Raw genomic sequence first — 55,687 nt, forward strand, 5'->3', positions numbered from 1 at the left:
GGTCATCTAACCGCTCAAGAAGACATTGATTACTTAAAGCAAGTGAACGAGGGTAAAGCCTCATACGCAGGTAGCGCCACTTACATTGAGAACATACACTTAGGTGATACAGGCTCGTTTGCACCTGTTGATGGTACTTCAAACTTCGATGTCGACTTTGTGAACAACTCAGTGAAGGGCGAGCTTGCCTTTACTGGTGACTTCAAATACAACCCAACCGGTAAGATCGGCATTGAAGCGACCATCGATGGCAATACCTTTGCTGGTAACGTTAATGGTATCGATACCGCTGGTGGTTTCTACGGTGAAGACGCTCAGTTCTTAGGTGGTATTTACCAAGATGCGTCAGTTGAAGGTGGCAAAGGCGATTTACCAGGAACAGGTACTAAATTCCAAGGTACCTTCGGTGCAGAAAAGCAGTAGTTTTCTAGCTAATCTTGTCAGCTTTATAACTTAAGCTAGAAGGCTTAAACTCTAAGGCTTAACATCAGGTTAGCTAATGATTACAAGCAATTAGTTACAATAAAAAAAAGCGTCCTAGGGCGCTTTTTTTTGATCAAACCACTAAAAATGATAACTATTTAGCTGGCTATATTATAGTATGGTCAGTCATATTAAGCGCTGGATGTTCGTCATCATTTATGTTCTTTTAGTTACAAATATAGTGGTATAACTCTATTAGGATATTTTAGTAAGCCACTCACTCTAGTAGTGATAGTGGTTTGGCCTAGGTTTATTTCAGACCTAACACTATTACTTTTGATATGGGTTATGCTATTTACTCATATTAATTATGGTTAATGTAGAGTAACAAAGGAGTGGTTTGATTTTAACTTGTTACAAAATAAATATTGGACTTGATATCTTTAACATTTTATATCATATTTAGCTATGTTTACATTTATCCGTTATTTAACTTTAGTTTAGTGCGTTAAGTAACTGTAATATATTATCTTTAAATGGATTATCATCAACTCTTCATGGAGGAAGTAGAATGTCGCCTATCGATCATTCAATCTTAGCTAATGCTACAGCGAAAAAAATCAACACTCCCCTAAAAGCCAGCGTCGTACTGATCTCATCCGTCATACTAGCTTCCTGCGGATCAGATAGTGGCTATACCTCATATTATTCAGATCCCATTAGCATCCCTGAAGACAATCAAACCACTGAACAAGAAGCCGATAGTAATGATACTGTAGGTAATGAAAACAGTGATGTTAAATCTGAAAGCAATGACAATACTGCAGAAAGTGACAGCAATGGCAGTGATATTGAATCTGAGAGCAATGACAATACAGATAATGAAAACAATGATATAACAGGCTCTGATATTGAATCGAATGTCGATGAGGATGATACAACAGCTGAAACAACAGACGATGAAATCACAGATGACATCAGTGATGCCTTAGAAAAAGCCAAAGCTGAAGCTGAACAAAGCAAGCAAGAAGCAGAGCGACTTAAGGCTGAATTAGAAAAAGTCAAAGCCGAAGCCGAAGCTGCTTTAGCAGAAGCAGAGAAGGCCAAACAAGATCTTGAAGATGCACTAAGCGCAAGTGGTGGTAATACCGAAGCCTTGCAAGCGGCCGCTGAGGAAAAAGCGGCACAAGCGGAAGAGGCAATAAAAGCACTACAAGCTGCGCAACAGGCTGCACAAGATGCCTTGGCTGCGGCGCAAGCAAAAACTGAAGAAGCGCAAGGTATTATTAATGCCGCTGCAGAGGCTCAAGATGCCGCCAAAATTAAGAATGCGCCTGAGTCAGCGAAGAGCGGTGTACAAACTATCAATGTTGGTACAACAGCCGCTGGGTTGCCAAGCGACTTTACTGTGACCACACGTGATTTTGACATTGGTGAAGACAATGTTATCGCTCGAGCTGACATTGCTTCTAATAACTTATTACCTAAAGTGGATGTCAATATCTCAGGTGCAGGTGATAAAGCGCTTAGCAATGGCTTTATGAGTCATAATGACACCACCAAAATTCCAACTCAATTGGGTGAGCTACCACTTGAATACACCTCAGTCTACAAAGACTATGGTGATGACATGCGCATCGGTCACATCGATGGTGCTGCCAGTCTTAGCGGTACAAACATTCCAGTAGATGGTGTGGCTGCACTTGGTAACGCCACCCAAGCTGCCAACGTACCAACCGAAGGTACCGTCGGCTATACCGGTGATGCGACCCATCGTAAGCTGGGCTTAGGTAATGAGATTGAGTTTGGTTCATCTGTGTTTACTGCTGACTTTGTGGCTAAGAGCCTAGAAGGTAAATTAAGCTTTGCCCAAGCCGGTGACATTGCCCTTAAAGCGGGTATTGATGGTAACCAATACTCAGGCGCCGCAGCAGACAATGCTGGTTATGCAACCGAAGGTGGATTCTACGGTGGTGATGCACAATACCTAGGTGGTGTTTACGAAGGTAACGGCGCTCAAGGTACATATGGTGCCAAGTCGGATGTACAAACAGCAGCCGAACAAGCCGCCCTAGATGCACAAGCTAAAGCAGACGCAGCACAAGCGGCCATTGCAGAGCAGCAAGCAGCAGCAGATGCTGCTAAAGCAGCAGCAGAGAAAGCGCAAGCTGATGCCCAGAAAGCACAAGCAGCATTAGAGCAAGCGAAAGCGAATCTTGAAAATGCTGGTGATGGTGAAAGCGCGTTAGAATCAGCGTTAGAGCGTGCACGCTTAGCAGAAGAGGCGCAACAAGCCGCTGAAGAGGTAGCGATTAAAGCACAAGCTGCTGAGGCCGCAGCCAAGGAAGCACAAGCAGCCGCTGAAAAGGCACAACAAGCTGCTGAACAAGAAGCCCTAGATGCCAAGGCAGCTGCTGATAAAGCCATCGGTGATGCCAAAGCGGAAGCTGAGAAATTAGTTGCTGAAGCCAATACGGCTGCAGATGCAGCCAAAGCGGAAGCAGAAAAAGCCACAGCAGCAGCAGCACAAGCAGCTAAGGATACTGAAGCGGCCAATAAAGAGAAGCAAGAAGCACTAACTGCAAAAGCAGAAGCAGAGGCAGCAGCAGCAGAAGCGCAAGCAAGAGCCGATGCAGCAGAAATCTTGGCCAATCAGTTTGATGAGCCTGACTCAGTCATCTCTGGTTTCCAAGATATAGGTTTAGATGATAAATCAACGGCATTAGCAAATAAATCTGCCAGTTATGACACCTTAGTATTACGTGAAAATGAAGCGGGTAATAGCTACTTTGGTAGTGTCGCTGAGGTTTCAGTCTCTAGAGGTGAAACACTAAGTAATGGCTTTAGCAAAACAGAGGGTAGTGTCGAAATACTCGGTAGAAATGCCTTAGGATCACTGATTGCTAATGACTTAAACTATACGTCTGTTTACAATAACTTTGATAAACAGATGCAGATTGGTCATGTGTACGGTGATATCAGATACCTAAGTCAAAATCGTTCACCAGTTTCAACCACCTTTGTTCAAGGTAATGCAACCAACTTAGGTGATTTGCAAAAACTGGCTGATGGTAAAGAAACTACAGACGGTAAAGCTGAATATGCTGGTGTAGCAACCTATAAAGCAGGTGATACACTTGATGTTGACGGTAAGTCTAAGTTTGATGTTGATTTTGTCAACAAGTCTGTTAGTGGCGAGTTAACATTCACTACTTCTAACAAAGTTACCATTGGCGCTGATATTAAAGGCAATACCTTTACAGGCAATGTTAATGGTATCAATACTTCTGGCGGATTCTTTGGGAAAGGTGCTAACTATTTAGGTGGTGTCTACGCAGGTAATGGCGTTCAAGGTACTTATGGTGCTGAAAGAGTGAAACCAGTGACAGATCCTGTAGAGCCAGTAGATCCTAATGCACCAGTCAACCCAGACGTTGCACCTGACCCTGAAATGACCGGCTTCCAGTCTACAACACTAAGTAGTAAAGAGAAGACATTACCATTTGGTCTAGGTCAACTTGAAAATGCAATTGGTTATGTAGCGATTCGTGATGATGCTTCAGATTTTACAGAAACAACAACCAAGGATGGTGCAGAAGTACCCGTAGATAATGGTCAAGGTAACAATTTCACTAGCTTTGACAAAGGCGTGGTTCGTGGTGACATGGTGCAACCAGCCAGTGTACTTAAGCCTATTGCTGTTGATTTAAAGACAGGCGGTGGAAAAGTAACTGTTGATGCTGGTAAAGGTTCTTTTAATCCAACGCTTAACTATAAGTCTGTATACAAAAGCTTTGATGCCCAAATGCAAGTCGGTCATGTCTATGGCGACCTAGATTCTGCAGTGGGCGCTGTATCGCGTGTGGCTAACGTCTATGTCCAAGGTCATCTAACCGCTCAAGAAGACATTGATTACTTAAAGCAAGTGAACGAGGGTAAAGCCTCATACGCAGGTAGCGCCACTTACATTGAGAACATTCACTTAGGTGATACAGGCTCGTTTGCACCTGTTGATGGTACTTCAAACTTCGATGTCGACTTTGTGAACAACTCAGTGAAAGGTGAGCTTGCCTTTACTGGTGACTTCAAATACAACCCAACCGGTAAGATCGGTATTGAAGCGACCATCGATGGCAATACCTTTGCTGGTAACGTTAATGGTATCGATACTGCGGGTGGCTTCTACGGTGAAGACGCTCAGTTCTTAGGTGGTATTTACCAAGATGCGTCAGTTGAAGGTGGTAAAGGTACGACACCAGGAACAGGTACTAAATTCCAAGGTACCTTCGGTGCTGAGAAAGTTCAGTAAATCTTGACCAATATAGTTGACTGATTTAATAAAAAAAGCGCCTTAATGGCGCTTTTTTTATCGAAAAAAATTATCAATGGTGTCTTATAGTTAAAGATAGAAAATGTTAAGATATCACTTAAATTAAGCTTTACTCAGCCATAGCATAGGCGCAACCCAGCTATAGCTTTTATTTTTATTATTTTGATATATGGATAAACTTACTGAGCTGTTTAAAGTTTAGTAAATTTGTTAGGGATAACTATGACACACTCATTTTTTTTGAAAAAAATCACCGCCTCCGCTTTATTATTGAGCACCGCCTACATACCTTTGGCCTATGCTGTTAATCTTCCCACAACCACTGAGCCTGTATCCCCTGAGTCGACAATCAATGACTTTGCTAATATTAGAGACGGAGCTATTGACCAAGCAACCGAGCTTGAGCGTTTAGAGCGGCAAAATGCCGTACTTGATAAGACGGTGCCAACTGCCAGAGTGACCACAGAAGAGATTAAAGATGCATTAGATGAGCGCAGACCAGAGCAACAGGTGCAAAGCTATGATTTAGAAGCCTTAAAAGCAGATCCAGTTGCTTTTACTCGGTTTTTAAATTTGGCATTGGCAGCACAAGATATGGCCACAGTACAGGCTTTATTACCGCATTATAAGAGCTTACAAGTTAATGATCCGCTGTTAATCAAGTTTGCTGATGCTTTGGTCTATCGTAGTCAGGGTAAGAACAAACAAGCGATCGCTATTTATAAAGATATGTTGGCAGAGAATCCTGATTTTCATCCAGTGCGCTTGAATATGGCACAAGCTTTGTATGCAGATAAGCAATATGCCGCAGCAGAAGATCAGCTGCAAAAGCTGCGAGGGGCAGATATTCCAGAGCCAGTCATGGCTAGTGTTACTCGTTTAATTGATCGTATTGAGCGTCAAGAAAAGTGGCAGTTTAATGCGTCAGTCAGCTATTTATATGACAAAAACTTAAATGATGTACCTGAAAGACCGTTAACAAGTCAGTTGGGTACAACTCCTAGGCCAGAGTCTGGTAAAGGCTTGCTTGTCTCTGCAAGCGCTAATAAGCGCATTAACTTATCAAAAAATTATTATGCGACTGTCGGTGGTAATGCATTGATAAAGGGCTATTGGGACAAAAGTGAATACAATGACTACCTATTTACTGCTTCAACTGGTGTCGGCTATGATGACGCCAAAAATGACTTTTCTGTCACTCCATTTGTCACCAAACGTTATTATAGTGAAGACCCTTACAGTTGGCGTAAAGGGGTGACCTTAAAAGCCTCACGTTGGGTGAAGCCTAAGCTAAAATTGACCGCTACTGGGATTTTTTCGAACGAAACTTTTGATGACAGTGTGAATAAAAACCGTGAAACCGATGGCCGTTTTTATGGTCTAAATGGTTTATATATTCAAGATGCCAATCAGTATTTTTATGGTGGTATTGGTTATTATGAGAATGATGTGCCCAAAGCCAAAATTATTAGTTATGATCGCAACTCGGTCAACGTGGGGTGGGGACGTGAATGGAGCCAAGGTATTTCAACCCTGACAACGTTAGGATACGGGGTAAAGAAATACGAAAACCCTGCTAAAGATTTATCAGGTGGTGCCTTACTGGGTTATTACAACACCTTTGGTGGTAAGCCGGGCAGTAAGCGCAAAGACAAAACGACGTCTATTGGGTTGCAGATTTGGAAGCGTGATTTTTCAGTGTTAGGCTTAACCCCGCGTTTGGTACTCGATTATGATAAGACAAGTAGTAATTTTGCTTATTATGACGACAGAGACGATAAAACGGCAACTATTATGCTGACCAAAACTTTCTAGTTCTATTTTTATACGAAAATGAAGTTTTCTATACGGTTCCTACTATTTAGTACATGTGGCGATAGTGCAACAGACCTTAAAGTCAATCAAAAAACCTCGCTATGTTAAAATAGCGAGGTTTTTGATTGTATGGCAGGTGATGAATAGAGTAGCTATTGATTAATCGAGCATACTTTCCATTTGTTCATATTTTGCTGTGATATGTGGACTAGGCTCAGCCGTTGCCAGACTAGTGATAACGATAGCGATAGAGCTTAGGATAAAGCCAGGAATAATGGCATATAACCAGCTATTGAGCGCAACGCCATCTACTGTTTCAAAGTCACCATAAATCCATACGATAACCGTCAAGGCACCGACAATCATACCAGCCAATGCACCATTACGATTCATACGCTTCCACATCAAGCTGATCAATACTAACGGGCCAAAGGCAGCACCAAAACCAGCCCAAGCATTAGATACTAAGTTTAATACTGAACTGTCTGGATCTCTGGCTAAGAAAATAGCGACTACCGCAACCAATACAACAGAGATGCGACCGACCAATACTTGACGTGATTCTGGTGCTTCTTTGTCAAAAAACAGCTTATATACATCTCGAGTTAGAGAGCTAGAAACCACCAATAATTGTGACGAAATGGTGCTCATAATGGCGGCTAAAATTGCTGCCAATAAAAAGCCAGATACTAAAGGATGAAATAAGAAATCAGTAAACACTAAGAAGATAGTCTCAGGATCATCTAAGGTCATGGCTGTTTTTTGGACATAGGCACGACCTGCAAAGCCAGTCATTAACGCCCCAATTAAACTAACAATCATCCAACTCATACCGATGCGGCGTGCAGTAGGCACGTCTTTGACAGAACGAATGGCCATAAAGCGCACAATAATATGAGGTTGGCCAAAATAACCCAATCCCCATGCCAAAAGTGACAAAATGCCAAAGAAGCTCATGCCATGAAAGATGTTTAGCATTTGTGGATCAATATTACGAATGGCATTGGTGGTTGCACCAACTCCGCCTAAGTCCGTGAATGCCACGACTGGAACAATGATCATTGCAAATAACATAATCATGCCCTGAACAAAGTCGGTAGTTGATACTGCCAAAAAACCACCGAATAAGGTATAAATAACGACCACACCAGCAGTCACCCAAAGGCCAGAGCTATATGACATGCCTAAAGCGCTGTCAAATAGTTTACCACCACCTGCAAGACTTGCAGCCGTATAAACGGTAAAGAATAAAATAATTACTATTGCAGAGATAACTCTTAAAAGATGCGATTTATCCTCAAATCGGTTGGCAAAGTAGTCAGGCAAAGTGATGGCATTATCAGCAATTTCGGTGTAAACACGTAGTCGAGGAGCAACCAATAAGTAATTTGCAAAAGCACCGAGGGTAAGTCCTAGCGCAATCCAAATACTAACTAAACCTGAGCCATACATATAACCTGGCAAACCAAGTAATAGCCAACCTGACATATCTGATGCGCCAGCAGACAGGGCGGCTACACCTGGACTAAGATTGCGACCACCCAGCATATAACCCGCTGAGTCCTTATCTTGTTTAAAATAGGCCCAAATACCAATACCGATCATCAGTATAAAATAAAGACCGAGCGAGACCAGCACGCCAGATTCAATTTCGTTCATAACACTATCCTTTGGTGAACAATTTTAAGAATAAAAAAACCATTATGTGGTATATCATAATGGTTTTTTTATGAATATTAAAAGTGTATTAACAAAAGTTAATGAATTGTTTTACCAAGCTCAGTGGGGCAAAGAGTTTACACCCTCTCGTATTTAAGTGGATGATTATATTCCATTAACTTTTGGCAATATAACAGCATTATAAAGCAAAAAGAAGAGCAATACGAATACAGTCCAGAGCTGTCGCTAAGGTGACTGGTTGCTACTATTCAATCGGGGCTAACATACGCATCAAGGCGTCGACACTGGCAGAGCGAGTGAGACTTGGGTTGATTACCACGCCAAGGTAGCGCTGTAATTCTAAGTCATTTGCCATATCAATATAGGCCAAGTCTTGATTGATTAGGGTTTGTGGCAGTACGGACCAGCCAAGACCGACAGACACCAGCATACGAATAGATTCGAGTGGGTTGGTGGTCATGGTGGCGTAAGGTTTTAAGTTTTGTTTGGCAAATTCTGCCAAGGTAATTTGACTGGTAAAGGTATTGGCTGCTGGCAAGATTGCTGAATAGTGCGCCAATTGTTCAAGCGTCACATTGGTTTTTTGTGCTAACGGCGACAGTGTGCCAGTGACAAAAAACAATGGGTCCGACCATAAAGTGTGATAGGTCAAACGCTTGTCATAAACAGGCGGTAAGGTCAAAAATGCCAGTGACAATTCACCATCTAATACCGCTTTGTGTGCAGCTTCCGAGTCGACAAAGTGCACTTCAAGCTGCACAGAGGGATAGGTTTGGATAAATTGCTTTAACACTGGTGGCAAGTGATGCAGCCCAATATGATGGCTGGTACCTATGACCAATTTACCAGAAATGGTCTGTTGTGAGTTTTGGATATTGATTTTGAAATTATCATAGTCATCAAGCCAGCGCTTAGCGTGCGGTAACAGCTCATTTGCAGCCGCAGTGGGCACGATGCCACGACCTAAAGTGTCAAATAAAGTGACTTTGAACTCGTCTTCAAGATTTTTAATGCGCTTGCTGACAGCTGGCTGGGTGATAAAAAGTTTTTCAGCCGCCCCTGAGATACTGCCTGTTTGCATTACAGTGATAAAGGTTGTTAAATTTGTGGTATTCATGGTTAGCCTAAAACTTGAGTTGAGGTAGTGTTAGCAACATTAATAACAGAGTCTATTAATAACAGAGGTCTATTAATAACAGAGATCTGCAATAACTTAGACTTTATATATCGACTGCTAAAAGTAACGCTTGACTAATTATTAAAATAGTATTATAACATAAAGTTTTCTTTATAATAAAAATCATCAATTATTATTATATAACTAAGCTGTTATAATCTCAATAGTAGCAAGACAGTTTTATTACTTATTGTTTTCCTTATTATAATAAGATAACGTCTATTAATATATAGTCTATTTTATCTAAAATATTTACCAAACCTTTTATGCCAGCAAGGAAGTTTTTCATGTCAGCCATACAAGCAAATGCAAACACAAATACGGCAAGAACACTTTATGACAAACTTTGGGATGCCCACTTGGTCAGTCAGCGTGATGATGGCTCAAGTCTGATATATATCGACCGCCATTTGTTGCATGAAGTGACTAGCCCACAAGCCTTTGAAGGTTTGTCACTGGCCAATCGTCAGCCTTGGCGCCTATCCGCAAATATTGCCACGCCAGATCATAACGTACCGACCGTGCGCAAAGAGCGCCTAGAAGGGGTGGTCGGCATTAAAGACAAGGTGTCACGCTTACAGGTAAAAACCTTAGATGATAACTGTGCCAAATTTAACATTGCTGAGTTTACCATCAATGATGATCGCCAAGGTATTGTGCATGTTGTTGGTCCTGAGCAAGGCTTAGTATTGCCAGGTATGACAGTGGTGTGCGGTGATTCACATACTGCCACGCATGGTGCTTTGGGCTGTTTGGCGCACGGTATTGGCACCTCAGAAGTAGAACATGTGCTTGCAACCCAGTGCTTGGTACAAAAAAAGTCAAAAAACATGCTAATTCGTGTCGATGGTGAGCTGGGTGAGGGCGTTACGGCCAAAGATGTGGTGTTGGCGATTATTGCCAAAATCGGTACCGCAGGGGGTACTGGTTATGCCATCGAATTTGCTGGTGATGTGTTCAAAAACATGAGCATGGAAGGGCGGATGACCGTCTGTAATATGGCGATTGAAGCTGGTGCTCGTGTGGGTATGGTAGGGGTTGATGACACCACCATTGAGTATGTTAAAGGCCGTCCTTATGCGCCAACTGGTGAGCAGTGGCAACAAGCGGTTGCGTATTGGAATACCTTACATTCAGACGAAGGCGCACATTTTGATGCCATCGTTGAGCTGGATGCCAGTGATATTGCGCCACAAGTATCTTGGGGTACCTCGCCTGAAATGGTGGTGGATGTCACCCAAAATGTACCGACACTGGATCAGGCAAAAGATGAGGTGCAGGCAGAGGCTTGGAGCCGTGCTTATGAGTATATGGGTCTAGAGGCAGGCCAACCAATTACGGATATTAAATTAGACCGTATCTTTATTGGTTCTTGTACCAACTCACGTATTGAGGATTTGCGCTCGGCAGCTTCAGTGATTAAAGGTCGCAAAGTCGCTGATAACATTAAAGAGGCCATCGTAGTAGCGGGCTCAGGACAAGTGAAAAAACAAGCCGAAGAAGAGGGCTTAGATAAGCTATTTGTCGAGGCAGGCTTTGAGTGGCGTGAGCCAGGTTGTTCGATGTGCTTGGCGATGAATGCCGATAAATTGCAGCCACAAGAGCACTGTGCGTCCACTTCAAACCGTAACTTTGAGGGTCGTCAAGGTAATGGCGGTCGTACCCATTTGGTCAGTCCTGCAATGGCGGCAGCAGCAGCATTGGCTGGTCATTTTGTCGATGTGCGGACGTTTTAAACTGTTTAAGATATAGGATTTTCAGGTTTACTCTAGGGTGCTTCAAATGCATGTTGAGTTTGAGATAACAAGAGACTCGGTATGTATGGGAGATGATTGTGATGCTCCGCATGATGCTAAAGTTAGTCTAAAACCAAATGCTATTGATTCTCTCATTTTGGATGTATTAGAGGTCTATCCATTAGCAAGTGTCGCAGTTCCTATGGTTCATTGGACATGCCATATAAATGACATCAAAGTCGCTACTATTGAGGTCAATGATAAATCAGAGAAATTCGTCAATTATGAACAAGTAAATAATTTAATACTGGGCTTACATAATAAAATCCACTTTAAATACTTCTCATGAATTCAAGATTTGTTAGTTTTATTGACATTCTTACTGCGAAAGTATTAATAAACGGCTCTTATTTAAGCAATAAAATATTAAGGAACCACCATGCAAGCTTATAACATTCAAACTGGCATTGTTTGCCCATTAGATCGCTCAAACGTCGATACCGACCAGATTATCCCCAAGCAGTTTTTAAAATCAATTAAGCGTACGGGCTTTGGCGTTAATTTATTTGATGATTGGCGTTATTTAGACGAAGGTTTTCCTGGTCAAGATAACTCAAAACGTCCAGTCAATCCTGATTTTGTGCTCAACCAGCCACGTTATCAAGGTGCCACTATTTTGCTGGCACGTGACAACTTTGGCTGTGGCTCTAGTCGTGAGCATGCGCCTTGGGCGTTATCAGAGTACGGTTTTCGTACCGTGATTGCCCCAAGCTTTGCCGATATTTTTTATAACAACTGCTTTAAAAATGGTATGTTGCCGATTGTATTAACCGAAACACAAGTGGATGAGCTATTTGAGCAGTGCTTTGCCAATGAGGGCTATGAGCTGACTGCTGACCTTGAGCGTCAAGTGGTAGTGACCCCAGATGGCACTGAATATCCATTTGAAGTGGATGAGTTCCGTAAGCATTGCCTGTTAAATGGCTTGGATGATATTGGCCTGACCTTACAACAAAGCGATGCCATCAAGGCCTATGAAGCCAAGAAGCAGCAGCAAACACCTTGGATTTTTAATGATGTAAAAGCCTAACACGCGCGGGCTTGTAATGACCAAAACAGCCAAGCTGATTAAAACAAAAAATAATGTAACTTAAATTTAGGAATAACACATATGGCAACCGTACTAACACTAGCAGGTGATGGCATTGGCCCTGAGATTATGACTCAAGCCGTTGACGTTTTAAAAGCAGTGAATGACAAGTTTGAGCTGGGTATCACCCTTGAAGCTGCTGATATCGGTGGCGTCGCTATTGATAATCATGGCGTACCCCTTCCGGATGAGACGTTGGCAAAAGCCCGTCAAGCCGATGCCGTTTTATTAGGTGCGGTTGGTGGTCCAAAATGGGATGGTATTGAGCGTAGCATTCGTCCTGAGCGTGGACTGCTAAAGATTCGCAGTGAGCTGGGCTTATTTGCTAATTTACGTGTGGCTAAGCTGTATCCACAACTGGTCAATGCCTCAAGCTTAAAGCCTGAAATCATCTCAGGCTTGGATTTGCTGATTGTACGTGAGTTGACTGGTGGTATTTACTTTGGTGAGCCACGTGGCATTCGCACCTTAGACAATGGTGAACAGCAAGGCTATAACACCATGGTGTATAAGACGTCAGAGATTGAACGTATTGGTAAAGTCGCCTTTGATTTGGCGCAAGTGCGTGCCAAAGCCAAGGGTACGCCAGCCAAAGTATGCTCGGTGGACAAAGCCAACGTATTAGAAGTCACTGAGCTGTGGAAGCAAACCATGATTAAGCTGCAACAAGCTGATTACCCAGAAGTGGCGCTGAGCCATATGTATGCCGATAATGCGTGTATGCAGTTAGTACGTGATCCTAAGCAGTTTGATGTGATGGTTACTGGTAATATGTTTGGTGATATCTTGTCGGACGAAGCGGCGATGTTGACCGGTTCTATTGGTATGCTGCCATCGGCCAGCTTGGATGAAAATGGCAAAGGTATGTATGAGCCTTGTCATGGCAGTGCGCCGGATATTGCTGGTCAAGACAAAGCGAACCCATTAGCGACTATCTTATCAGTGGCGATGATGCTGCGTTATACCTTTAAGCATGAAGCCTCAGCCGCTGCTATTGAACAAGCAGTCAGTGATGTATTAGATGATGGTCTACGTACGGGTGATATCATGGATACCAGCGAATCGGGTCTGCGCTTAGTGGGCTGTCAAGAGATTGGTCAGGCAGTCTTGGCGAAGTTGGCGTAATTGAATATTATACCAAATCTGAAAATTAAGATATCGAGGAAAAAGAGTGCAAACGCTACAAGTAGTAGGTTTAGCGAGTTTGACAAAGATAGGTTATTTTTCAGAAAAGGTATTAGATATTTAATATCAGATACTTAATATTAGGCACCAAAAAAAGCCGTTCTTATTATTAAAGGAACGGCTTTTTTGATAGGCGGTGCTAATTGACTGGGTATTAGTTACTCACTCACTAACGTATTAGTATTCAGTATTAGCCTGCCTATTAAGGTATAGAGTGTACGCTATTAGTTTTTACCACGATAAGTGATACGACCTTTGGTCAAGTCGTAAGGTGTCATTTCAACCTTAACTTTATCGCCGGTTAGGATGCGAATGTAGTGCTTACGCATTTTACCTGAGATATGGGCGATGATTTCGTGCCCATTTTCTAGGCGTACTTTAAAAAGGGTGTTAGGAAGGGTGTCAATTACTTCACCTTCAAATTCGATAATATCGTCTTTTTTTGCCATAATTATTTGGGTTTGCCCGTTTCAATGAATGTAAGTTAATTCAATGTAAGTTAAATTTCAGATTAATGAACACATGAAATAAAATTGTAGGCACGTATTATACTGAACTAGCATTGTTTTAGCAAACCATGCGGCCAATGTGGTTACAGCTTTTTACATAATAGCTAAACAAAGTAAAAATTAAACTTAAAATAAATGTTAACTAAGATAACCGACGTCTGATGTACCGCTAAAATCAAATGGCTAATCATACTGCTCATCAGATTATGGCTGACAAATGGTGTCTGGTAGATTCAGCCATTGCGGGGTCAGTGGCAACTCTGGTAATAACGACTGATAAGGCTCAGGGTAATAAGCATTAATAAAATATAGCCCATCAGGCGCTGCAGTTGGTGGTGCTAAAGTACGATCTTTGGCTTGTAATAAGCGCAAATAATCTTCTGGTTGCAGCTCGCCACGACCGATGGCAAATAAAGTCCCCATTAGGTTGCGCACCATGTGATGCAAAAAGCCATCGGCTTTGATATCGAATACCAAAAACTGCCCATGCTCAAACAGCTGAGCGTGATGAATATTGCGTACCGGCTGCTTAGACTGGCAAGCCGCTGCTCGAAAGCTACTAAAGTCATGAGTACCTTCAATATAAGCGGCGGCTTGTTGCATCCGTGCCAAATCCAGTGGCTCATGAATGTGGGTTACCAGATGGCTGAGCATGGCAGGACGCTGTGGCTGATTTAAGGTGATATAGCGATAGCGACGTGCAATGGCGCCAAAGCGGGCATGGAAATCGTCTGGCATCGGCTGAATCCAGCGCAGTGCGATATCGTCTGGCAGCAGACTGTTGGCGCCTCGCATCCAGTTGTAGATACCACGCTGAGCACGAGTGGTGAAGTGTGCCAGCATATTGCCGGCATGGACACCCGCATCGGTACGTCCAGCGGCAACGACCTCGATCGGCTCATTGGCAATCTTGCTGAGCGTCTCTTCTAGCACTTGTTGCACACACAATACTTCTTGCTGTCTCTGCCAGCCTCGATAATTAGCACCGTTGAACTCGATACCTATGGCATAAGTTTGAAGATGAGAGTCCGCCTTGGTTGTCGGTGTTGTCTCTGCCGTCGACTCCGTCAAAGGCTTGGAGTTATGGCTTGCGGCTAGGCTTGTGCCTAGATTGTTGGCTGCGTCTGTTGCTAAGTCAGTTGCACAGTTATTGGAAGTTACAGAAGTCATGATAGTGCCAAATATGGGAATAAATATGTCTAAAACGAATGGGGCGTTACGGTGTTACTACGTGTGCTACTTGGGCTACTTGGGCTATGTATACTACTTGAGTTACGTGTGCTGCGTGGATGTGCTTTACACTTTTTGCACACTATGACGCCAGCGCTGACGACGACGAGCAGGGGTGTCGTAAGCCAGATGTAGCCACAGCAGACGTGCATACACTGCTGGTAAAGTCAGGCGTCCAGCAGACAAAACGTGATGCTCATACTGCCAGCTGCCTGCCGCATAAGTGTCACTCACGCCGCCAAATGGGCATTGCGTACCACACACCAGCATGTGTCCCTGCTTATATAGCGTATCCATGGTAGTTGCCAGTGCCTCAGTATAAGGGATATTACCGGCACCAAAACCAATTAAGATGATGCCCATTGCTGGCTGCTGTGTTAGTGCCGCCAGTTGATCTGCCAACCAGCCATCATTATTAGGCATACAGTAAAGGGTAGCAATATTTACCGATTGTGCATTGTGTTTAATATCATTAAGTTTGGCTCGGCTGTCTTCAATCCAGTTTTGGCGTCTTGCTGTAGGCAGTCGTTTGTCATAACTGTTGGCTGGGTAGCCAGCACGATGATGACCAGTAAACGCCATTAGGTCATGGCTGTGGATTTTTTGCACGGTTTGCGCCGGCCAAGATTCTTCTGCGATGGCAATATATACGCCAGGATCACCATGACTGGCTAACCCAACGGCTTGCGTTAGATTGCCCCAAGCATCACTGTTGGCATCGATTTGATAAGAGTGTAGTTGCTCAGCATCGAACAAAGGACGCATACTGGCAGTTAGGACGATGCAGACATCTGAGCCAGCAAAGGCCTCAGCCAAAAACGAGCCTAAATAACTTAAGGTATCTGTACCAGTTATCAGTACAAATTGACGATGTCCTTGAGCGTAGCTGTCTAAAATTATGCTAAAAAAGTGGGTCAAATCGATCGGTGTTAACTGGCTACTGTCTTTAACACAAGTATTGGGCAGGACTTGTACGTGTGGGGTCAGCTGCTGCTGGATATGCTCAAGCAGCACTGGCAAAAACTCATCGGCAGGCAATGCCGCTAACGGCTTACCATAGCTGCCAAAAGTACCGCCAGCATAGATGAGTTGTAGCGGCTGATTGATGGCTGTGTTGGCAGTGGCTGCTGAGTCGATAGGTTGCGCTGAAGTATTCGATGGTAGGTCACTTGCGGTCGATTGTGGTGCAGTCATAGCGGTTTTCTTTTATTTGATTTAACTTGTTTGGTTTGACTTGTTTGATTTTCTTTTCTTTTCTTTTCTTTTCAATTGAAAGGCTGCTTTTCTCAGCTCATTTAATGTTGAAGGCGTTTTTAATACAAACGCTGTAATAAATCATTGGCGGTCGATTTTTGTTCAGCGCTGGCATGAATTCCAGCTATTTTTGGCGACAACACTTCTTGTAATAAGCGTTTGGCACTGTCATATTCACCGACTTCCAGATACTGCTGCGCTAAGTCTAAAGTCAGCTGTGCGCTATCTATGTCTTGAACAAAGGCAAAGGCTTGCTTTGCCATTTCTGCGCCAGATTCTATGGCTGTCTCTGTGTCCGCTACAACAGGCGCTGTGGCAGATGTGACCTCGGGCGTGCTGTCTGCTTTAGTATCAACAGTCTGTGTTTTAGTATCAATGTTTTGAGTATTAACATTAAGTGCTTTGGTTTGTTGCTGTTGTTGCGCTTGCTCTTTTTTCTCTTGTTCTTCTTGAGCATGTGCTTGTTTTTTATCCTGTTTAGCTTGTGCTTTGGCTTTTATTTCGGCTTGATGTTTGTCAGCAGTGACTTGGCGCTCATCATGATTTTGAATTTTAATAGCAGGAGTGTCAGGCTTGGGTTGCCGCTGTTGCTGTACAGCCAGTTGGGTACCAGAGTTAATGGTCACTGCGGCTGCTGGTGGCTGTGATGGTATTGCAGATTGGCGTTCAGTATTGGCTTTAGTTTGGATTTGTTCTTGAGTTTGTTCTGGTATCTGAGTTTGTGTTTGTGCCTGAATTTGTTTTGATATTTGTGTTTTGTTGCTATTAGTAGCAGGCGTATTTGAGACAGTGTCGCCTAGGATGTCTGCAATATCAGCTTCACTGATTAAAGGGGCATCTGTGTGGACTTGATTAATGTCTGCTGTTTTAGCTTCTGTTGGGCGAGCAATGGTATTGGCCTCCACTTCGATATCGGAGTCGATAGTGTCGGTATTTGTATTATTCGAGGTGTCCAGTTCAGCTGTGGTTTCAGATGATGCCAGCGTTGGTTGTACAGGTTCAGTGGGTGTTTTTTGTTTGGCTTTATTTGGCTTGGCTGTTTGGCTTTTAGCAATGTGGCTTTTAGCGCTTTCATTATCCACTTTTTGCGTTTTTGTTTGTTTAGCTGTTTTTGCTTTAATATCTGCTATATTTACTGCATTTGCTATACCAGCTATACTTGGAGTTTCATCATTCTTGTTATTATTCTTATTTTCTGGCTCATCTTCTTGTTGTAAGCTACTTTCATACAGCGTCTGACGTTGTGCTGACGTGTCGTCTGTTGGCAGGTTTGGCTTCTTATCTTTTGTGAGCGCAAGGCGCTTGTTGCTTTGATTGCGAAAGGTAATAAACAGCAATACGACAAGTAAAGCGATAAAAATAAGGGCGATAATAACTTTCAGGCTCATAACAAATTCCCCGTCATTAGTGTCACCAAGTCAGCAGGCTAACAGACGATGTATAAAAATGGTAAGTCGGTGTGGTGATAACAATCATATTCAATCAGGTTCAAGTATAGCTAATAACCGCAGTCAGGCAAAACAAAAAAGCAATCTATTTAATAGGTAGCCAACAAGCACCCCACTTATTGGACAAAATAACACGCAACTTAGCCGCTGAACAGTTGCTAAAAGGCCGCTGAATGGCTGCTAATTGCTGAATGTTTAACAGACCTTGCTTAGCAATGCTATAATTTAGCTTATTTTTGCTGACATTTTGCAATCAAAAAACTTGCAATCAAAAAACCACCTTTAATCTAACCCTTTCCAATACTTTGAGTTAACCCTATGCAATTTACCCTACACAAAACCGCCAGCGGTGAATCACGTGCACGCCGAGGCACTGTCCACTTGGCTCATGGTGAGATTCGCACCCCAGCCTTTATGCCAGTGGGCACTTATGGCACCGTCAAAGGCATGTTACCACGTGATATTGAAGATATTGGTGCTGACATTATCTTGGGTAACACCTTTCATTTATGGCTACGCCCGGGCACTGAGATTATTGATAAATTTGGCGGATTGCACCAGTTTATGAATTGGGACAAGCCGATTTTGACCGACTCAGGCGGCTTCCAAGTGTTTAGCCTTGGCGCCATGCGCAAAATTACCGAAGAGGGTGTGGCGTTCAAATCACCGATTGATGGCGCCAAAGTCTTCTTATCACCTGAAAAATCGATGCAAATCCAATACTCTTTAAACTCAGACATCGTGATGCAGTTCGACGAGTGCACTCCTTATCCAGCCACCTACTCAGAAGCACAAAAGTCGCTTGAGCTCTCATTACGCTGGGGTCAACGCTGTGTCGATGAGCACAACAAGCTGGGCAATCGCAACGCACTTTTTGGCATCGTCCAAGGCAGTATGTACGAAGAATTGCGCCGTCAATCGATGCAAGGTCTACTAGAGATAGGCTTTGACGGCTATGCTATTGGCGGACTGTCCGTCGGCGAGCCCAAAGACGAAATGATCGGCGTCTTAAACTACATGCCAGAGCTGATGCCAGCCGACAAGCCACGCTACCTAATGGGTGTGGGCAAACCAGAAGATATCCTAGAAGCGGTGCGCCGTGGCGTTGATATGTTCGACTGCGTAATGCCAACCCGTAATGCGCGTAACGGTCATTATTTTGTGACTGGTGATGAAGACAACAAAGGCGTGGTGCGCATTCGCAACAGCCAATACCGTGACGACACTGGCCCACTTGACCCAGAATGTGACTGCTACTGCTGCCAAAACTTTAGCCGAGCTTATCTACATCACCTTAACAAATGCAAAGAAATGCTTGGCGCTCAGTTAGCCACCATCCACAACCTACGCTACTACCAACGCTTGATGCAAGGCATCCGAGACGCCATTGACGAAGACAGATTTGATGACTTTGTCGCCGACTTCTATGGCAAGCGTGGTCAAACCGTACCACCACTTGAGCTCAAATAGCAAGACCAAGTCAAAAAAGCTAACCAAAAAAGCTAAGCGGTCAACAAGGTCAAAATTGATATTGAAGCCAATCTCGCCATCCGCTCATATCTTGGCTTGCACAGGGGCAGGCGCTACCAGCTAGCGCCATTCCTGCGCCACGAGACTGCCACTAGCCAAGCGCCTGCAACCCTGTGCTGCGCCAAGGATATCCGCTACTGTCAAGGCTAAACCGCACCCCGCATCCACATTCAAGGCGTGAAAAATCCATTTCCTCCGTCAACATGTTGGGTCTCGTACCTCGACGCCAACCTACCAGTTGCGCAAGCATAAAATACCGCAAGCCTTTATAGAATAAGGCTTGTAGGCTGGTGTGGAGGCAACGACACCCAGCGAATGTGGATTGTGATTTGGCAAGATGGTATATCGGATCGTCAAAAACAGAAAATCATGCAAATAGCAGTAGCATGGGTGCAATGAAGTAAACCCCCAACCCTTGCTAGCACATATAATAATATTGAAAATTATTGACTCCAATATTGATATTAATAATGTTATGTTATAACATACATATTCATAACTTCTCCAAGTCCAATTATTAACTTTCAACTTCCAAAACTTTCAAATTCCGAACAAGGGTAACCAGCATGCAAGTATTAAGCTCATTAAAATCGGCAAAAAACCGTCACCCAGATTGCCAAGTCGTCCGCCGTCGTGGTCGGGTGTTTGTTATTAATAAAACAGATGGTCGTTTCAAAGCCGTTCAGGGTAAGAAGAAAAGAAAGTAGTTTTCTTCACAAAAATCATAGTTTTCTCCAGCAAAAAAGCGAGATAGGTGGTGTCTATCTCGCTTTTTTGTTGTTAACGCAGTTTTTATACCAAATCTAAAAATTAAGCTATCGAGGAAAACGAGTGCAAACGCTACAAGTAGTAGGTTTAGCGAGTTTGACAAAGATAGGTTATTTTTCAGAAAAGGTATTAGTTGTCGCCTATGGTTTGTTGTTTATTGTTGTCTAAATGAACTTAGGAAACACAGCATTAATAATCATTATCCATAACAAGCATTACCCTAACAAGCATTGACCTCAACATAAGAAGCACTACCTTAACAAGTCTTACTTCAACAACTCAACCAATTGCTCTAAATATTTGCCATCGACCTCATCAAACATCGCCAGCTCATCTGAATCAACGTCTAATACGGCGATGATATCACCGGCTTTATTACGCACTGGTACCACAATTTCAGACTGAGATAACGCAGAGCAAGCAATGTGATTGGGATGCGCATTGACATCGGCCACAATCTGAGTCTCGCCAGATTGCCAAACTTCACCACAGACGCCTTTGCCATAATTAATACGAGTACAGGCTAGAGGCCCTTGAAATGGGGCTAGAATCAGTTGATTCGACTCAGTATCAACACGGTAAAAACCAACCCAAAACCAGTTAAAGGTGTCTTTTAATAAGGCTGTTAGGTTTGCCATATTGGCAATCAAATCACTCTCACTGCTAATTAAACCTTCCGCCTGTTTCAGCATCAGCTCGTATTTTTCGGCCTTATTCGTATTTGGATCAATCGGATTAATGTGTTGCATGACAGCTCCTAAAATCTTTGATTAATTTAAATCGCAGTGTATGACTCATTGCGCTCCAGCAGCATGGCATCACCATAGCTAAAGAAGCGGTACTTATTTGCAATGGCATGTTGGTAAGCTTGCTCAATATTAGACTTGCCAGCAAATGCTGATACTAACATTAATAGCGTTGATTTGGGCAAATGAAAGTTGGTTAATAGCATATCGATCACGCCAAACTTAAAGCCTGGGTAGATAAAGATATCAGTATCGCCTGACCAGGCTGACACCTCTCCGCTGTCATTGGCCGTCTTTTGGTACGCAGTTTCTAAGACCCGAGTCACTGTGGTACCAATGGCGATGACTTTGTTGCCATTTTTGTGGGTTTGGTTAATTAAATCGGCAGTGTCTTGTGGCAAATTGGCATATTCGCTGTGCATGGTGTGATTGAGCAAATTGTCAGTCTTCACTGGGGCAAAGGTGCCAGCGCCAACATGCAAGGTGACATAAGCGCTGTTAATGCCTTTATCGGCCAGTTGCTGTAATACTTTATCATCAAAATGCAGACTGGCAGTTGGTGCCGCGACGCTGGCAAGCTTGGCTGGGTCATGGAATACGGTCTGGTAACGCACATTGTCAGTCTCATCGGCATGACGTTCAAAATATGGTGGAATCGGTAATTCACCATAGTGCTCTAAGTCAGGTAGGATTGGATTTTTGAAGCTTAAAATAAATAAATTTTCATAACGGCCTATCATCACGCATTCAATATGACCATCACCGAGTATCAAGCTTTGACCTATCTTAGGCGCTTTGCTGGCACGCACATGGCACAGGGCGACATTATCATAAATATTGCCATCAGCTTCGGTAAAATCGGTGTCATCGGTGAGACGCTCAACCAAAACTTCCACTTTACCGCCAGTGTCCTTTTGACCAAATAAACGAGCTTTCATTACCTTGGTGTCATTAAATACGATTAAATCGCCTGTGTTTAATAAATCTGGTAAATCAGAAAATTGTTTGTCTTGAATGTCAATAGTAGTGCCAGTTTGCGCTGGCGTCGTACCAGTTTGTGCCAGTAAATACATCAAGCGTGAGGCACTGCGCTCAGCCAGTGGATAGCGGGCGATATACTCATCAGGTAGCTGATAATCGTAATCGTTGACGCTTAGGTAGTTGCTCTGTGGGTCAGTTGTAGGGGTTGTTTCAGGATCGCTTGTTTGGATTGGCTGGGTCATAGGTCTGCTTTTAGAGTATCAAATTCAAAGTGTTATTTTAATGCGATAGTCAGTGAACAACTAAAGGGTCACGCGGTTGGCTGATAACCATTTTAGATTTCTTTGACCATATCGATAATGATAATGGCGGTTAGTTTAACAGAAACACGGCTTTTTTGAGTCAGGTTTTAGCGGATTTTGGTGATATGCACCAGTTATAAACCAAATCAGCTATAAACCGAATAAGTCAGGTTGGACGTTGACATCTTCCAAGCTGGTCAGGTTAGAGTAGGTCACCCCCACCAAACGGATGGGCAAATGTCGTGGTGAATCCGCCAGCAGCTTTTGCAGCCAATAATGTGCCGATTCTGCCGTGGGGAAAGGGGTGTGTAAAGTGTGGGAGCGGGTAATCTGAGTAAAGTCAGAATATTTTATTTTTAACGTGATGGTATGGCCGAGGCGGTTTTTTTTGGTGAGTTGTTCAAAGGCATCGGCATTTTGTTCATAGATTTGCACCAATAGAGTATCGGTATCGCTAATATTGTCCTGGAAGGTAGTTTCAGAGCCGACCGATTTGTGTTTACGCTCTGCTTTGACCGGTCTGTCATCATTGCCATGCGCAATCTGTGAGTAAAACAGCCCACGCTTACCGAACTCAAACTCTAGAGTGTCTACCGGTGTTGCTCGTAAATCTGCACCAGTGTAGATGCCCATCTCATGCAGCCGCTTGGCCGTCGCTTTGCCGATACCGTGGAAGCGTTCGATTGGCAAGCTGGCGATAAAGGCGTCCGCTTGCTCTGGAGTAATCACTGCAATGCCATTGGGTTTGTTGATATCAGAGGCGATTTTGGCCAGCATTTTGTTAAAAGAAACGCCAGCCGAAGCGGTCAGCTGGGTGTGTTGCCAAATCTGCTCTCGTAGCCAGTTGGCCATCAAGGTGGCCGAGCCATGATGCTCTTTGATACCAGTTACATCCAGATAGGCCTCATCCAATGACAACGGCTCAACTAACGGGGTTAGGCTGAGCATAATCTGCCGAATCTGCTGGCTAACACTGCGATATACCTCAAAGCGGGGGCGCACAAAGATGGCCTCTGGACAACGGCGCTTCGCCTCATAGCAAGACATGGCGGAGCGTACGCCAAATTTGCGTATCTCATAACTGGCTGCTGCCACCACGCCACGCCCATTGGGATCACCACCGACCACCAAGGGTTTGCCACGCAGTTCAGGATTATCACGCTGCTCAACACTGGCAAAAAATGCGTCCATATCGAGGTGGATAATCTTACGCTGTGGCTGTTCAAGAGTAGGTGTGTTGTCAGTTGCTATTGGCGTTGAAGTGGTCATGTTGTTAACATAAACATAAAGAGACTATTGAATTGTTTGAGTTAAAAAATGAAAATTATTCTGGTTAAGATGGACGTCATCTTCCTGAGACTATCTTTGCATAGTTTAATTTTGCTAAGCTTGACTAGTATAGCATCTACTGTCAGTGATAAAAAACAACCCCTTATAGAAGTCATTTCTATAAGGGGTCATGGTGCAACCAATGGCTGCAATCAGAGGTAGATCAAGTGCTCTATCACACAAATGCTTGGTAAGCTTTAACAAGCTCAGTCAAGTTTTGACTGCAAATTAGTCACGTTTTGACTTCAAAACGGCACCTGTGTTGGCATCAATTTCTAACTTGTATTTTTCACCATTTTGAATCACTTTGACCTCATAAACAGAGCGGCCATTTTCGATATCAAACTCAGCATCCGTCACTTGACCTTGAACATTGCGAGCAGCGATAGCTATGGCCTGAGTTAAATCAAGTTTGGTATTGTTTAATGCTTGGTATTTTGCGACATCTTCAGTTTTAATGCGTTTTTGCTTTGTGCTGTTAATAGCACCAGTTTGCGCATTTATTTTGATCTCATACTTGGTAGTGGTAGATGCAAACTCAACTTCGTACTCTGCGTCACTTCTATCAAATTCAACACTTTTTAATTTGCCTTGCGCACTTTGTTTTGCAATATTGATGGCTTGGTCCATATTAATTTGAGTGTAAGCTGCTGTGGTTTGTATAGGGGCAGCCATACTTGGTGCAATAGAACCAATAGTCAGTAAAGTAGATGTTGCAAGGATAGATAAAGCTTTCATCTTAAACTCCTAAAATTGTATTAAAGCTAAATGGATTGTTAAACCTATATACATTATAAAAAACCTATATACATTATCAAAATAAGTGGTATATCGATTTATAACGAAATAAATCTTTGTATTGACTAAATTATTTCAGACGATAAGCCTAGTTTCTGCCTAGTTTTTGTTAAAACATCATTATTAATGTAAACAAACGTTTAGTGCTACTGTAATGCTTTGTCATTATGTTAGCAACTCTGTATGGCTAGGCTATTTATACAGTTTGTGTTACTTTGAAGCTAATTTTTATTCTAAAATTACTTTGACCTTGAAGCTAATTTAAGGCTGAACCTAATTAACCAAAGGACTGCCATCATGCCCACCATGTTTGCACAACAATATAACAATGACTTATTGATTCAGAAATTACAAGCGGCAACTCCAGTGTTTTGGCGCAACAATAAGCTAACTACTTTTAATAAAGCAAGTGCTGATGTTGGATTGACGCTGGCTGATGTTGAGCAGGCACAAGCTCGACTAAAACGCTTTGCCCCTTATATTCAAAAAGTATTTCCTGAAACCATCGCTTGTGGAGGCATTATTGAAAGTGCGTTTTATCGTACTGCGAAGTTACGGCAAGCCTTGAGTGAATCGGGTACACCAATTCAAGGTGAACTGTATCTTAAAGCGGATAATGAGTTGCCCATCTCAGGCTCTATCAAAGCACGTGGCGGCATTTATGAAGTCCTGCAATATGCTGAACAGTTGGCACTTAAACAGGGGTTAATCAGTGAGACAGATGATTACAGCAAGCTCGACTCTGAGGCATGTCGCAAGTTTTTCTCTCAATATTCTATCGCTGTTGGTTCAACAGGTAACCTTGGCTTATCCATTGGCATTATGTCTGCCAAATTGGGCTTTCAGGCGCAAGTACACATGTCTGCCGATGCCAAGCAATGGAAAAAAGACATGCTTCGAGCAAATGGCGTGCAGGTATTTGAGTATGAAGGCGACTATGGGCAAGCGGTAGAAAACGGTCGCAAATTAAGCGAAGCCGATGCGTATGGCTACTTTGTTGATGATGAAAACTCAAAGCATTTATTTGTCGGCTATGCTGTGGCTGGCTTGCGCTTAAAGCAGCAGTTTGAACAGGCGGGAATTGAGATTAATGCCGACCGCCCTTTATATGTGTATCTGCCTTGTGGGGTTGGCGGTGGCCCAGGTGGCGTGGCGTTTGGTTTAAAGCTGGCCTTTGGTGATGATGTGCATTGCATCTTTGCGGAGCCAGTACAGTCGCCTTGTATGCTGCTTGGCATTTATACTGGTTTGCATGATCAAATCAGTGTGCAGGACATTGGCTTAAGCAATCATACCATTGCGGATGGCTTGGCGGTCGGTCGTGCTTCTGGCTTTGTTGGTCATGCGATGCAGCGCTCGTTGGAGGCGTTTTATACGGTTGAGGATACCACTTTAAATAAGCTGGTGCGTCAGGTGTATCAGTTAGAAGGACTTAAGCTTGAGCCATCTGCTTGTGCCGGTATCGCTGGCGTGCAGCACTTTGCTGAGGTGGACAATGCATTGCATCTGGTATGGGCTACTGGTGGCAATATGATGCCGGATGATGTGTTTGAGGCGCTGTTGCATAAAGCATAAAGATAGAGGTGCCATGGATAAAATTCAGGCTGACACACTTTCTATGGCTGTGTACTATAATGCATCTGTAAGGATTGCAAGCCATGATTCAAAAAATTGCCCTTTTGTGGTGAAAACGCATCAAAAGGAATGGCTATCAAGCAGATAAGCAGTAGTATAAATGCTCAACTTATGGACAGCAGTTTTCAGGTGGAAGGCAATCAAAAACAAAACTTTCCTCTGGTCGGATGTTAGGCTTTAGAACACCTCTTGAGGTAAAATCTAGCTTCGGGTGCGTTGCACTTCAAAGTTGAATCCAAGTTTTAATTAGTAGATTGATTATTAACTAAGGTTGTCTTATCTACTGTAAATAACCTATAATTAGGTTTGAAAGCCTGTCATGTTCGCTTCCAGCAATTGTAGCCTCCGCTGAACACGACGGGCTTTTGTTATCCTTATGGCAGTTATATTGCAATCAATATTTAATTTTTATTTACTAGCCCTTCTTAATAAGGGTTGGATATTAAATCCAATCCTTATTAATAATTAATTAATTCTCTTTAGGTGGCGGCAGTAGATTCAAAGTTTACATCAAGCTTTAAACCTTTTATTAAGCGGTGCATGGTTTCCCATGTAGGCTTAGTATCACCCTTAAGGGTTTTATATAAACTCTCACGGTTAAGCCCTGTAATATCTGCTATTTTAGCTACGCCATGATGTTTGACTAAGTGGCCCAGTGCGATAACAAACACTTGAGGGTCATCATCTAAAAATGCTTCATGTAAATATTCGCTTATCTCTTGGTCATTTTCTAAGTAATCTACTGGATTAAATGTCTTTGTTTTCATCGTCTATCTCACAATCTTCAATTGTTGGCAGTATTTCGATCGCTTTTTCTATATCTCTTTGTTGGCTGGACTTATCACCACCACAAAGCATAAAGATTACAGTGTCACCTTTGATAGTGAAGTAAAGGCGATAACCTGCCCCTACAAAAATACGCATTTCACTAATATGATTACCAACTGACTTTATATCACCTAAATTGCCAGCTTCTGCTCTGGTCAAACGTATTAAAATTGCTTTAACTGCCTGTCTATCTCTTAGCTTTTTTAACCACTTATCAAAATACTCTGTTGTTCTGATTTGATACATTCTATTTACCATTGTAGCCTATAAGCCACTTTATACCTAATGAGTTTATTAATCAACTGATAATTATATATTCCTAAAAACCTGACCAAATTGGCTCTAACCCTTTGATAGCAAGAGATTAACTTAGTAAAAGCGTTTGCCTACGGTTACCTAAATACTGTCTAAAATAGGCAGCTTCATAGGCAAAAGAGGCAGGTTTTCTAGGGGTATAGATAAGGGTTAATATAAATAACTTGTTTTCTGCCTTCTGTTTCTTGTTTTATATGTCCTACACTTTTTAAAATATTAAGTTCATTTTTTAGTAACTTAGTATTTTTTCGCATGGGTGAGGGTGAACCGCCCTGGGATTGTCGGAGACTCAACGCTCCAAGAGAATACGACAATGAAAACACGAAACTACACCACTGAAATTAAAGAGCGAGCCGTCCGAATGCTAATTGAAGCTAAAGACGACTACCCATCCACCTGGTCAGCCATCAAAGCCATAGCGCCTAAATCCTAAAAGTTAGGATAGGCTGCACGCCTGAAACCCTTCGTTCTTGGCATAAAAAGCACATTGATGAAACTACTCCTGCAAATATTCAAGCTCAAAGCCAAGCTGAGCGTATCAAAGCGCTTGAACGTGAGAACAGAGAACTAAAGCAAGCCAATGAGATCATAAGGAAAGCAGCTGGTCTTGAAGCGCAGGCGGAGCTCGACCGCAAACCCAAGTAATGGGTGATTTTATTGACGATCACAAACAACAATATGGAGTCGAGCTAATCTATAGAGTATTACCGATTGCCCCATCAACCTACTATCGTATAAAAGACTTAAACGACAATCCCAAGAAACGTTCACAGCGTAGTCAGCATGACGATTTCTACCTTAATGACCTCTGCACACGACAAAAAAACAAAAAGCTGACTAAGGACAAGGCATAATAGTAATTTTTTTCACGAACCACACTATGCCAAACCTTAATCAGCTCATAAGTATATTATCGCAAAACCTAACCATGAACAAGGCAAGACTAACCTGTTTAGCCTTAATTATTCTAGCGATCATACAAGTACAAAGCAGTAGCCTTAAACAAATAGCAAGAGGATTTATAAAGCCTGGTTAAAATGGCTAAATAAAGAGCAAATAAAGTTTTGCATTCGCATCAAACACAACACCTTGGTACCTAATCATCAGGGTAAATTGGTGCAAGTAAAAACATCATTACCTCATCTATCTCATCATAAAAGGTTTCTGTGAGCCAGAGTCGTTTGCATGGCGCTAAAGTTCGTCTATTTGCAAGGCGTGATACGGACAATTGATCTGACAACAGCGATGCGTTGTTGCAATATCAGACACCGACCCACTTATAACACCAGACACACATTTATAACTAACTGCTTAACTGACGGGTTAAATATCTACTTTATTGCTAAGCAAACTGGCCATAGCGTACGCACGCTCGAGGCCAAATAAGCGCGCTGGATTGATGTGAGTAAGGCTAAGAGTGAGATAGCGATGCTTGATACTGGTCGCTAGTTTTGTGTCAAATTTGTGCCATAAAAAAATCAGCACCTCGTAAGGTGCTGATTTAATTAATATATCTTGGTCGGAACGGCAGGATTTGAACCTGCGACCACCACACCCCCAGTGTGGTGCGCTACCAGACTGCGCTACGCCCCGATGGACTGACTATTGTACTCAAAATTAAATATTTTGCAAGTGGTAGTGATTATTTGGCTTAGACTCACTGTTTTTAACTAAATATCCATTACATACTGCTGACAACATCTATAAACATCCAAAAAAACTCAAATAAGCCTATCGTTAATATTGCTAAAATTATCATTAGCCAAGTAGGTGTTTTAAGCTTAAGTGTCTGCTGACTGAACGTTATTAACCAAATAATGAGTGAAATAGATAAGATGAAAACACTTGCATAAGAGTAATCGCTGAAACTTTCACGCAGTTCAACACTGGGTGTTAAAAAGGTCTGAAGGTAGTAGTTGTGAAAGTAGATTAAGCTAAAAAGGTAAGTGAGTAGGCAAGTAAAATGCCAAAGGGTGATGAAGAAGCCGTTTTTAATTTTTGGAAACTTTGTAATAATAAAAATCACGACACTATTAATGAGTAATACGACAAGGGTAATGACACTAAAAATAGTAGTGTATATAGAGTGGTCAAGGAAGCCCTTCATGTAAACTGAGTTTATAATGATTCCCTCGAATAAATGGTAAAAGATAATCACTAGGCCAATAGATGCAAGCCAAGTCATAAAAACATAAAGGGCGCTACTTTTGTTTGCTGGTTTGGGCATAATAATTCCATATCAGGAGTCTTTAATACGTAGATATTAAGCTTAAATTCGAACCCTTTAAATAGTAGATTATTTAACACCACATTAAAAAAGGTAGGCCATTAACAATGACCTACCTTCTAAATTTTAAAGGCACTAAATGAAGCTTTAGGCTTGTTATTAACCCAATAATTCTTTTAGAATTTGGTTAACTTGTTGCGGGTTGGCTTTACCACGGCTGGCTTTCATTACTTGACCGACCAGACCGTTAAAGGCTTTTTGTTTACCACCTTTATACTCGTCAACCATCTGTTGATTATTGGCAATCACTTCTTCAACCATGGCTTTAATCGCACCAGTATCTGTTTCTTGCTTCAAGCCTTTGGCTTCAATGATTTTGTCCGCAGCGTCTGCATCATCGCCACCTTCACCATCATATAAAGCGGTAAACACTTGTTTTGCCAATTTGCCTGACAGCGTATTGTCATTTAAGCGCTTTAACAAGCCAGCCAATTGTACTTCGCTGATAGGGGAGTCGCTGATGGTTTTGTCGTCTTTGTTCAACGCGCCCAGTAAGTCACCCATCACCCAGTTTGCGGTCAGTTTTGCATGCTCAGTGCCAACCGCTTCTAGTACGGTCTCATAATAGTCGGCCAGTTCACGGCTACCGGTTAAGATGCGTGCGTCATATTCTGACAGACCCAACTTTTCTTCAAAGCGGGCACGGCGAGTCACTGGCAACTCAGGCATACTGTCACGGATGGCATCGACCGTGGCTTGGTCAATATGCACTGGCAACAGGTCTGGATCTGGGAAGTAGCGATAATCATCGGCATCTTCTTTGGTACGCATGATACGTGTTTCATCTGCATCTGGATCATATAGCATGGTTGCTTGAACCACTTGACCGCCGTCTTCGATGATATCGATTTGACGCTCGATTTCACGCTTAATCGCATTTTCGATGTTACGGAATGAGTTTAAGTTTTTCAGCTCAGTACGGGTACCAAAGGCTTCACCTGGCTTGCGCACAGACACGTTACAGTCACAGCGGAATGAGCCTTCTGCCATGATGGCATCTGAGATATCTAGCCAAGTCACCAATTGGTGAATGGCTTTAATATAAGCAACCGCTTCGCTCGCTGAGCGCATGTCTGGCTCAGACACAATCTCAATTAAGGGAGTACCCGCACGGTTTAAGTCAACTCCTGTCATACCAGCAACCGCATCATGCACCGACTTACCGGCATCTTCTTCTAAATGACCACGAGTCACACCAATGCGCTTTTTATACTCATTTTTCCCACCTTCATTGACCACCACATCGATGTAACCTTTGCCCACGATTGGATGCGCCATCTGTGTGATTTGATAACCCTTAGGCAGATCAGGGTAGAAGTAGTTCTTACGGTCAAAGGTATTTAACATACCAAGCTCAGCATTAATACCAATACCGAACTTTAACGCACGCTCAATCACACCCTCATTAAGCACAGGCAACACACCTGGCAGACCTAAATCAACAATATTCGCCTGCGTATTCGGCTCATTACCAAACTGAGTCGAACCACTCGAAAAAATCTTACTTTGCGTATTTAGCTGGCAATGAATCTCAATACCGATGACCACTTCATAGCCATCAATCAACAACTCTTTACGCGTCTCAATTTCACGGAACTCGCTCATACTTTTTCCCATCACTATTTATAATTAAAATGACAAATATAATTAAAATGACAACTCATTACTCATTCGTATTTGTATCAAACCGATATCTATCAGTAGCCAATCCTGCTTTTCGCTACTATCTGCTCATCTTGGCAATGCATTTGCTAAGGTTTGGCGTGTCGCTTGCTCACCGCGTCGCCACGCCAAAACCAAGCAATGCACTATGCCAATCCAAGCAGTATATCCGCTACAATCAGGGCTAAACCGCACCTGAAACCCACCCCAGCCGTTCTTAACACACACCATCACAACGTCTGTTAGTCATGTAGGGTGCTTTCCAAGCACCTTTTAAGTCACAATATCTACTTTTAAGTCACAACATCATCTAATTGGTGCGTAGAATGCACCCTACCGCTAACCTTCAAATATATTCCTTTCTAAAACCGGTGGATTACACTTCGCTAACCACACCCTACCGCAACAACTCCCAAATGCCTAGCTCCCTTTTTCAAGGGGAGGGCTGGAGAGGGATTCATTCTCAACTATTAAAATTATTATCTATGACTCACTTGAGCCAATCACATGACCATTATTATCAGTCATAACCAACTTTGTCGCCCCTGACGACTTATAGTCTGCATAGTTTACCCCCGTAATATCTTCAAATAAATAAGCAATCAAATCGCGATTGATGTAATCTCGATTTGTTAGCACCCATTTAGACGTTTTATCTAATGCCTGCCATCTCTCAGGCGCATCGTCACAGCTATTGACCACTAATGACACCTCATAACCAAGTGTTTTCATAATTTCAATGACGTCTGTAACGTCTTCTGACACACCAATCTGGGTGATAATAGACTGCTTATTATAAAAGGCTTTAACAGCCAGCATACTCGCCAAATACATACTTAACTTAATATCGCCTTCATTAAATTGTACTATTGGTTTACCAGAGAGAATTTTAAAAGTCTCAAGTACGTCAACGGGAACGTGGTCATCGCGATAATCAGCATACAACGCTTGTTCATCACTGACATCTACCGTACCATAAATTAATACAAACACAGGTTTGTTATGTGAAGGTATGTTTTGTAAAAGTTTATTTGAATATTCTTCCACTTCATCTCTAGTAATTACTGATGTCATAATAGTAGATAGTCTCTTTAAGTAGCGGTAGGGTGGGTTAGTTTTGTCAAGCTTCCAACGGAAGTATAGTCCAACGGAAGTATAGATAAAACGTAACCCACCCTTCAAACTCAATTAGTGCTCAAACTCCCCCTTTCTTAAAGGGGGATTTACACCAAAATTTAAAAAAGCTCTTCTCCCTCCCTTCTTGCAAAGGGAGGGTCGGGGAGGGATAACATTATCCCTTTCCAATACTAAACAAACTAAACCCCAGTCTGTGCCACAGGCGACAGCTTAGTATGATAATCCGTATGCTGTTGGAACAGATGCGCTGTGGTTAATAGCTTGCTGTCATCCCAGTGATTACCAATAAGCTGTAACCCGATAGGTAGACCCGCTTGATTGAAGCCGGCTGGCATGCTAATGGCTGGCAGACCTGCTAAGTTCACCCCAATGGTGTACACATCGCCCAGATACATGGTTACTGGATCTAATGCGGTATTTAGCTCATAAGCGGTATTTGGTGCTGTCGGACTGGCAATCACATCACAAGATTCAAAGGCTTTTTTGAAGTCCTCTAAGATCAAACGGCGCACCTTTTGCGCCTTGGTATAGTAAGCATCAAAGTAGCCGGCAGATAGGGCATAAGTACCCATTAGGATACGGCGCTGTACTTCGGTACCAAAGCCTTCAGAGCGGGTACGGGTGTACAGGTCAGCCAAGTCTTTTGGATCTTCACAGCGGTAACCAAAGCGTACGCCATCGAAGCGAGATAGGTTAGAAGAAGCTTCCGCTGGCGCCAGCATGTAGTAGGTTGCCAACGTGATTTCTGGATCTGTGATATTTACTTCAACAATAGTGGCGCCCAAATCTTCGTACTGTTTTAGAGCAGCACGTACTGTTGACTCAACTTCTGAATCTAGACCAGAACCAAAGTATTCTTTGGCGACACCGATACGCAATCCAGCAAATGGTTTGTCAGCATCAGCTTTCTCAGCAGCAGCTTGTAGATCCGCCACATAGTTTGGTACTTCACGGTCAATTGAAGTGGCATCACGTGGGTCATAACCAGCCATAGGGTGAAGCAAGTAAGCACAATCTTCAGCTGAGCGACCTATGGTACTGGCCTGATCAAAGCTTGAAGCATAAGCAATCATCCCAAAGCGAGACACACGACCATAAGTTGGCTTCATACCAGTTAGACCACAGAATGAGGCAGGCTGACGAATTGAACCACCGGTGTCACTACCCGTTGCAAAAGGCACAAAACCGGCAGCCACTGCCGCTGCTGAACCACCTGATGAGCCACCTGGTACACGGCTGGTATCCCAAGGGTTATGTACCGCACCATAAAACGAGCTTTCGTTGTCTGAGCCCATGGCGAACTCATCCATATTCAGTTTACCTAAGCTAATAGCGCCAGCATTACGGATATTAGAGACAACAGTAGCATCATAAGGTGACACAAAGTTGTGTAGCATTTTTGAGCCAGAGGTGGTTAGCACGCCTTTGGTACAAAATAAGTCTTTATGCGCCATAGGAACACCAAGTAGAGGTGTGTTGGCTAAGTCTGCACCTGAGCTGCGCTTGGCATCTGCATCTTTTGCAGCTTGGCGAGCACCGTCCTCATCTAGGGTGATAAAGCTGTTAATGTCTTTGTCTAAGGTGTTGATGCGCTTTAAGAAATGATCAGTTAGTTCAACACTACTAAAGTGTTGGCTTTGTAGGCCATCAATCAGTTGTGCAATAGATAGATGATGTAAGTCAGACATATTGGGCGTCCATCCTAAATGGTTAAATTGGGTTGTTTGATCAATCAGTTTGTTCGATAACTGGTTGTTTTTATTATGATTATTATTCAATAACCTGTGGTACCAGATATAGACCTTGTTGTACTGCAGGTGCAATGGCTTGGTTGGCGTCACGGTCGATGCTGTCATCGGCGATATCTGCACGCAGTTTTTGTGCCGCTTCATGGACGTTGGCCAGTGGCATTAAACCTTCGGTATCGACACCAGATAGAGTTTGCATCATGGCTAAGATTTTGTCGATATCATCGGCAAAGTGCTCAGCAGTGGTTTCATCAATAGCCAAGTGTGATAATTTGGCGACCTGTAAAATATCTGCGGTGCTGATTCTTTCTGCTTGATTGGTGTCTAACTGAGATGAGCTTTGAGTAGTCATAAAACAAAATATCCTTCTTGCAATAGGCTGGTTTGTAAGAGTAAATATGATAGCTTCTCAAGGGTTGTGATTAGCATGTATTGTTATAAAGTTAGTAGTAGCTGGTTAAAGCGACTAAAATGGGTTGCTTTTCGCATACTGCTGGTTTATAAATAATTGTCGCTATTATAAAGCAACTAGGTGTTATTTTCAGTTGTTCGAGGGTAGCACCCAAAATAATTTCAAATATCAATGGGATTTATCTTTAACTGAGCATTGATTTATCAACGATTAAATCGCTATTTGACACAAGCTTGGCATCAGTTTGGTCTTGATTTTCGATGAATACAACCTTAATTAAGGTGTCACAAACTACGTTTGACATGAGATGTTGCAAAATAGTTTGTTAAAGAAAGATGAAAATGAACAGATTTACATGATTTATCGACAATTAAACGCTATAATTTGTGTCACTTTAATATTTCACTAAACTTTATTAAGCTTTATTAGGCTTTTTCTTGTCGTCATACTCAACTTTGGTTAGAGTATGCTTATTTCTGCTCGACAACATCTTAGATGTATATTTTAGTCAGAATATATTTTAGTATGTCAACCCCACTTTATTATTTGAGAGTCATACTAGGCTATCTTAGCAGCAATGATGCTATGTAGTGTATAGATGATGGCTACTTTTTAACTCGCAATACGCTGGAAACACGATACATGAACCCGTTTGGATTTCTATCTAACAACATTGCCATAGACCTTGGTACTGCTAACACATTGATTTATGCACCTGGAAAAGGGGTGGTTCTTGATGAGCCAACCGTAGTAGCGCTGCGTAGCAACCGCACTCAAAACCCAACAGTAGCCGCTGTTGGTATTGATGCAAAACAAATGTTAGGCCGTACCCCGGATAATATTACCGCAATTCGTCCATTAAAAGATGGTGTGATCGCAGACTTTGAGGTCACTCAAAAGATGCTAAAGCACTTTATAAATAAGACCAAAGTTAGACGCTTTTTGGCACAGCCAAATGTGGTGGTTTGCGTCCCTTGCAAATCGACTTTAGTTGAGCGCCGTGCTATTCGTGAGGCGGTCGCCTCTGCTGGTGCTAACAAAGTTTTGCTGCTAGAAGAGCCTATGGCTGCTGCTATCGGTGCCGATTTGCCAGTACATGAAGCCAGTGGCTCTATGGTGGTGGATATCGGTGGTGGTACTACTGAAATTGCGATTATTTCGTTGTCAGGTTGTGTTTATGCGGATTCTATCCGTATAGGTGGTGATATCTTTGATGAAGCTATCATTACCCATGTGCGTCGTAATCATGGTTGTATTATTGGTGAAACGACTGCTGAGCGTATTAAACAAAGCGTTGGTTCTGCCATCGATGAAGATGCCAAACTTGAAGTAGAAGTGCGTGGTCGCAGTATGGCTGAAGGTGTTCCTAAGACGTTAACTGTGACTTCTGAAGAAGTACAAAAGGCGTTAAGTGATTCACTAACGGGCATTGTTAGTGCGGTTAAAACTGCCTTAGAGCAAACGCCACCTGAATTGTCTTCTGATATCGCAGAGCGTGGAATTGTATTAACTGGTGGCGGTGCATTGTTACGCAATATCGATAAGTTGATCTCAAAAGAAACGGGCTTGCCTGTGACTGTTGCTGAAGATCCCCTCACTTGCGTTAGTCGTGGTGGTGGTGCTGCTTTGTCGTTTATTAATAACAAAAGCTTAAACATGATTTTTGTTTAATGTGTCGTTGATGTTTGTCGTTAGTGAATAACACAAATTGCGTATATCCTTGATAATTTTAAAAGAGTCGTATGCCCTCCATTAGCATCTTTGCACAACAAAGCCTGTCTTTAAAAAAAACGGCCGCTGTTTTATTAGTGGCCATGATTTTGATGCTGCTAGATAGCAAAAACCCAGACTGGTTTACACCTGTGCGTGATACCAGCCATGCTGCTATGCAGCCCATTTATCAGTTATCAGTCTTCCCTAACTTTGTCAGTCACTGGGCGGAGGGCACTATGATGAGCAAAGAAGCGCTACGTCGTGAAAATGTGCAATTACATGCACAGCTGCTGCATGCACAAGCTAAGCTACAACAGCAAGACTATGTATTGGCACAAAATGCACGCTTACAAGGTATCTTATCCACCACCAAGCCAGATCAATATGACTTAAATCTTGCACAAGTGATTGGCACGGATACCAATCCACTAAAGCAGATAGTGGTGATAAATAAAGGTAGCAAGGATGGAGTGGAGGTCGGACAGACTGCCATTGATGAAAATGGTATTTTGGGACAGATTATTAATGTGTATCCCAATACCAGCCGACTATTATTAATTACTGATGAGCTGCAATCGGTATCAGTAACGGTCAGACGTACTGGTCAGCGTGCTATCGTTACTGGTCAAGGCTCACCCAGTGCATTAAAGTTGGACTATATCTTTAAAACATCAGATATTCGATTAGGTGATGAGTTGATTTCTTCTGGTTTAGGTGGCCGTTTTCCAGCAGGATACCGAGTGGGGCGTGTTGAGTACATCAGCCCAAAACAAAATGATAACTTTATGAATATCGAAGTAGCGCCTGCAGCCGATTTTATCAACAGCTCTTATGTGCTAATCATGCAAGACAGTAAAAATGCGCCTAGCTATATCGATGATAGTTTTGCTAGGTCATTAGAGCTTACCCATGCCCCTTATGTACCTGTCAGTCGTCCCAGTGAATAAGGATGGCTGTATAAGTACGCCAACACTCGTTGCAAGCAGTTATCAAGAGTTTATATAACAGGCGTTTATAATAAATAGGCACTACTGATACTATGATAAAAGCTCGTTTAACTCCCGGACAGGTAGTGCTTGGTATTATCGCAAGCTTTATTGTAGCTTCGATTGTCAATATCTATCCGTTAAGTTTAGAGGCATCTGTATTTCGCCCGACAGCACTAATTATGGTGCTTATTTTTTGGTTGATATATAAGCCACGTTATGTCGGAGTTGGTACTGCTTTTTTGATTGGAGTGATTGCAGATTTATTGTTAGATACTCGCTTGGGTCAGCAGGCATTTTCAGCAGTTGTGATGGCGTTTTGTATTCGTTTTATTGGACGTTATTTGCGTGAGCTTAATTTAACGATTGCATGGATGGTTGCAACTGCTGGATTGCTGGTGTTTCAGCTTACCTTATGGTTGGTTCAGTATTTGACCCAAAATATATTTTATACTCAGGCTATCGTCAGCCTAGTCATTAGTATTGTCGCTTGGCCCTTGGTATATATAGCATTGAAGCGATTTATACGCTAGAGGCTATATAGGCATTAATACGTAGTCATAAGTCACCATTCATTCTAAGTGAAAGCGGTAAAGCTAAGTGAAAGCGGTAAAGAAAAAAGCGATAATGTCGTGGCAAAAATACCCCCGTTTTCTTTGCGCAATAAGCGAACCTTATCATGGATATTATTCTAGCATCAACTTCTCCTAGGCGTCATCAGCTATTATCTTTGGCTGATATTAACTTTGTAACGCTTGCGGTCGATGTGGATGAGACGATTTTGGCAGATGAGCGTCCGCAAGATTATATAGTGCGTATGGTACAGACTAAGGCGCAGCAGGCATGTCAGTTGTTACTGTGTCGTTATAATGAAGTCAGCCAGACTCAAAGCAATCAAAATAGTCAAAGTGACCAAAAAAGCCATCAAGCTAAGCTTTCTCACCAAACTAGCCAGTCTGAAGATAAACAAGAGTGCCAGTATCTTATTATCACCGCAGACACCATAGGTGTATTGGCTGATGGACAATCAATTTTGGTTAAGCCAGTTGACAAAACAGATGCATTTGCCATGTGGCAACAAATGTCTGGTACTGAGCATTCTATTTGGACAGCTGTTCAGTTAACGCTTGTGACGGATGGCGGTGATGTGGTTTGTCAAAAGAATTTATTGGAAAAAACAAGCGTTAAGTTTATTGCTTTAGATGAAGCAGAGATGCAGGTGTATTGGGAAACAGGCGAGCCCCAAGATAAAGCCGGCGGTTATGCCATCCAGGGCAAAGGTGCGTTATGGGTAGAGCGTATTGAGGGCAGTTATTCCAATGTAGTGGGTTTGCCTTTGGCGCAAACGGTGGCTGCGATTCGGCAGATACAAGCGCAGATTTAGTAATAGGAATAAAGATAATAAGCACGCTAATCATTAATTTTTTAGCGTTGTGATTACTTTTATAACTTATACTTTTATGACTTATACCTTTATAACTAACTATATCAATTTATTATTACTTTTATTAACTCTTAGATATTCGGCTATCAGCGAATAAACAGCTAGTAACTATCAAGCACTGTCTGTTGGCTTGTTATTCATGACACTTGGTTTATACTGTTTCCAAGATATAAATGTTAATATGTAACATACCTATCATTAGTAACACTATCAAGAAATAATAATTTTATGAGCAAACATCGTATTTTGTTGTTTGCCGAACAATTTTGAAACGGACTTATTCACTTATTACGGACTTATTCACTTATTACGGATTTATTCACTTATTACTGATTTATTAACTCATTAAAGAATAAAAAGGTCTGCTATGTCAGAAGAGCTACTCATTAATGTTAGCCCAATGGAGTCACGGGTCGCTGTTTTGAATAACGGTGTGGCCAGTGAGGTCTATATTGAGCGGCATAATAAGCTTGGTCTGGTCGGCAATATTTATCTTGGCACTGTGGTGCGCGTATTACCTGGTATGCAAGCGGCATTTGTTGATATTGGTCAATCACGCACTGCTTTTTTGCATGTTAATGACATGCGTCGCCCGACACGAGCCACCCCACCAAGTATAGAAAATCACATGGCGCCCACACCTCACCTTGCCAAGCAAGAGCCTAGTGTGTTAACCAGTATGTCGGTAAGTCGCAGTGAGCATATTGCTGAGAAGGTCGGCAGTGGTAGTAGGAGTGGTGTAGATATCAATCAGAGCAACGCTAATACTATTGATAACCATGACCCTGATAACAACCATGACCCTGATATCAGTACCCACATTAGCGCAGAAACAGTTAGTGTCGCCTCTCAGTCGGAGGCTAAGACGGAGAACCAAGGCTCAAAGCAAGATGGTGTGCAAAATAGTGGCATTAGCACTCTGCTAAGTCATGAAGTGCCAGCAGCAAACCAGACAGGAGGGTATAGTATTATCAAGGATGACTCACCAGATATGGTGGGTAATGCCATCACTCAGATTGATAATAAGCCCTTGCCAAGCAAAGTACGTCATGTCATTGAGCCACCGCGGCATGAGCTGATTCAATATCGGCTGCAAGAAGGTCAAAAAATCTTAGTGCAAGTCACCAAAGATCAGCTGGGCACAAAAGGCGCACGCTTAACTACCAATATATCTTTACCCTCACGTTACTTGGTTTATTTGCCATCAAGCGAGCATATTGGTATCTCACAGCGTATTGATAATGAAGAGGAGCGTCATCGTCTAAAAACTGAGCTTGGCGCACTTATGCAAACGGTCAATTTAACTGGAGGACTAATCGCCCGTACGGCTGCTGAACGGGTACCAGTCGCCAAGTTGGAAGAAGATATTTATTATCTAGTTCAATTGTGGCGTACCATTCAGGCACGTAAGGTGGCTTCAGCAAATAGCAGTCAACCAGCGGTTTTGATTTATCAAGAGTTATCATTACCGCTGCGCTCGATTCGTGACCTAGTACACCCAGATACCGAAAAGGTCATTGTCGACCATGAGGGCATGTACAACGAAGTTCGTCAGTTTGCCAAAGAGTTTGTGCCCTTTATCTACCCTCGGATCATCGCCTATACTGGCGAGCAGCCACTGTTTGATGTGCATCGGGTAGAGGAAGACTTGCGTGATGCGCTCAAGCGTCGGGTTGACTTAAAGTCAGGCGGCTACCTGATTATTGATCAGACTGAAGCGATGACCACCATTGATGTGAACACAGGCTCATTCGTCGGCGGTCGCTCGCTAGAGGACACGGTTTATAAGACCAACTTGGAGGCCACCCACGCCATTGCAAGGCAGCTAAGACTGCGTAACTTGGGCGGTATTATTATCCTCGACTTTATTGACATGCTAGAGCAAGAGCACAAAGATGATGTGCTTGAAAGCTTGCAGCATCAGTTGTCGCAAGACTATGCCAAGACTAAGATTACCCAAGTTAGCGAGCTGGGCTTGGTGGAGATGACGCGCAAACGCACCCGTGAATCGCTGGAACAGCAACTGTGCGAGCCGTGCCATACTTGTGGTGGTAAAGGCTTCATTAAGACCGCTGAGACGGTTTGCTTTGAGATTTTCCGTGAGATTATGCGCTGTGCTCGTACTTATAATGCACCGAAGAAGTTTACCGTGGTCGCCCATGCCTCTGTGATTGACTTATTATTGACCACAGAAGCGGATACGGTTGCGGATTTAGAATATTTACTGGGGCGCGTGATTACGTTTGAGGTAGAGAACCTATATACCCAAGAGCAATATGACATAGTATTAGACTGACGCTAGTATCCCATGAAGGGTTAGCGCTCATCCGATAACTAGAACAATCATAGCCGTTACAGTATCCATAACGTGCATATCAATAAACAAAACCAAAAGCAAAACAATGGCCTCAACATCTGGAGACGTACCACTTATCTTAGGTGCGTCTTCTTGCCCTTTGTATTCATAAACAGTGGCGCGCGCCTCGTCCCTCGGCGGGTGCAACAGTAGGGCTTAGGTTGAGTGAGGCTAGATGACTACCAGCGAGTATAGCCCAACCAAAACAGCCATTAAATGTTATCAAAATGTAACAGCAGCCCTAAAGACAGCCAAAAAAAAGCAGAAAAACCCACGGTTACCCTTGCAATTCATCTTCAGCTCTGTATAATACAACCCACTGAATTTATATCAGCGCTTCAAGTGAGTGTGTCAAAATACGGCAACGTATATCATTTTCTACACTTATAAAGCTTGGCGTTAATACAGCTGGGGCATCGTTCTCGGCACTAATTTCATACTTCTTTGCTACCTTCCTATAAGGAAATGGTGGGCAAGGATTAAACTTATTTTGTTTTTTGATATTGTTGGATGTGATCTAATCACGATTTAACCAAAAAATAAATCAATTATATAACGGCTATTTATCAACTAATCATCACATATAAGAAGTAGTGATTACTGATAAACCCATTTATTAGGAGCTTGCTGGCATGGCTAACCAGAGAATCCGTATCCGACTAAAGTCTTTTGATCACAGATTGATTGATCAGTCGGCACAAGAGATTGTCGATACCGCAAAGCGCACTGGTGCGCAAGTTTGTGGTCCTGTACCGTTGCCTACTCGCATAGAGCGTTTCAACGTCCTAACCTCGCCACACGTCAACAAAGACGCGCGAGATCAGTACGAGATTCGTACTCACAAGCGTATGCTTGACATCGTGCAACCAACTGATAAAACAGTTGACGCATTGATGAAATTGGACTTGGCTGCTGGTGTAGACGTTCAAATCGCATTGGGTTAATCAAAAGCGCGTCTTAAATTAAGCGTAATGATTAATGAAACGCGACTTTTAAAAATTACCCCAAACTATTAATTGAAGATATAAAGAGGTTTAACATGGCGATCGGTTTAGTCGGTAAGAAATGCGGCATGACCCGTGTCTTCACTGAAACAGGCGCTTCTATCCCTGTAACAGTTGTTGAGGTCGATGCAAACCGCATTACTCAAATCAAAACGAAAGACACTGACGGCTATCAAGCCATCCAAGTCACCACAGGTGAGCGTCGTGACAGCCGCGTAACAGCAGCACAAAAAGGTCACTTTGCTAAAGCCGGCGTAAAAGCAGGCCGTGGTGTATGGGAATTTCGTGTTACAGAAGAAGAGCTAGAAGGACGTGAAGCGGGTAGCGAAATTGCTGCCGACCTATTTGAAGCAGGGCAACTTGTTGATGTAACAGGTCGAAGCAAAGGTAAAGGCTTCCAAGGTGGCGTAAAACGTCATAACTTTAGTATGCAAGATGCTACTCACGGTAACTCAATTTCGCATCGCGTATTGGGTTCAACAGGTCAGAACCAAAGCCCAGGTAAAGTTTTCAAAGGTAAGAAAATGCCAGGGCAAATGGGTAACAAACAAGTTACCGTTCAAGGACTTGAAATCGTGTCAGTAGATGCTGAAAAAGGTCTTCTCGTCATTAAAGGTGCCCTTCCAGGTGCCAATGGTGGCGATGTCATCGTACGTCCGTCAATCAAAGCCTAAGCAAGGGGATTAACGTGAATTTAAAAACTGTTACAGGCGCAGCGGTTGAGCTGTCTGACACGGCATTTGGTCGTGAATTCAACGAAGCCCTCGTTCACCAGGTCGTCACTGCTTATTTAGCAGGCGCACGTCAAGGTACCCGCGCACAAAAAACTCGTGCTGAAGTTTCTGGCGGTGGTATTAAACCATGGCGCCAAAAAGGTACTGGCCGTGCACGTGCAGGCTCTATTCGTAGCCCAATCTGGCGTAGTGGTGGTCGAGCATTCGCTGCAAAACCACAAGATTGGTCACAGAAAGTGAACCGCAAAATGTACCGTGGTGCCATGCAGTGCATCCTAGCTGAATTAGTACGTCAAGATCGTCTAATTCTAGTGGATGACATCACTGTATCAGCGCCAAAGACTAAAGAACTAATTAGCAAATTGGCAGAACTTAATGCACCACGTGCATTAATCGTGACCAATGAAGTTGATGAGAATCTATACTTAGCTGCTCGCAATATTCCACACGTGAATGTTCTAGGTACAAAAGAAGTAGATCCAGTTAGCTTGATTGCGTTTGATAAAGTCATCATGTCTGTTGACGCAGCGAAACAATTTGAGGAAGCACTAGCATGAATAACGCAAGACTTTATCAGGTCTTAAAAGGGCCTGTGTTCTCAGAAAAATCTCAGCTGCTAGGTGACTCGCTAGGCGTTCAAGTATTTAAAGTAGATACCAATGCCACTAAGCGCGAAATCAAAAAGGCAGTTGAGTTAATGTTTGAAGGTGTGGAAGTTACTAAGGTAAACACCTTAAATGTTAAAGGTAAAACAAAGCGCTTTGGTCGCACAATAGGTCGTCGTAATGATTATAAAAAAGCCTATGTGACTTTAAAAGCTGGTCAAGATGTACAAATGGCTGATGCTGGTGAAGAGGTTGCAGATACTGCAGCAACTACTACTAGCGATGCAGCGAACAACGAATAAGGATACAAATCATGCCTATCGTAAAAGCAAAGCCAACATCACCAGGTCGTCGTTTTGTTGAAAAAGTGGTGCATCCACACCTTTACAAAGGTCGTCCGCATGCCCCACTTGTTGAATCACAAGGCAAAACTGGTGGTCGTAACAATAACGGTCGTATCACGACTCGTCACATTGGTGGTGGACATAAGCAACATTATCGTATTATCGATTTCAAACGTACTAAAGACAATATCCCAGCAACGGTAGAGCGTATCGAATACGATCCAAACCGTACTGCACATATTGCACTTCTTAAGTACGCTGACGGTGAGCGTCGCTATATTATAGCGCCAAAGAAGTTACAGGTTGGCGATACTGTATTATCAGGTGAATCTGCACCGATTCGTCCAGGTAACTGCTTACCACTAAAAAACATTCCATTGGGTACGACTATTAGTAATATCGAACTAAAAATCGGTAAAGGTGCACAGTTAGCACGTTCAGCCGGTACGTCAGTTCAATTACTAGGTAAAGAAGGTATTTACGCAATCTTACGTTTACGCTCAGGCGAAACTCGCCGCGTACACATCAATTGCCGTGCTGTTATTGGTGAAGTTTCTAACTCTGAAAATAACCTAAAATCACTTGGTAAAGCAGGTGCCTCTCGCTGGCGTGGCGTTCGTCCAACAGTTCGTGGTACAGCGATGAACCCGATTGATCACCCACACGGTGGTGGTGAAGGTCGTACGTTTGGTGTACATCCAACTACACCTTGGGGTCAGAAGACTAAAGGTCTTAAAACGCGTCATAATAAGCGTACTGACAATATGATTATCCGCCGTCGCGCCAAGAAGAAATAAGGAATAATTTCATGCCTCGTTCATTGAAAAAAGGTCCATTCATTGATGCGCATCTGTTTACCAAAGTAGAAAAAGCTATCGAGTCTAATTCTCGTAAGCCAATCAAAACTTGGTCACGTCGCTCAATGATTTTGCCACAAATGGTTGGTCTAACTCTTTCAGTTCATAATGGTCGTACACATGTACCGGTTATCATTAGTGAGCAAATGGTTGGCCATAAACTAGGTGAATTTGCCCCGACTCGCACATACCGCGGTCATGGCGTTGACAAGAAAGCAAAAAAATAAGGTGCTCACTATGGAAGTAACTGCAAAATTACGCGGTGCCGCCATTTCGGCACAAAAAGTTCGACTTGTCGCTGATGAAATTCGTGGTAAGTCTATTGAGCGTGCTTTGGATATCCTTGCGTTTAGCAACAAAAAAGGCGCAGTATTCGTCAAGAAATGTCTTGAGTCTGCAATCGCCAATGCTGAACACAACCACGGTTTAGATATCGATACACTTAAAGTATCAACTATCTATGTGGATGAAGGCATCACGCTAAAGCGTATCCTACCACGTGCAAAGGGTCGTGCTGATCGTATCAGTAAGCGTACCTGTCACATCACTGTTAAGGTAGGAGAATAATTCATGGGACAAAAAGTACATCCAATTGGAATTCGTCTTGGCGTTGTAAAAAAACACAATGCCAACTGGTATGCAGATCCTAAGCAATATTCTGAATACCTACTAAATGACCTCCAAGTACGTGACTATCTTCGTAAGAAGCTAGACAATGCTATGGTAAGTCATATTATGATTGAGCGTCCTACTGGCGCTGCTAAAATCACAATTTCAACGGCTCGCCCAGGTATCGTTATTGGTAAAAAAGGCGAAGATATTGAGAAGTTACAAAAAGAATTAACCAATATGATGGGCGTACCAGCTCAGGTTAATATCGAAGAAATTACTTCTCCAGACTTAGATGCTCGTCTAGTTGCTGAAGGTATCGCAAGCCAGTTAGAACGTCGTGTTATGTTCCGCCGTGCTATGAAGCGCGCCGTACAAAACAGTATGCGTTCAGGTGCTCAAGGTATTAAAGTTGAACTGTCTGGTCGTTTAGGTGGTGCAGAGATCGCTCGTACTGAGTGGTATCGTGAAGGTCGTGTACCTTTACATACACTTCGTGCTGATATCGACTATGCATCAGTTCGTGCAGAGACTACTTACGGAACCATAGGTGTTAAAGTATGGATATTCCGTGGTGAAATTCTAGATGGTATGGATAGCGTTTATAATCCACCAAAAGAAGATAAGACTCGTGCGCCAAAACGCCGCGGCCGTGGAAACCGTCGCAACAGTTCTGATCGTACGGACAGAGCAAACACAGATAGAGGTTAAGCTATGTTACAACCAAAACGTACCAAATTTCGTAAAATGCATAAGGGGCGTAACACGGGTTTAGCACATCGTGGTAGCACCGTTGCATTTGGTCAATTTGGCCTAAAATCAGTTGGTCGTGGTCGCATGACAGCACGTCAAATTGAAGCGGCACGTCGTACTATTACTCGTAAGGTTAAGCGCGGTGGTAAGATCTGGATTCGTGTATTCCCTGACAAGCCAATTACTAACAAACCATTAGAAGTCCGTATGGGTAAAGGTAAAGGTCCTGTTGAGTACTGGGTATGCGAAATCAAGCCAGGCAAGATGCTTTATGAGATCGAAGGGGTATCAGAGCAACTAGCACGTGAAGCGTTTACGCTTGCAGCAGCTAAGCTTCCCTTCAAAACTACCATTGTTAAGCGGACGATAATGTAATGAAGATCAGTGAATTACGCGAAAAATCAGTAGAAGAGCTGACTGGATTACTAGATGAGAAGCAACTAGATGCATTTCGTCTTCGTATGGCGAAAGCCACCGGTCAACTAGGTAGCACACACGAAGTCAGAGCCAATCGCCGTGCGATCGCTCAGATCAAGACTTTGATTAATGAAAAACAAAGAGGCGCCTAATGAGTGACGATATTCAACAAACCGAACAATCGGGCACAAGTGTAGGTATTGTTACTGGTAAGGTTGTCAGTAACAAGATGGATAAGTCAATTACAGTATTGATTGAGCGTAAAGTTCGTCACCCACTGTACGGCAAACAAATCCGTCGTTCTACAAAAATTAAAGCCCATGACGAAGATAACGTATGTAACGAAGGGGATGTGGTTCGCATTGTTGAAACCCGTCCTATCTCTAAGACTAAGTCTTGGAAGTTATTTGACGTTGTTGAGAAAGCTAAAAAAATATAAGCAAATTGCAATTGGCTTTAATTACTGGTAAAATACGCCCCCTTGTGGTCATATACCAGATAAATGACTGCTTCATGTGATATTCTTCACATGAAGTGGCATTGATTAGATTATTGCCTTTTGTAAATTATTGGAGTAACGCAATGATTCAGACTGAAACAATTCTGGAAGTTGCAGATAATAGTGGTGCACGACGCGTTCAGTGTATTAAGGTTCTAGGCGGTTCACATCGCCGTTATGCATCTGTCGGCGACATCATTAAAGTATCTGTTAAAGAAGCAATACCACGTGGTCGTGTTAAAAAAGGCGATGTAATGAATGCTGTGGTTGTACGTACCAAAAAAGGTGTACGTCGTCCAGATGGCTCAGTACTTCGTTTTGATGACAACGCTGCTGTGTTGCTTAACCAGAACAAAGCCCCGATTGCCACTCGTATCTTTGGGCCGGTAACTCGTGAACTACGTGGTGATCAATTCATGAAGATTGTATCACTAGCACCAGAAGTACTGTAGAGGTAACCCATGTCTAAATTACGTAAAGGCGACACTGTCATTGTTATTGCTGGTAAAGATAAAGGCAAGCAAGGCACTGTGCTAGCGGTAAAAAATGACCGTATCAAAGTTGAAGGCATTAACATTGTAACCAAACATCAAAAGCCAAATCCGGCAACTGGTGTTGAAGGTGGCATCGTTAAGCAAGAAGCATTTTTACATATTTCAAACGTCGCAATTTTTAATGCGCAAACCCAAAAAGCTGATCGTATTGCTTACCAGTTTGATGAAGACGGCAACAAACAACGCGTCTATCGTTCAAATGGTGAAGTAGTGGCGACTGCGTAAAACACTAAGGGTGTAATAGCAATGGCTAGATTAAAATCATTATACAATGACCAGTACAAGCAACAGATCAAAGAAGAACTGGGCTTAGAAAACGTCATGCAAGTACCAAAAATCACCAAAATTACTCTTAATATGGGTGTTGGCGGTGCTTCACAAGATAAGAAGCTTTTAGAAGGTGCCGTAGCGGACATGACTGCAATTGCAGGTCAGAAGCCGGTTATCACAAAAGCTCGTAAATCTGTCGCAGGCTTTAAAATTCGTGAAGAGTGGCCAATTGGTTGTAAAGTGACACTTCGTGGCGAGCAAATGTATGAGTTTTTAGATCGTCTCATTGCTATCGCTATTCCACGTATCCGTGACTTCCGTGGCTTTTCACCAAAAGCTTTCGATGGTCGTGGTAATTACTCTTTAGGTATTAAAGAGCAAATCGTTTTCCCAGAAGTTGATTATGACAAGATAGATCGTCTTCGTGGACTTGATATCACTATCACGACGTCTGCTCAAGATGACGAGCAAGGTCGCGCACTGCTTAAAGCATTCGGCTTCCCGTTTAAATAGCATAATAGCAATAGGATTTAAAGCATTATGGCAAAAAAGAGCATGATTAATCGCGAATTAAAACGCGAGAAAATGGTCGCTAAGTATGCTGAGAAGCGTGCAAAGCTTAAAGCAATTATTAGTGACATTAACGCAAGTGATGAAGAGAGAATGGATGCCATTCTTGAGCTTCAGTCACTACCACGTAACTCGTCTCCAGTAAGATTACGTAACCGTTGTGGTGTTACTGGTCGTCCTCATGGTTACTTCCGTAAGTTTGGTTTATCACGTAACATTTTACGCGAACGCGTAATGCAAGGTGATGTTCCAGGCGTTCGTAAAGCAAGTTGGTAAGGGAGTAATACTATGAGTATGCAAGATACAGTTGCTGATATGCTAACCCGTATCCGTAACGCACAAATGGCACGTAAAGTTTCAGTTTCTATGCCAAGTTCAAAGCTACGTAAATCAATTGCTGACTTACTAGTAGATGAAGGTTACATCGCTTCAGCTGAAGTAACTGATGAAGCCAATGGCAAAGCAACATTAAGCATTGAATTAAAATACTTTGAAGGCAAGCCTGTTATCGAAGTATTGAAACGTTATAGCCGTCCAGGACTACGTCAATATCGTGGTAAAGACGCTATTCCATCAGTACAGCAAGGTTTAGGCGTTGCTATCGTTTCTACTAGCCAAGGCATTATGAGTGATCGTGCTGCACGTAAAGCTGGTATTGGCGGCGAAATCATCGCATTTGTGGCTTAAACTAATTAAAAATCATTAATTAGTGGGCGACTAAACTAATAATTATATTATTTAACTTTTTAATGCCTTATTTATCAGTTATAATAGGCGCCTTTATTTAGGCCAATAACCACAGTGTGGTATTGAAATAAAAAGCTTGAGTAGTATAAAGCTGATTATTTAAATTAACAGGCCTAGTGCCTGTTAATTTTTTCATAATCATTCGTTATTTATTTGTTATTAAGATTTATCTTATTAAGGAACTACCCTATGTCTCGTGTGGCTAAAGCCCCAGTAGCACTGCCTAAAGGCGTAAGTGTTACTTTGAACGGTCAGCAGGTTGAAGTTAAAGGCAGCAAAGGTACAATGTCTTTACACCTGCATGATTTGGTCGAGCTAAAACAAGAAGAAGATCAACTGGTCTTATCACCTGTTTCAGACTCAAAAGAAGCTTGGATGCATACTGGTACAATGCGTTCAACCTTGAATAACTATGTAATTGGCGTTTCTGAAGGCTTTGAAAGAAAGCTACAACTGATTGGTGTTGGTTATCGTGCGCAAGTTGCGGGTAATAAAGTAACCTTACACGTTGGTTTCTCACACCCAGTAGAATATACCTTACCAGAAGGGGTAACTGCTGAAACACCAAGCCAAACTGAAATCGTTTTAAAATCAAACGATAAGCAAGCTTTGGGTCAAGCTGCTGCGAAAATCCGCGGTTATCGTCCGCCTGAACCTTATAAAGGTAAAGGTATCCGTTATAGCGACGAGCATGTGGTTCGTAAAGAAGCTAAGAAAAAATAAGGTGAAATGACATGTTTGATAAAAAAGCTGCTCGCTTACGTCGAGCTAAGAAAACACGTGCCCACATCCGTCATTTAGGTGTGCATCGTTTAGTTGTTAACCGTACTCCACGCCATATTTATGCTCAGATTATCTCACCAACTGGTGGAGAAGTATTGGCTCAAGCATCAACGCTTGACAGCACTTTACGCTCTGGCGCTACAGGTAACGTTGACGCAGCATCTGCTGTTGGTAAACTTATCGCTGAACGTGGAAAGTCTGCTGGTATCACTAAAGTCGCGTTTGACCGTAGTGGTTTTAAATATCATGGCCGCGTGAAAGCATTAGCAGAAGCCGCTCGTGAAAATGGATTGGAGTTTTAATCATGGCTAAAGTAGAACAAAATGACGGTTTAGTAGAAAAATTAGTTTCTGTTGACCGTGTATCTAAAGTAGTAAAAGGTGGACGTATTTTCTCATTCACCGCATTAACTGTTGTTGGTGATGGTAATGGCCGTGTTGGTTTTGGACGTGGTAAAGCTCGTGAAGTGCCAGCTGCTATACAAAAAGCACTTGAAGCTGCCAAGCGTAATATGATCACAGTAGATCTTGACGGCGTTACTTTACAACATCCAATCGTTGCTCGTCATGGTGCTAGTAAAGTATACATGCAGCCAGCTAACGAAGGTACCGGTGTAATTGCTGGTGGTGCTGTACGTGCTGTATTAGAATCAGCTGGTGTTGAAGACGTATTGACTAAGTGCTACGGTTCAACGAACCCAACAAACGTAGTCCGTGCAACATTTAATGGTTTACGTGATATGTCGTCACCTGAAAAGGCGGCTGCCAAACGTGGTAAATCTGTAGACGAAATCTTGGGCTAACCATTTTTTTAGAAATATATAGTAGGTGAGTTACGATGAAAACAATGAAAGTTACTCAAATTAAATCTGGTGCCCATCGCCTCAAGAGCCATAAAGCTTGTCTTAAAGGCCTTGGATTACGCCGTATTGGTCACACAGTTGAAGTTGAAGACACCCCTTCAACCCGTGGAATGGTGAATCGCATCAATTACATGGTTAAAGTGGAGGAAGCGTAATGGGACTTAAGTTAAACGAATTATCACCCGCAGTTGGTGCTAAAAAAACAGCACATCGTAAAGGACGTGGCATCGGTTCTGGTCTTGGTAAAACAGGTGGCCGTGGTGTTAAGGGTCAAAAATCGCGTTCTGGTTCAAGCATCAGCCCAGGCTTTGAAGGCGGTCAAATGCCTTTATATCGCCGTGTACCAAAATACGGTTTTACCAGTCAAATGGCACTAACCACTGCTGAAGTACGTTTGTCAGAATTAAACAAAATTGATGGTGATGTTGTCAGCGTTGAGACCCTTAAAGAAGCTAATATCATTCGTCGTGATATGAAGCGTGCACGTATCATTTTATCTGGTGAAGTGAACAAAGCCTATACATTTAAAGGTGTTAAAGTGACCAAAGGTGCTAAAGCTGCTATTGAAGCTGCTGGTGGCACAATTGAGGAAACACAGGAGTAAGTTAAATGGCTAAGCAATCTGGCCCTACTTCTGCCATTCCAATGAATCCACTCGTCTTTATTCGTAAGTATGATGAGCTTTGGAGTCGCTTGTTATTTTTGATGGGGGCGTTGGTTGTTTACCGTTTGGGTTCACATATTCCAGTACCTGGTATTAATCCGGTTAGCCTAGCAGAGCTGTTTTCGCGTAATGAAAACACCATTTTGAGTATGTTTAATATGTTCTCAGGTGGTGCTTTGGAGCGAATGTCTATCATGGCACTCGGTATCATGCCGTACATCTCTGCTTCGATTATCGTTCAAATGATGTCGGCAGTTATGCCGCAATTAGAAGCATTAAAGAAAGAAGGTGAATCGGGACGGCGTAAACTGAACAAGTACACGCGTCAAGGCACTCTCTTTTTGGCATCTATCCAAGCCATCTTTATGTGCACCGGGTTGATCAGTCAAAATCTAACCCTGTCATCAGGGCTAACATTTTATATCCCTGCTGTGAGTTCACTTGTAGCAGGTGCCATGTTCTTGATGTGGCTAGGCGAGCAGATTACAGAACGCGGTGTCGGTAATGGGATATCAATGCTGATTTTTGCTAGTATTGTATCCAGTGTCCCAAGTATGTTAGGTCAGTCTTTTGAGATGGTAAAAACCAACCCTCAAAGCTTGATTGTCCTGCTGATATTCGCTGTGTTAGGTATCGCAGTGACAGCGGGTATTGTGTTTATTGAAAGAGCGCAACGTCGTATTCCAGTCAACTATGCACAAAAACAACAACTCGGGCGTAAAGTTTATGCCAGCCAACAGTCGCATTTGCCACTAAAGATTAATATGGCTGGGGTTATTCCAGCTATTTTTGCCAGTGCTTTGTTGATGTTTCCAGCCAGTTTAGGTCAGTGGGTTGGTAGTTCCGCAGATCCAAGCATGTGGGAGCAGTTTTTACAAACCATGTCACTTGTACTAGCACCAGGGCAACCGCTATATTTAGTCTTGTTTGGTGCGATGATTATTTTCTTCTGTTATTTTTACACGGCGCTAGTATTTAGCCCACGTGAAGTAGCAGAGAACTTGAAGCGTAGTGGTGCTTATATTCCTGGTATTAGACCTGGATTACAAACACAGCGTTATTTAGATCATGTATTAAATCGCCTGACCTTTATTGGTGCTATTTATATGACAGTGATCTGTTTAATGCCGATGCTATTACAGTCTTCATTTGGCATACCTTTCCATTTAGGTGGAACCTCACTGTTAATTATGGTAGTTGTAGTGATGGACTTTATTTCCCAGCTACAAGCTCACTTAATGACACATCAATATCATGATCAGACGTTGATTAAATAGGTTTAACACTTATTAATTAGTGTCTGTTCAATAGGAGATTATTATGAAAGTTCAAGCATCTGTAAAAAAGATCTGTGGTAGCTGCAAAGTAGTTCGCCGTAAAGGTAAAGTACATGTTATCTGCAAAGCAGAACCACGTCATAAACAGCGTCAAGGTTAATTCGAAATTTGTTTCATGTTGTTTTTAGCAACAAATTTCACGTTTACTCTTGAATAATGAAGGCGGATGAGTTATCATCCGCCACTTGCCGTCGTTTGTAATCTTTTAACTAGGATTTTACAAATGGCAAAATCTGAAACATAAGTCTATTAACTGCCCAGTGTGGTTAGACTCATTTTTCACAACTGGAGAGAAATCAATGGCTCGTATTGCCGGCGTCAACATCCCGGATAACAAGCATGCAGTGATTTCATTGACTTATATCTTTGGTATTGGTCGTACTACCGCTAAGCAAATCTTAGATGCGGTTGGTATTGAACCTACGACTAAAATTGGTCAATTAGATGACACGCAGCTTGATGCTATCCGTGCACAAATTGGTAACTACATGGTTGAAGGTGACCTTCGTCGTGAAGTTTCAATGAATATTAAGCGTTTGGTCGATTTAGGTTGTTATCGTGGTATTCGTCACCGCCGTAACTTACCTGTAAGAGGTCAAAACACGAAGAATAACGCTCGTACTCGTAAGGGTCCGATTCGTTCAATTAAAAGATAATTAACTTAGGAAGCTAAAAGATGGCAAAAGACACCCGTGGTCGTAAAAAAACGGCACGTCGTTCGGTATCCGAGGGCGTAGCCCACATTCATGCGTCTTTTAATAACACCATTGTAACGATTACTGATCGTCAAGGTAATGCATTGGCTTGGGCCACCTCAGGTGGACAAGGCTTCCGTGGTTCACGTAAATCAACACCATTTGCAGCTCAGGTTGCAGCAGAAGTCGCTGGTAAAACAGCTCAAGAAACTTATGGTGTGAAAAATGTCGATGTTCTGGTTAAAGGTCCAGGGCCGGGTCGTGAGTCTGCGGTAAGAGCTTTAGGTGCATTAGGTTATAAAATTAACAGCATATCTGATGTAACCCCAATCCCACACAACGGTTGCCGTCCGCCTAAAAAGCGTCGCGTATAACTAGTGTTGCCGTATCTGCCACTATATAACACAATTTATTAGATTTAAATTTATTGATTAAATTGTATATAGCGCAAGTGCGGTGTGTGAATTAAGACGAAATTACCGTTACAAGTTACTATTAAGACGTAACTCAAGGAGACACAAGCATGGCCCGTTATATAGGTCCAAAATTAAAGTTGTCGCGTCGTGAAGGTACTGATTTACAATTAAAATCAGGTGTTAAACCTTATGACGTTAAAACTAAAAAAGCAGGTCGCGTACCTGGTCAGCATGGCAATACTCGCAATAAAGCCTCTGAATACTCATTGCAGCTACGCGAAAAACAAAAAGTTAAGCGTATGTATGGCGTATTAGAGCGTCAGTTTGCTAACTACTATAAAGAATCAGCACGTGCTCGCGGTGCAACTGGTGAAAACCTACTGCAAATGCTTGAGCGCCGCTTAGATAACGTTGTTTATCGTATGGGGTTTGGTTCAACACGTGCAGAAGCACGTCAGTTGGTTAGCCATCGTGCCGTTATGCTAAAAAGAGCTGGTCGTGATGAATTTGTTCGCGTGAACATTCCATCTATCCAAGTTCAAGATGGCGATATCATCGCTATCCATGAAAAAGCGAAAGAACAGTTACGTATTAAGAATGCTATCGAATTAGCTACTCAACGCGGTATCCCTGAGTGGTTAGATGTTGATCATAGCAAAATGCAAGGTACATTTAAGCAAGCGCCAGATCGTATAGATCTACCTGCAGAAATCACCGAAAGCTTAATCGTTGAATTGTACTCTAAATAATCGCTAACAATAATTTGATTAACTAATCGAGGTGACAAAATGATGCTAAATGCTACTGAGTTTCTGACCCCTAATGCCATTAATGTGGATGCGGTTGATGAAACCAATGCAAAAGTCACGCTCGAGCCGTTAGAACGCGGCTTTGGGCATACCTTAGGTAATGCCCTACGTCGTATTCTTTTATCTTCATTGCCTGGTGCAGCCGTTATTGAAGCAGAGATAGAAGGTGTAGATCATGAATATTCTACCCTGGAAGGTCTGCAAGAAGACGTTTTAGATTTATTATTAAACTTAAAAGGTCTTGCAATTACAATGCACGATCAAAATGAAGTGTTTTTAACGCTAGACAAAAAAGGTCCTGGCACTATCACTGCGGCAGATATCGAACTGCCACATAATGTTGATATTGTTAATCCTGATTTAGTTTTAGGGACACTTGGCGAGCGTGGTCACTTAAAAATGCGCTTACGTGTGGTTATGGGTCGTGGTTATGAGCCTGCTAACTTGCGCCGTGAAGATGGTGACACCAAAGCGATTGGCCGCTTGAAACTGGATGCTAGTTTTAGCCCAGTTGCCCGCGTGGCTTATCAAGTTGAAAATGCTCGTGTTGAACAGCGTACGGATCTTGACCGTTTAATCATTGAGTTAGAAACTAATGGTACGATCGATCCAGAAGAAGCCATTCGCAAAGCAGCAACCATTTTGCAGCAACAAATCTCTATTTTTGTAGATTTAGAAGCAGAAGAAGCGCCAGAGCCTGTGAAAGAAAAAGAAGAGGTTGATCCTGTGCTACTACGCCCAGTCGATGACCTTGAACTAACGGTTCGTTCAGCTAACTGTTTAAAAGCTGAAAACATTTACTATATCGGCGATTTGGTACAACGTTCAGAGACTGAACTATTAAAAACACCAAACCTTGGTAAGAAATCATTAACTGAAATCAAGGACGTATTAGCGTCTAAAGGTCTTGAGTTGGATATGCGTCTAGAAAATTGGCCACCAGCAGACCTACGAGTTGATGATCGCTTTTCTTATCGTAGCCGTTAAACTATAAAGGATATTTGACCATGCGACATCGTAAGAGTGGAGTAAAGCTGGGTCGTACCGGCAGCCATCGTAAGGCAATGTTCCAGAACATGACAAACTCTTTGTTTGAACATGAACTGATTAAAACAACATTACCGAAAGCAAAAGAGCTGCGCCGCGTAGCTGAGCCTTTAATTACTTTGGCAAAAGAAGATTCTGTTGCAAACCGCCGTTTGGCTTTTAGTCGTATGCGCGACAAAGCTATGGTTGGTAAGTTA

General features: G+C 42.6%; 61 protein-coding genes, 1 tRNA gene, 1 pseudogene and 1 other annotated feature (1 of these 64 cut by a window edge). Of the genes and pseudogenes, 45 read left to right on the forward strand and 18 right to left on the reverse strand.

Going from position 1 to position 55,687, the window contains the following annotated elements:
- From H140_RS0100005 to H140_RS0100015, 3 genes are all read left to right on the forward strand, one after another.
- Window positions 1–423: transferrin-binding protein-like solute binding protein (locus tag H140_RS0100005; RefSeq protein WP_019671596.1), on the forward strand; the 423-nt coding region annotated here is incomplete at its 5' end.
- A 571-nt stretch (window positions 424–994) separates the two neighbouring features.
- The gene (locus H140_RS15000; protein WP_019671597.1) at window positions 995–4,732 is read left to right on the forward strand and encodes a transferrin-binding protein-like solute binding protein; all 3,738 of its coding nucleotides are present in this window, start codon (window positions 995–997) and stop codon (window positions 4,730–4,732) included.
- Between the two features lie 243 nt (window positions 4,733–4,975).
- Window positions 4,976–6,568, forward strand: a complete 1,593-nt coding sequence (locus H140_RS0100015; RefSeq protein ID WP_019671598.1) for a porin family protein — start codon at window positions 4,976–4,978, stop codon at window positions 6,566–6,568.
- A 159-nt stretch (window positions 6,569–6,727) separates the two neighbouring features.
- On the opposite strand, the gene putP is transcribed toward H140_RS0100015, so the two are convergent.
- The gene (gene putP, locus H140_RS0100020; protein ID WP_019671599.1) at window positions 6,728–8,227 is read right to left on the reverse strand and encodes a sodium/proline symporter PutP; all 1,500 of its coding nucleotides are present in this window, start codon (window positions 8,225–8,227) and stop codon (window positions 6,728–6,730) included.
- 265 nt (window positions 8,228–8,492) lie between these two features.
- On the reverse strand, window positions 8,493–9,365 hold the full coding sequence (locus tag H140_RS0100025) for a LysR family transcriptional regulator (RefSeq protein WP_019671600.1): 873 nt from the start codon (window positions 9,363–9,365) through the stop codon (window positions 8,493–8,495).
- Window positions 9,366–9,712: 347 nt separating this feature from the next.
- On the opposite strand from H140_RS0100025, the gene leuC reads away from it, so the two are divergent.
- From leuC to leuB, 4 genes are all read left to right on the forward strand, one after another.
- The gene (gene leuC, locus H140_RS0100030) at window positions 9,713–11,161 is read left to right on the forward strand and encodes a 3-isopropylmalate dehydratase large subunit (protein ID WP_019671601.1); all 1,449 of its coding nucleotides are present in this window, start codon (window positions 9,713–9,715) and stop codon (window positions 11,159–11,161) included.
- Window positions 11,162–11,207: 46 nt separating this feature from the next.
- On the forward strand, window positions 11,208–11,510 hold the full coding sequence (locus H140_RS0100035; protein WP_019671602.1) for a hypothetical protein: 303 nt from the start codon (window positions 11,208–11,210) through the stop codon (window positions 11,508–11,510).
- A gap of 90 nt (window positions 11,511–11,600) precedes the next feature.
- Complete coding sequence (gene leuD / locus H140_RS0100040; protein ID WP_019671603.1) at window positions 11,601–12,251, forward strand: 3-isopropylmalate dehydratase small subunit; 651 nt, start codon at window positions 11,601–11,603, stop codon at window positions 12,249–12,251.
- An 81-nt stretch (window positions 12,252–12,332) separates the two neighbouring features.
- Window positions 12,333–13,436 carry a 3-isopropylmalate dehydrogenase gene (gene leuB / locus H140_RS0100045; protein ID WP_019671604.1) on the forward strand — a complete coding sequence of 368 codons (1,104 nt, stop codon included), beginning with the start codon at window positions 12,333–12,335 and terminating at the stop codon, window positions 13,434–13,436.
- Window positions 13,437–13,720: 284 nt separating this feature from the next.
- Here leuB and infA read toward each other — a convergent pair whose 3' ends face one another.
- The 4 genes from infA to H140_RS0100065 form a co-directional block, all read right to left on the reverse strand.
- Window positions 13,721–13,945 carry a translation initiation factor IF-1 gene (gene infA, locus H140_RS0100050; RefSeq protein WP_019671605.1) on the reverse strand — a complete coding sequence of 75 codons (225 nt, stop codon included), beginning with the start codon at window positions 13,943–13,945 and terminating at the stop codon, window positions 13,721–13,723.
- Window positions 13,946–14,209: 264 nt separating this feature from the next.
- The gene (truA, locus tag H140_RS0100055; protein WP_019671606.1) at window positions 14,210–15,175 is read right to left on the reverse strand and encodes a tRNA pseudouridine(38-40) synthase TruA; all 966 of its coding nucleotides are present in this window, start codon (window positions 15,173–15,175) and stop codon (window positions 14,210–14,212) included.
- A 126-nt stretch (window positions 15,176–15,301) separates the two neighbouring features.
- Complete coding sequence (locus H140_RS0100060; RefSeq protein WP_019671607.1) at window positions 15,302–16,429, reverse strand: asparaginase; 1,128 nt, start codon at window positions 16,427–16,429, stop codon at window positions 15,302–15,304.
- A gap of 119 nt (window positions 16,430–16,548) precedes the next feature.
- Window positions 16,549–17,877, reverse strand: coding sequence for a FimV/HubP family polar landmark protein (locus tag H140_RS0100065; protein ID WP_019671608.1), 1,329 nt, complete (start codon window positions 17,875–17,877; stop codon window positions 16,549–16,551).
- A 378-nt stretch (window positions 17,878–18,255) separates the two neighbouring features.
- On the opposite strand from H140_RS0100065, the gene tgt reads away from it, so the two are divergent.
- Both tgt and ykgO read left to right on the forward strand, forming a co-directional pair.
- Window positions 18,256–19,407 (forward strand): tRNA guanosine(34) transglycosylase Tgt, encoded by a 1,152-nt coding sequence (tgt, locus tag H140_RS0100075; protein WP_019671610.1) that lies wholly within the window; start codon window positions 18,256–18,258, stop codon window positions 19,405–19,407.
- A 626-nt stretch (window positions 19,408–20,033) separates the two neighbouring features.
- On the forward strand, window positions 20,034–20,174 hold the full coding sequence (gene ykgO / locus H140_RS0100080) for a type B 50S ribosomal protein L36 (RefSeq protein WP_019671611.1): 141 nt from the start codon (window positions 20,034–20,036) through the stop codon (window positions 20,172–20,174).
- A gap of 327 nt (window positions 20,175–20,501) precedes the next feature.
- Here ykgO and H140_RS0100085 read toward each other — a convergent pair whose 3' ends face one another.
- The 4 genes from H140_RS0100085 to H140_RS0100100 all read right to left on the reverse strand — a co-directional run bounded on the left by H140_RS0100085 (window position 20,502) and on the right by H140_RS0100100 (window position 24,331).
- Window positions 20,502–20,984, reverse strand: coding sequence for a GAF domain-containing protein (locus tag H140_RS0100085; RefSeq protein WP_019671612.1), 483 nt, complete (start codon window positions 20,982–20,984; stop codon window positions 20,502–20,504).
- A gap of 26 nt (window positions 20,985–21,010) precedes the next feature.
- Window positions 21,011–22,204, reverse strand: a complete 1,194-nt coding sequence (queA, locus tag H140_RS0100090) for a tRNA preQ1(34) S-adenosylmethionine ribosyltransferase-isomerase QueA (RefSeq protein WP_019671613.1) — start codon at window positions 22,202–22,204, stop codon at window positions 21,011–21,013.
- A gap of 210 nt (window positions 22,205–22,414) precedes the next feature.
- Window positions 22,415–23,533, reverse strand: a complete 1,119-nt coding sequence (gene dinB, locus H140_RS0100095; RefSeq protein ID WP_019671614.1) for a DNA polymerase IV — start codon at window positions 23,531–23,533, stop codon at window positions 22,415–22,417.
- A 288-nt stretch (window positions 23,534–23,821) separates the two neighbouring features.
- The gene (locus tag H140_RS0100100) at window positions 23,822–24,331 is read right to left on the reverse strand and encodes a PepSY domain-containing protein (RefSeq protein ID WP_019671615.1); all 510 of its coding nucleotides are present in this window, start codon (window positions 24,329–24,331) and stop codon (window positions 23,822–23,824) included.
- Between the two features lie 357 nt (window positions 24,332–24,688).
- Here H140_RS0100100 and H140_RS0100105 point away from each other — a divergent pair, with 357 nt between their 5' ends.
- The gene (locus tag H140_RS0100105; protein ID WP_019671616.1) at window positions 24,689–25,966 is read left to right on the forward strand and encodes a D-serine ammonia-lyase; all 1,278 of its coding nucleotides are present in this window, start codon (window positions 24,689–24,691) and stop codon (window positions 25,964–25,966) included.
- Between the two features lie 539 nt (window positions 25,967–26,505).
- Here the strand turns inward: H140_RS0100105 and H140_RS0100110 are convergent.
- Entirely contained in the window at window positions 26,506–26,793 is a 288-nt protein-coding gene (locus H140_RS0100110) for an addiction module antidote protein (RefSeq protein ID WP_019671617.1), read from the reverse strand.
- Complete coding sequence (locus tag H140_RS0100115) at window positions 26,774–27,100, reverse strand: type II toxin-antitoxin system RelE/ParE family toxin (RefSeq protein WP_019671618.1); 327 nt, start codon at window positions 27,098–27,100, stop codon at window positions 26,774–26,776. The genes H140_RS0100110 and H140_RS0100115 overlap by 20 nt, the downstream gene beginning before the upstream one ends.
- A gap of 382 nt (window positions 27,101–27,482) precedes the next feature.
- Here H140_RS0100115 and H140_RS16165 point away from each other — a divergent pair.
- Window positions 27,483–27,957 (forward strand): annotated as a pseudogene (locus H140_RS16165) (IS3 family transposase); the annotation flags it as partial.
- Window positions 27,772–27,888: a sequence feature (AL1L pseudoknot), on the forward strand. It overlaps the preceding pseudogene by 117 nt.
- Window positions 27,958–28,685: 728 nt before the next feature.
- Here the strand turns inward: H140_RS16165 and H140_RS0100125 are convergent.
- The 3 genes from H140_RS0100125 to gatB all read right to left on the reverse strand — a co-directional run bounded on the left by H140_RS0100125 (window position 28,686) and on the right by gatB (window position 31,061).
- Window positions 28,686–28,762: transfer RNA gene (locus tag H140_RS0100125), tRNA-Pro, on the reverse strand.
- Window positions 28,763–28,850: 88 nt separating this feature from the next.
- Window positions 28,851–29,396 (reverse strand): hypothetical protein, encoded by a 546-nt coding sequence (locus H140_RS0100130; protein ID WP_019671621.1) that lies wholly within the window; start codon window positions 29,394–29,396, stop codon window positions 28,851–28,853.
- A 159-nt stretch (window positions 29,397–29,555) separates the two neighbouring features.
- Complete coding sequence (gene gatB, locus H140_RS0100135) at window positions 29,556–31,061, reverse strand: Asp-tRNA(Asn)/Glu-tRNA(Gln) amidotransferase subunit GatB (protein ID WP_019671622.1); 1,506 nt, start codon at window positions 31,059–31,061, stop codon at window positions 29,556–29,558.
- 47 nt (window positions 31,062–31,108) lie between these two features.
- Here gatB and H140_RS15725 point away from each other — a divergent pair, with 47 nt between their 5' ends.
- A complete protein-coding gene (locus H140_RS15725) occupies window positions 31,109–31,306 on the forward strand; it encodes a hypothetical protein (protein WP_156819030.1) in 198 nt (65 codons plus the stop codon).
- A gap of 295 nt (window positions 31,307–31,601) precedes the next feature.
- Here the strand turns inward: H140_RS15725 and H140_RS0100145 are convergent, their stop codons facing one another.
- From H140_RS0100145 to gatC, 3 genes are all read right to left on the reverse strand, one after another.
- Window positions 31,602–32,192: a hypothetical protein gene (locus H140_RS0100145; RefSeq protein WP_019671624.1), complete on the reverse strand. Its 591-nt coding sequence runs from the start codon at window positions 32,190–32,192 to the stop codon at window positions 31,602–31,604.
- 242 nt (window positions 32,193–32,434) lie between these two features.
- The gene (gatA, locus tag H140_RS0100150) at window positions 32,435–33,943 is read right to left on the reverse strand and encodes an Asp-tRNA(Asn)/Glu-tRNA(Gln) amidotransferase subunit GatA (protein ID WP_019671625.1); all 1,509 of its coding nucleotides are present in this window, start codon (window positions 33,941–33,943) and stop codon (window positions 32,435–32,437) included.
- Window positions 33,944–34,025: 82 nt separating this feature from the next.
- Complete coding sequence (gene gatC / locus H140_RS0100155) at window positions 34,026–34,355, reverse strand: Asp-tRNA(Asn)/Glu-tRNA(Gln) amidotransferase subunit GatC (protein WP_019671626.1); 330 nt, start codon at window positions 34,353–34,355, stop codon at window positions 34,026–34,028.
- A gap of 702 nt (window positions 34,356–35,057) precedes the next feature.
- On the opposite strand from gatC, the gene H140_RS0100160 reads away from it, so the two are divergent.
- The 33 genes from H140_RS0100160 to rplQ form a co-directional block, all read left to right on the forward strand.
- Window positions 35,058–36,086, forward strand: a complete 1,029-nt coding sequence (locus H140_RS0100160; RefSeq protein WP_019671627.1) for a rod shape-determining protein — start codon at window positions 35,058–35,060, stop codon at window positions 36,084–36,086.
- 71 nt (window positions 36,087–36,157) lie between these two features.
- Window positions 36,158–37,075, forward strand: coding sequence for a rod shape-determining protein MreC (mreC, locus tag H140_RS0100165; RefSeq protein ID WP_019671628.1), 918 nt, complete (start codon window positions 36,158–36,160; stop codon window positions 37,073–37,075).
- Window positions 37,076–37,167: 92 nt separating this feature from the next.
- Window positions 37,168–37,647 carry a rod shape-determining protein MreD gene (gene mreD, locus H140_RS0100170; protein WP_019671629.1) on the forward strand — a complete coding sequence of 160 codons (480 nt, stop codon included), beginning with the start codon at window positions 37,168–37,170 and terminating at the stop codon, window positions 37,645–37,647.
- Window positions 37,648–37,793: 146 nt separating this feature from the next.
- Complete coding sequence (locus tag H140_RS0100175) at window positions 37,794–38,498, forward strand: Maf family protein (RefSeq protein WP_019671630.1); 705 nt, start codon at window positions 37,794–37,796, stop codon at window positions 38,496–38,498.
- A gap of 427 nt (window positions 38,499–38,925) precedes the next feature.
- Window positions 38,926–40,854, forward strand: coding sequence for an Rne/Rng family ribonuclease (locus H140_RS0100180; RefSeq protein ID WP_019671631.1), 1,929 nt, complete (start codon window positions 38,926–38,928; stop codon window positions 40,852–40,854).
- A gap of 692 nt (window positions 40,855–41,546) precedes the next feature.
- Window positions 41,547–41,858, forward strand: coding sequence for a 30S ribosomal protein S10 (gene rpsJ, locus H140_RS0100195; RefSeq protein WP_007394248.1), 312 nt, complete (start codon window positions 41,547–41,549; stop codon window positions 41,856–41,858).
- A 95-nt stretch (window positions 41,859–41,953) separates the two neighbouring features.
- A complete protein-coding gene (gene rplC, locus H140_RS0100200) occupies window positions 41,954–42,592 on the forward strand; it encodes a 50S ribosomal protein L3 (RefSeq protein ID WP_019671634.1) in 639 nt (212 codons plus the stop codon).
- A 14-nt stretch (window positions 42,593–42,606) separates the two neighbouring features.
- Window positions 42,607–43,209 (forward strand): 50S ribosomal protein L4, encoded by a 603-nt coding sequence (gene rplD / locus H140_RS0100205; RefSeq protein WP_019671635.1) that lies wholly within the window; start codon window positions 42,607–42,609, stop codon window positions 43,207–43,209.
- Window positions 43,206–43,559 carry a 50S ribosomal protein L23 gene (rplW, locus tag H140_RS0100210; protein ID WP_019671636.1) on the forward strand — a complete coding sequence of 118 codons (354 nt, stop codon included), beginning with the start codon at window positions 43,206–43,208 and terminating at the stop codon, window positions 43,557–43,559. Before rplD ends, rplW begins: the two co-directional genes overlap by 4 nt.
- Before the next feature lie 11 nt (window positions 43,560–43,570).
- Window positions 43,571–44,398, forward strand: a complete 828-nt coding sequence (rplB, locus tag H140_RS0100215) for a 50S ribosomal protein L2 (RefSeq protein WP_019671637.1) — start codon at window positions 43,571–43,573, stop codon at window positions 44,396–44,398.
- Between the two features lie 11 nt (window positions 44,399–44,409).
- On the forward strand, window positions 44,410–44,685 hold the full coding sequence (gene rpsS, locus H140_RS0100220) for a 30S ribosomal protein S19 (RefSeq protein WP_019671638.1): 276 nt from the start codon (window positions 44,410–44,412) through the stop codon (window positions 44,683–44,685).
- Window positions 44,686–44,695: 10 nt separating this feature from the next.
- A complete protein-coding gene (gene rplV / locus H140_RS0100225) occupies window positions 44,696–45,025 on the forward strand; it encodes a 50S ribosomal protein L22 (RefSeq protein ID WP_026348696.1) in 330 nt (109 codons plus the stop codon).
- 3 nt (window positions 45,026–45,028) lie between these two features.
- Window positions 45,029–45,778 (forward strand): 30S ribosomal protein S3, encoded by a 750-nt coding sequence (rpsC, locus tag H140_RS0100230; RefSeq protein ID WP_019671640.1) that lies wholly within the window; start codon window positions 45,029–45,031, stop codon window positions 45,776–45,778.
- A gap of 3 nt (window positions 45,779–45,781) precedes the next feature.
- Entirely contained in the window at window positions 45,782–46,195 is a 414-nt protein-coding gene (gene rplP / locus H140_RS0100235; protein WP_019671641.1) for a 50S ribosomal protein L16, read from the forward strand.
- Window positions 46,195–46,389 (forward strand): 50S ribosomal protein L29, encoded by a 195-nt coding sequence (rpmC, locus tag H140_RS0100240; protein ID WP_019671642.1) that lies wholly within the window; start codon window positions 46,195–46,197, stop codon window positions 46,387–46,389. The genes rplP and rpmC overlap by 1 nt, the downstream gene beginning before the upstream one ends.
- A complete protein-coding gene (rpsQ, locus tag H140_RS0100245) occupies window positions 46,389–46,676 on the forward strand; it encodes a 30S ribosomal protein S17 (protein WP_019671643.1) in 288 nt (95 codons plus the stop codon). Before rpmC ends, rpsQ begins: the two co-directional genes overlap by 1 nt.
- Window positions 46,677–46,819: 143 nt before the next feature.
- Complete coding sequence (rplN, locus tag H140_RS0100250; RefSeq protein ID WP_007394238.1) at window positions 46,820–47,188, forward strand: 50S ribosomal protein L14; 369 nt, start codon at window positions 46,820–46,822, stop codon at window positions 47,186–47,188.
- A 9-nt stretch (window positions 47,189–47,197) separates the two neighbouring features.
- A complete protein-coding gene (rplX, locus tag H140_RS0100255; RefSeq protein WP_019671644.1) occupies window positions 47,198–47,515 on the forward strand; it encodes a 50S ribosomal protein L24 in 318 nt (105 codons plus the stop codon).
- 21 nt (window positions 47,516–47,536) lie between these two features.
- Window positions 47,537–48,073 carry a 50S ribosomal protein L5 gene (gene rplE / locus H140_RS0100260; RefSeq protein ID WP_019671645.1) on the forward strand — a complete coding sequence of 179 codons (537 nt, stop codon included), beginning with the start codon at window positions 47,537–47,539 and terminating at the stop codon, window positions 48,071–48,073.
- A 27-nt stretch (window positions 48,074–48,100) separates the two neighbouring features.
- The gene (gene rpsN, locus H140_RS0100265) at window positions 48,101–48,406 is read left to right on the forward strand and encodes a 30S ribosomal protein S14 (protein ID WP_019671646.1); all 306 of its coding nucleotides are present in this window, start codon (window positions 48,101–48,103) and stop codon (window positions 48,404–48,406) included.
- A gap of 12 nt (window positions 48,407–48,418) precedes the next feature.
- Window positions 48,419–48,817 carry a 30S ribosomal protein S8 gene (rpsH, locus tag H140_RS0100270; protein WP_019671647.1) on the forward strand — a complete coding sequence of 133 codons (399 nt, stop codon included), beginning with the start codon at window positions 48,419–48,421 and terminating at the stop codon, window positions 48,815–48,817.
- A gap of 249 nt (window positions 48,818–49,066) precedes the next feature.
- Entirely contained in the window at window positions 49,067–49,600 is a 534-nt protein-coding gene (rplF, locus tag H140_RS0100275) for a 50S ribosomal protein L6 (protein WP_019671648.1), read from the forward strand.
- 11 nt (window positions 49,601–49,611) lie between these two features.
- On the forward strand, window positions 49,612–49,962 hold the full coding sequence (rplR, locus tag H140_RS0100280; protein WP_019671649.1) for a 50S ribosomal protein L18: 351 nt from the start codon (window positions 49,612–49,614) through the stop codon (window positions 49,960–49,962).
- A gap of 2 nt (window positions 49,963–49,964) precedes the next feature.
- Window positions 49,965–50,462: a 30S ribosomal protein S5 gene (gene rpsE / locus H140_RS0100285; protein ID WP_019671650.1), complete on the forward strand. Its 498-nt coding sequence runs from the start codon at window positions 49,965–49,967 to the stop codon at window positions 50,460–50,462.
- A 35-nt stretch (window positions 50,463–50,497) separates the two neighbouring features.
- Complete coding sequence (rpmD, locus tag H140_RS0100290; RefSeq protein WP_019671651.1) at window positions 50,498–50,677, forward strand: 50S ribosomal protein L30; 180 nt, start codon at window positions 50,498–50,500, stop codon at window positions 50,675–50,677.
- Window positions 50,677–51,126 (forward strand): 50S ribosomal protein L15, encoded by a 450-nt coding sequence (gene rplO, locus H140_RS0100295; RefSeq protein ID WP_019671652.1) that lies wholly within the window; start codon window positions 50,677–50,679, stop codon window positions 51,124–51,126. Before rpmD ends, rplO begins: the two co-directional genes overlap by 1 nt.
- Before the next feature lie 5 nt (window positions 51,127–51,131).
- Window positions 51,132–52,463 (forward strand): preprotein translocase subunit SecY, encoded by a 1,332-nt coding sequence (secY, locus tag H140_RS0100300; protein ID WP_019671653.1) that lies wholly within the window; start codon window positions 51,132–51,134, stop codon window positions 52,461–52,463.
- 43 nt (window positions 52,464–52,506) lie between these two features.
- On the forward strand, window positions 52,507–52,623 hold the full coding sequence (gene rpmJ, locus H140_RS0100305; protein WP_007394227.1) for a 50S ribosomal protein L36: 117 nt from the start codon (window positions 52,507–52,509) through the stop codon (window positions 52,621–52,623).
- A gap of 199 nt (window positions 52,624–52,822) precedes the next feature.
- Window positions 52,823–53,179 carry a 30S ribosomal protein S13 gene (gene rpsM, locus H140_RS0100310; protein ID WP_019671654.1) on the forward strand — a complete coding sequence of 119 codons (357 nt, stop codon included), beginning with the start codon at window positions 52,823–52,825 and terminating at the stop codon, window positions 53,177–53,179.
- A gap of 20 nt (window positions 53,180–53,199) precedes the next feature.
- On the forward strand, window positions 53,200–53,592 hold the full coding sequence (gene rpsK / locus H140_RS0100315) for a 30S ribosomal protein S11 (RefSeq protein WP_019671655.1): 393 nt from the start codon (window positions 53,200–53,202) through the stop codon (window positions 53,590–53,592).
- A 149-nt stretch (window positions 53,593–53,741) separates the two neighbouring features.
- Window positions 53,742–54,383, forward strand: coding sequence for a 30S ribosomal protein S4 (gene rpsD / locus H140_RS0100320; protein ID WP_019671656.1), 642 nt, complete (start codon window positions 53,742–53,744; stop codon window positions 54,381–54,383).
- Window positions 54,384–54,422: 39 nt separating this feature from the next.
- Window positions 54,423–55,430 carry a DNA-directed RNA polymerase subunit alpha gene (locus H140_RS0100325; RefSeq protein WP_019671657.1) on the forward strand — a complete coding sequence of 336 codons (1,008 nt, stop codon included), beginning with the start codon at window positions 54,423–54,425 and terminating at the stop codon, window positions 55,428–55,430.
- 20 nt (window positions 55,431–55,450) lie between these two features.
- Window positions 55,451–55,687, forward strand: the 5' portion of a protein-coding gene (gene rplQ, locus H140_RS0100330) for a 50S ribosomal protein L17 (RefSeq protein ID WP_019671658.1). The gene runs 123 nt beyond the window's last position; 237 of the gene's 360 nt are visible here — the first part of the coding sequence; its start codon is at window positions 55,451–55,453; its stop codon lies off the right edge, out of view.

This window comes from Psychrobacter lutiphocae DSM 21542 (genome assembly GCF_000382145.1).
Classification (GTDB): Bacteria; Pseudomonadota; Gammaproteobacteria; order Pseudomonadales; family Moraxellaceae; genus Psychrobacter; species Psychrobacter lutiphocae.

What these genes read in the sequence shown, in the direction of transcription:
- H140_RS0100025 (WP_019671600.1), bottom strand. Translation starts at nt 9,365, where the DNA reads ATGAATACCACAAATTTAACAACCTTTATCACTGTAATGCAAACAGGC.
- rplO (WP_019671652.1), top strand. Translation starts at nt 50,677, where the DNA reads ATGGGACTTAAGTTAAACGAATTATCACCCGCAGTTGGTGCTAAAAAA.
- rpsQ (WP_019671643.1), top strand. Translation starts at nt 46,389, where the DNA reads ATGAGTGACGATATTCAACAAACCGAACAATCGGGCACAAGTGTAGGT.
- H140_RS15725 (WP_156819030.1), top strand. Translation starts at nt 31,109, where the DNA reads ATGACAACTCATTACTCATTCGTATTTGTATCAAACCGATATCTATCA.
- H140_RS0100065 (WP_019671608.1), bottom strand. Translation starts at nt 17,877, where the DNA reads ATGAGCCTGAAAGTTATTATCGCCCTTATTTTTATCGCTTTACTTGTC.
- truA (WP_019671606.1), bottom strand. Translation starts at nt 15,175, where the DNA reads ATGACTTCTGTAACTTCCAATAACTGTGCAACTGACTTAGCAACAGAC.
- dinB (WP_019671614.1), bottom strand. Translation starts at nt 23,533, where the DNA reads ATGACCACTTCAACGCCAATAGCAACTGACAACACACCTACTCTTGAA.
- H140_RS0100115 (WP_019671618.1), bottom strand. Translation starts at nt 27,100, where the DNA reads ATGTATCAAATCAGAACAACAGAGTATTTTGATAAGTGGTTAAAAAAG.
- H140_RS0100035 (WP_019671602.1), top strand. Translation starts at nt 11,208, where the DNA reads ATGCATGTTGAGTTTGAGATAACAAGAGACTCGGTATGTATGGGAGAT.
- mreC (WP_019671628.1), top strand. Translation starts at nt 36,158, where the DNA reads ATGCCCTCCATTAGCATCTTTGCACAACAAAGCCTGTCTTTAAAAAAA.
- rplC (WP_019671634.1), top strand. Translation starts at nt 41,954, where the DNA reads ATGGCGATCGGTTTAGTCGGTAAGAAATGCGGCATGACCCGTGTCTTC.
- leuD (WP_019671603.1), top strand. Translation starts at nt 11,601, where the DNA reads ATGCAAGCTTATAACATTCAAACTGGCATTGTTTGCCCATTAGATCGC.
- rpmC (WP_019671642.1), top strand. Translation starts at nt 46,195, where the DNA reads ATGAAGATCAGTGAATTACGCGAAAAATCAGTAGAAGAGCTGACTGGA.
- rplX (WP_019671644.1), top strand. Translation starts at nt 47,198, where the DNA reads ATGTCTAAATTACGTAAAGGCGACACTGTCATTGTTATTGCTGGTAAA.
- rplE (WP_019671645.1), top strand. Translation starts at nt 47,537, where the DNA reads ATGGCTAGATTAAAATCATTATACAATGACCAGTACAAGCAACAGATC.
- queA (WP_019671613.1), bottom strand. Translation starts at nt 22,204, where the DNA reads ATGACCCAGCCAATCCAAACAAGCGATCCTGAAACAACCCCTACAACT.
- infA (WP_019671605.1), bottom strand. Translation starts at nt 13,945, where the DNA reads ATGGCAAAAAAAGACGATATTATCGAATTTGAAGGTGAAGTAATTGAC.
- H140_RS0100145 (WP_019671624.1), bottom strand. Translation starts at nt 32,192, where the DNA reads ATGACATCAGTAATTACTAGAGATGAAGTGGAAGAATATTCAAATAAA.
- ykgO (WP_019671611.1), top strand. Translation starts at nt 20,034, where the DNA reads ATGCAAGTATTAAGCTCATTAAAATCGGCAAAAAACCGTCACCCAGAT.
- gatA (WP_019671625.1), bottom strand. Translation starts at nt 33,943, where the DNA reads ATGTCTGACTTACATCATCTATCTATTGCACAACTGATTGATGGCCTA.
- rplW (WP_019671636.1), top strand. Translation starts at nt 43,206, where the DNA reads ATGAATAACGCAAGACTTTATCAGGTCTTAAAAGGGCCTGTGTTCTCA.
- rplF (WP_019671648.1), top strand. Translation starts at nt 49,067, where the DNA reads ATGTCTCGTGTGGCTAAAGCCCCAGTAGCACTGCCTAAAGGCGTAAGT.
- gatB (WP_019671622.1), bottom strand. Translation starts at nt 31,061, where the DNA reads ATGAGCGAGTTCCGTGAAATTGAGACGCGTAAAGAGTTGTTGATTGAT.
- H140_RS0100100 (WP_019671615.1), bottom strand. Translation starts at nt 24,331, where the DNA reads ATGAAAGCTTTATCTATCCTTGCAACATCTACTTTACTGACTATTGGT.
- H140_RS0100325 (WP_019671657.1), top strand. Translation starts at nt 54,423, where the DNA reads ATGATGCTAAATGCTACTGAGTTTCTGACCCCTAATGCCATTAATGTG.
- leuC (WP_019671601.1), top strand. Translation starts at nt 9,713, where the DNA reads ATGTCAGCCATACAAGCAAATGCAAACACAAATACGGCAAGAACACTT.
- rpsD (WP_019671656.1), top strand. Translation starts at nt 53,742, where the DNA reads ATGGCCCGTTATATAGGTCCAAAATTAAAGTTGTCGCGTCGTGAAGGT.
- gatC (WP_019671626.1), bottom strand. Translation starts at nt 34,355, where the DNA reads ATGACTACTCAAAGCTCATCTCAGTTAGACACCAATCAAGCAGAAAGA.
- putP (WP_019671599.1), bottom strand. Translation starts at nt 8,227, where the DNA reads ATGAACGAAATTGAATCTGGCGTGCTGGTCTCGCTCGGTCTTTATTTT.
- H140_RS0100085 (WP_019671612.1), bottom strand. Translation starts at nt 20,984, where the DNA reads ATGCAACACATTAATCCGATTGATCCAAATACGAATAAGGCCGAAAAA.
- rplV (WP_026348696.1), top strand. Translation starts at nt 44,696, where the DNA reads ATGGAAGTAACTGCAAAATTACGCGGTGCCGCCATTTCGGCACAAAAA.
- rplP (WP_019671641.1), top strand. Translation starts at nt 45,782, where the DNA reads ATGTTACAACCAAAACGTACCAAATTTCGTAAAATGCATAAGGGGCGT.
- rpsC (WP_019671640.1), top strand. Translation starts at nt 45,029, where the DNA reads ATGGGACAAAAAGTACATCCAATTGGAATTCGTCTTGGCGTTGTAAAA.
- tgt (WP_019671610.1), top strand. Translation starts at nt 18,256, where the DNA reads ATGCAATTTACCCTACACAAAACCGCCAGCGGTGAATCACGTGCACGC.
- H140_RS0100175 (WP_019671630.1), top strand. Translation starts at nt 37,794, where the DNA reads ATGGATATTATTCTAGCATCAACTTCTCCTAGGCGTCATCAGCTATTA.
- H140_RS0100015 (WP_019671598.1), top strand. Translation starts at nt 4,976, where the DNA reads ATGACACACTCATTTTTTTTGAAAAAAATCACCGCCTCCGCTTTATTA.
- rpsN (WP_019671646.1), top strand. Translation starts at nt 48,101, where the DNA reads ATGGCAAAAAAGAGCATGATTAATCGCGAATTAAAACGCGAGAAAATG.
- rpmD (WP_019671651.1), top strand. Translation starts at nt 50,498, where the DNA reads ATGAAAACAATGAAAGTTACTCAAATTAAATCTGGTGCCCATCGCCTC.
- rplR (WP_019671649.1), top strand. Translation starts at nt 49,612, where the DNA reads ATGTTTGATAAAAAAGCTGCTCGCTTACGTCGAGCTAAGAAAACACGT.
- H140_RS0100130 (WP_019671621.1), bottom strand. Translation starts at nt 29,396, where the DNA reads ATGCCCAAACCAGCAAACAAAAGTAGCGCCCTTTATGTTTTTATGACT.
- rpmJ (WP_007394227.1), top strand. Translation starts at nt 52,507, where the DNA reads ATGAAAGTTCAAGCATCTGTAAAAAAGATCTGTGGTAGCTGCAAAGTA.
- rpsM (WP_019671654.1), top strand. Translation starts at nt 52,823, where the DNA reads ATGGCTCGTATTGCCGGCGTCAACATCCCGGATAACAAGCATGCAGTG.
- rpsJ (WP_007394248.1), top strand. Translation starts at nt 41,547, where the DNA reads ATGGCTAACCAGAGAATCCGTATCCGACTAAAGTCTTTTGATCACAGA.
- H140_RS0100105 (WP_019671616.1), top strand. Translation starts at nt 24,689, where the DNA reads ATGCCCACCATGTTTGCACAACAATATAACAATGACTTATTGATTCAG.
- rpsE (WP_019671650.1), top strand. Translation starts at nt 49,965, where the DNA reads ATGGCTAAAGTAGAACAAAATGACGGTTTAGTAGAAAAATTAGTTTCT.
- H140_RS15000 (WP_019671597.1), top strand. Translation starts at nt 995, where the DNA reads ATGTCGCCTATCGATCATTCAATCTTAGCTAATGCTACAGCGAAAAAA.
- secY (WP_019671653.1), top strand. Translation starts at nt 51,132, where the DNA reads ATGGCTAAGCAATCTGGCCCTACTTCTGCCATTCCAATGAATCCACTC.
- rplB (WP_019671637.1), top strand. Translation starts at nt 43,571, where the DNA reads ATGCCTATCGTAAAAGCAAAGCCAACATCACCAGGTCGTCGTTTTGTT.
- H140_RS0100160 (WP_019671627.1), top strand. Translation starts at nt 35,058, where the DNA reads ATGAACCCGTTTGGATTTCTATCTAACAACATTGCCATAGACCTTGGT.
- rpsK (WP_019671655.1), top strand. Translation starts at nt 53,200, where the DNA reads ATGGCAAAAGACACCCGTGGTCGTAAAAAAACGGCACGTCGTTCGGTA.
- H140_RS0100060 (WP_019671607.1), bottom strand. Translation starts at nt 16,429, where the DNA reads ATGACTGCACCACAATCGACCGCAAGTGACCTACCATCGAATACTTCA.
- rpsH (WP_019671647.1), top strand. Translation starts at nt 48,419, where the DNA reads ATGAGTATGCAAGATACAGTTGCTGATATGCTAACCCGTATCCGTAAC.
- rplN (WP_007394238.1), top strand. Translation starts at nt 46,820, where the DNA reads ATGATTCAGACTGAAACAATTCTGGAAGTTGCAGATAATAGTGGTGCA.
- H140_RS0100180 (WP_019671631.1), top strand. Translation starts at nt 38,926, where the DNA reads ATGTCAGAAGAGCTACTCATTAATGTTAGCCCAATGGAGTCACGGGTC.
- mreD (WP_019671629.1), top strand. Translation starts at nt 37,168, where the DNA reads ATGATAAAAGCTCGTTTAACTCCCGGACAGGTAGTGCTTGGTATTATC.
- rpsS (WP_019671638.1), top strand. Translation starts at nt 44,410, where the DNA reads ATGCCTCGTTCATTGAAAAAAGGTCCATTCATTGATGCGCATCTGTTT.
- H140_RS0100110 (WP_019671617.1), bottom strand. Translation starts at nt 26,793, where the DNA reads ATGAAAACAAAGACATTTAATCCAGTAGATTACTTAGAAAATGACCAA.
- leuB (WP_019671604.1), top strand. Translation starts at nt 12,333, where the DNA reads ATGGCAACCGTACTAACACTAGCAGGTGATGGCATTGGCCCTGAGATT.